The following is a 57,671-nucleotide window of genomic DNA, read 5'->3' on the forward strand; positions in this document are numbered from 1 at the left end:
GGCCCGCCACTTGTCAAAGGGACGGGCCAGGGTGCCCAACACCCAGAGCGCCACCAGCAACACCGTCATGGTGGCAGCCGTTTGTCCCTGCGCCACCATGTCCTCCGCCGAGGCATTGGCGTTGGGGAAGGCTCTGGAGAAGGCGTAGACCGCCAGAATGCAGGCGGCCACAATGGTGCCCGAGGGGATGGCGAACATGAGGGTTCGACGCAGGAAACCTGGTTGGTAGCGGCGGGCGTTGGGCAGCAGGGCCAGGAAGAACGCCGGAATGCCAATGGTCATGGAGCTGACGATCGAGAGCTGCCGCGGCAGGAACGGGTAACGCCACATGAGCACGCCAATGACCAGGGAAATGATGATGGCGTAGGTGGTCTTGGTCAGGAACAGGTTCGCCACCCGCTCCACGTTGGCAATGACGCGCCGGCCCTCCGCCACCACCGAGGGCAAATGGGAGAACTGTCCATCGAGCAGCACCAGGCGGGAGACGGCCTTGGTGGCTGCCGCGCCGCTGCCCATGGCAATGCCAATGTCGGCGTGTTTGAGCGCCAGGGCGTCATTGACGCCGTCGCCCGTCATGGCCACCACGTGGTTCCGTGACTGCAGTGCCAGGACAATGGATTTCTTTTGCTCCGGTGAGACCCGGCCCAGCACGCTTTCGCGCTCCAAAACGTCCGCCATGGCTGTCATGTCCCCGGGCAGATTGCGCGCGTCATAGCCCTCGCCGTCAAAGACAAAACCAACATCGCGGGCCACCGCAGCCACCGTGCGTGGATTGTCGCCGGAAATGATCTTCAACTCCACGCCCTGCTCGCGGAAGTACTGCAGCGTCTGGGCCGCATCGGGGCGGACCTTTTCCCGGAACACCAGCAGGGCCACGCCCTGCAGCCCGGCAGGGGCGGCCTCCACCTCCGGCGGCTGGCCGGGCACCACGGGGCGGAGCTCCCGGTGCGCCAACACCAGCGCCCGCAGGCCGCTGCGGGCGGCAGCCTCGGCAGCTGCCAGGACCCCGTCCTGGTGGGCTGGGATGATCACCTCCGGGGCGCCCAGCACCCAGTCCCCGGCGGCGGGGCCGCCGGGGACGTCCTGTGCAGTAGGGGCCGGACCAAAGGTGGCGGAGCTGAATTTGCGTGCACTGGTGAAGTCCACCTGCTGCAGCGGTTCCCGGGCAGGCGCAGTGGCATAGGTGGCGGCAAGCGCCGCAGCCGTGGCGTTGGCATTGGGATGGCCCGCCATCCAGGCCAGCACCTGCTCCCAGCCGTCCACGGCCCGCAGCACGGTGGTGCCGGCCAGTTCCATCCGGCCCTCGGTCAGTGTGCCGGTCTTGTCCAGGCACACCATGTCCACCCGGGCCAGGCCCTCCACGGCGGGCAGCTCCTGGACCAGAACCTTGCGCCGGGCCAGCGTGACCGCCGCCATGCCAAAGGAGATGCTGGTGAGCAGAACCAGCCCTTCCGGAATCATGGCCACAATGCTGGCCACCGCACTGACCACGGCAATGCGCCAGTTCCCGGAGGCAAGGGCGGCGCTCCAGCCGCCCTGGGCAATCATCTGGCCATTGACCACCAGCGCCATGATGGGGATCAGCGCCCAGGCAATGTAAAAAATGATGCGGTTGATGGAGTTGCGGATTTCAGAGTTGACCAGCGAGAAGCGCCGGGCCTCGGCCGTCAAGGCGGAGGCGTACGATTCAGCACCCACCCGGTGCACCCGGGCGGTGCCGTGGCCGGCCACCACGGCCGAACCGGACAGGGCCAGCTCACCACTGGCCTTGGGGACGGCGTCGGACTCCCCCGTCAGCAGCGACTCGTCAATTTCCAGGGACTCGGCAAAGACCACCACGGCGTCCGCGGGAACCTGTTCCCCGGTGCGCAGCAGCAGCAGGTCATCCTGCACCACCTCACCGACGGCAATGTCGTGCTCGTCCCCGCCCCGGCGCACGCGGGACCGGGGCGCATGCAGCACGGCCAGCTTGTCCAGGGTGCGTTTGGCACGGTACTCCTGCACCACGCCAATGGCCGCATTGGCCACCACAATGAAACCAAAAAGGGCATCCCGAGGGTCCCCCACAATCAACACAATGGCCAGGCACGCCCCCAGCACCGTGTTGAAGAGGGTAAAAACGTTGGCCCGCACAATGGCCCAAATGCTGCGGCTGCTCTCATGGGAGATGACATTGCTGAGCTCGGCGAGTTGCCGTTCGCGGACCTGGGCGGCGTCCAGGCCGTCGCGCTCAAGCGTGGACGCGTCCACGGGAGCCAGCCTGCCCCGCGCCTGCGCCATGGCGGCGCGGCGATGGGCGTCACGCCGCTCAGCCAGAACCGTCCCGCGGGGCTTGTTCCGGGTCAGGTCGCGCCGCGGTGGACGGGCCTTGGCAGGCGATGGCTCCAACGGCTTCTAGCCCTTGAGCCCGTTGGGCACCAGCAAGGCCACGGTCTCCACGTGGTGCGTGTGCGGGTACAGGTCAAATCCGCGCAGCCCGGCAATGTGCCAGCCCGCATTGCTGAAGTACTTCACGTCCCGGGCGAAGGCCGCCGGGTCGCAGGCGACGTAGGCAACCGCCTGGGGGTTGCCGGCAATGATGGCCCGGACCACGTCCTTCCCCGCACCTGCCCGGGGCGGGTCCAGCACCACTGCATCAAAGCTCGGCCGCGGGGCCGCTGCACTGCGGCGGGCCCGGGGACCATGCGACTTCACGCCGAGCACCGCTTCCACGCGGCCCTGCGCTATGGTCACCTGGCTGGCTGCATGCAGGTTCTTGCGGGCGTCACGGCTGGCATTGGGCGAACCCTCCACCGACAACACGCTGCCGTCGGGGCCCACGGCGTCGGCCAGTGCGGCGGTGAAGAGGCCGGCGCCGGCATACAAATCCGCCACCTCCGCGCCGTCGTCCACGTAGCCTCCGGCCAGCAAAAAGCCGAGGGCGGCATCGGTCAACACCTTGGGGGCGTTGCGGTGGATTTGCCAGAAACCGTCCCCGCTGACCCGGAATTCGTGGTCGTCGGTGCTTTCCCGGACCCAACCACGGCCGGTGATGACGTCCACGGCATGGTTTTCCGGGTTCCAACGGCCCACCGACGGCGGAGTGTCCAGGGCAGCCAAGGCGCGGGCCACCCGCTTGATGGCGGCGCCGGCAGCTTTTTCAGATGCCTGCCCCTGCGGCGCCAGGAGCACCAGGACACCGCTGCCGTTGGCCGGCGCAGCCACTTCCACCCGTTCAATGCCTGTGAAGTCCAGCTCCCACAGGGCCAGTTCGTTGATGGCGGGAACGGCCAGGGGCATGTCCTTGATGGGCACGATGGTGTTGGAGCGGTGGGCGTGCATGCCGAGCCTGCCCGCGGACGTCACGGCAAAGCCCACCCGGGTCCGCCAGCGAAGGCCTGCACGCTGTTCAGGTGTTCCGTGGGCGTCCACGTCCTCCACACCGCGGGCAAACAAGGCAGTGACCTCTTCATCGCCCAGTCCGCCCAGGCGCACCAGCTGCTCACGGACCACGGCAGTTTTAAGCTCCAGCTGGGCGTGGCGGGCAATATGGCCAAATTCGGCCCCGCCCACGGGGGCAACGTTGCGGGCGCCGGCGCGCAGGGCATCAGCTTCGGGCCAGAAGTGCTCCACACGGTCCGGGGAGGCAACGAGGACATTGGTGACGTCCGCCCGCCAGAACTTCGCGTCGCCGCCCTGCTCGGTGAGGACAATTTCCACAGTTTCCCCGGGCAGGGCGTGACGGACGAAGATCACACGGCCCTCATGCCGGGCAACACAATGGCCGCCGTGGGCCACCGGCCCGACGGTTACTGTGAGTCGGGGGCTGGGCTGGTGCATGGGGTCCATGATGTTTTCAATCCGTCTTCTAGTCTTGATATTTCTTTGCGTCAGTGGATGATTTTAGTTGCCACGGCACGCTGGCCACCACCACGCCGGGTTCAAAATGCAGCCGCGTCTTAATGCGCAGAGCCGTCTGGTTGTGCACCAGCTGCTCCCACCATTTACCCACCACGTATTCCGGGATGTAGACCACAATGAGGTCCCGCGGGGCATCGCGGCGCATGGTTTTAATGTGGTTGATCAGCGGTGTCAGCGTTTCCCGGTAGGGGCTGGCCAACACTGTCAACGGTACCGGGATGGACAGCCGTGCCCAATCGGCAATGGTTGCCTCCGTTTCGGCAGCGTCCAAATCCACAATGACGGCCTCCAGGGTGGAGGGCCTGGAGGCACGGGCGAAGGCCAGGGCCCGCATGACCGGCTTGCGGACGTGGGAGACCAGGATCACTGCATGGATGCGGGCCGGCAGGGCCGTGAGGGATGAATCCGTATCCACCGCCAGTTCCTGGGCCACGTTGTCATAGTGCGAGCGGATGCCCCACATGATGGCAAACAGGCCGGCCATGGCCAGCAGCGCAATCCAGGCGCCCTGTTCAAATTTGTGGCCAGCACTATGAGCAGCACCAGCAGCGTCATGCACAGGCCAATGAGGTTGATGACGCGCGAACGCCGCATCTTGAAACGCCGGGCCTTGTCCTTCACCTTCAGCAGTTCCCGGCTCCAGTGCCGCACCATGCCCCACTGGCTGGCGGTGAAGGAAATGAACACCCCCACGATGTACAGCTGGATCAGCCGGGTGACCTCGGCATCAAAGGCAATGATGAGCACCAGGGCCCCGGCGGCCAACAGGATCACGCCGTTGCTGAACGCCAGCCTGTCCCCGCGGGTCCGCAGCTGCCGCGGCAGGTATCCGTCCTTGGCCAGGATGGATGCCAACACGGGGAAGCCGTTGAAGGCGGTGTTGGCGGCAAAGACCAAGATGGCGCCGGTGGCGGCGACCAGGATGAAGAACGCCAGGGAGCCGGCCCCAAAGACCGTGGCCGCCAGCTGGCTCACTGCCGGGTTTTGGATGTAGCCCACGGGCGGGGCCACGCCGTCGACAAGAAATTCCGTGTGCGGATCGGCAACAATGTGCACCCCTGTGGCGTTGGCCAAAAACAGGATCGTGGCCATCATGCCGGCCGCAATGACGCCCAGCAGCAGCAAGGTGGTCGCAGCGTTCCTGCTTTGCGGCTTGCGGAAATTGGGCACGCCATTGCTGATGGCCTCCACCCCCGTCAAGGCCGCAGCACCGGAGGAAAATGCGCGCAGCAGCAGGAAAGCCCCTGCCAGCCCCACCAGTCCCTGATCAAAGGCGGCGGCGGGAACTATCTCAAAATCCGCCGACGGCGCCCGGCCCAGGGTGCCGGTGACCGCCTGGATCAGACCCACGGCACCCATGGCAAAGATGGCAAACATGAAGATGTAGCTGGGGATGGCAAAGAGGCTGCCGGCCTCACGCACCCCGCGCAAATTGACCAGCGTCAACAGCACCACGCCCACCACGGCGATGAGCCCCTGGTGGCCATGCCAGCCGGGTACTGCCGTGGCCACATAGTTGGCGGCGGAGGACATGGACACCGCCACCGTGAGCACATAGTCCACCAGGAGCGCGGACGCCACTGTGAGCCCGGCGCCCTTGCCCAGGTTGACGGTGGCAATTTCATAGTCCCCGCCTCCGGATGGGTAGGCGTGCACGTTCTGGCGGTAGGAGGCCACCACTGTCAGGAGCACCACCATGACGGCCAGCCCCACCCAGGGCGAAAGCGAGACGGCAGCGACGCCCGCCAGGGCCAGCGTCAGCAGGATTTCATCGGGCGCATAGGCCACTGAGGAGAGGGCGTCGGAGGCAAAGACCGGCAACGCCACGCGCTTGGGCAGCAGCGTGTGGGACAGCTTTTCGTTACGGAAGGGGCGCCCCACCAGGACCCGCTTGAACGCGTTGAAGAAATTCAGCACGCGGGTAACGCTAGCACCACCACTGCCGGCGGTCCTGCAGATGGCGCCGGTACATGGCACACTAAACACGGGCCCCGGAGGTGCGCAGCCGGTGGCCCGCAGCAGCAGGACCCCGACGCCGCTTGACCGGGGGCGCCGGTGCGACGTGAAATAAGAACCCCACCGCATGCCGGGTGCATGCATTTGAGCAAATGCTGCCAGCGGTGCAGCGACCGCAGGAGCTAGGAGTATCAGTGGCGCATTTCGTCATCATGGGTTGTGGCCGGGTAGGCGCCACCTTGGCCCACACCCTGGAGGACTCGGGCCATTCAGTCGCCATCATTGACCAGGACGAGCGCGCCTTCCGGCGCCTGCGCACCGGCTTTGGCGGGCGCCGGATCACCGGCGTGGGTTTTGACCAGGACACGCTGAGGCAGGCCGACATAGAGCAGGCCTATGCCTTTGCGGCGGTTTCCAGCGGTGACAACTCCAACATCCTGGCCACGCGGGTGGCCCGGGAAACCTTTCATGTGGAGCACGTGGTGGCCCGCATCTACGATCCGGGGCGGGCGGAGATCTATCAGCGCCTGGGCATCCCCACGGTGGCGGCGGTGCGGTGGAGCGCGGACCAGGTGCTGCGCCGCATTTTGCCTGAATCCGCCATCAAGGGCGACTTCAGGGAGCCTTCCGGCCGGTTGATCCTGACCGAGCTTTCCCTCCATCCGGGCTGGATCGGCAGGCACATTTTGGACATTGAGCATGCAGCCCGGGTCCGGGTGGCGTACCTGACCCGTTTTGGGGAGGGCATGCTGCCAGGTCCCAGCACCAGCTACCAGCAGGGCGATACCGTGCATGCCATGATTGTGGGATCCCAGTCCAGTGAAGTGGCCGGGATCCTATCCGTACCGCCCACCAAGGAGTTTTAAATGCTGGTTGTCATTGTGGGTGCCGGCAGCGTGGGCTGCTCCATTGCCAAGGAACTGCTCTCCAACGGGCATGAGACCCTGCTCATTGATCCCAAGCCGGAGGTCATTGGCAAAAGCGGTCTGCGCGGTGCGCGCTGGCTGGTCGGTGACGCCTGCGAAATCAGCACCCTGCGCGAAGCCAAGCTGGAGGAGGCCGATGTGGTGGTCTCGGCCACCGGCGATGACAAGGTGAACCTGGTGGTGTCCCTGCTGGCCAAGTCCGAGTTCGGGGTGGGCCGCACCGTGGGCCGGGTCAACAATCCGCGCAACGACTGGATGTTTGACGACTCCTGGGGCGTGGACGTTGCCGTCAACACCCCCCGGCTCATGACGGCACTGGTGGAGGAGGCGGTGGAGATTGGGGACCTGGTGCGTTTGTTGACCCTGCAGACAGGCGTTGCCTCGCTGGTGGAGTTCACAGTCCCGGCCGAGTCCCACATCATTGGCCGCACCGTGGGGGTCATTGACTGGCCCCAGGATGCGACGCTCGTGGCCATTTTGCGTGACGAAGCGCCCATCACCCCCAGCAACGACGACGTGGTGGAGGCAGGCGATGAGCTGTTCTTCGTGACCACCATTGCGGCCGAAGGCGAACTGCGGCTGCTGTTGTCCTCCCGCTGACCGCAGCGGGCCGGCCGGGGGCTCAGTCGGTGGTGTCCGGCTTTGCCCCGGCAGGCACCACCGGCGTCACCGGGCGGCTCACCAGCCAGGCAATCCACAGCCCGAAGGCATACAACGGCACCCCCATGAGCAAACGCATCGCTCCAAGCGCGTCCACCATGCCGGCAAAATACAGCGGCAGCTGCACGGCCAGGCGGGCGGCCATGACGGAAATCAAAATCCACGTCGCCACCCGGTAGGCCCGCAGCCGGGCAGGCTGTTCCCGCCAGCGCACCCCTTCATTGCGGGCGTAGCCAAACAACAGCCCCAGCACCGGCCAGCGCAGGGCAATGGAAAGCACCATGGCCGCAATGTACGCCGCATTGGTGTAAAAGCCGATGGCGTAGTAATTCTCGGCCTTGCCGGTGCGCATGGCAATGAACGCGGACAGGGCCACGCCGGCAATGCCTGCCAGCGCCTGCGTCAGCGGGGTGCGTTGGGCCAGCCGGACCACGAGAAAGACCACCGCCATGGCCACCGAGCCGATGAGTGCTGCGTTGAGGTCCCGGGTGATGGTGAAAACGACGAGGAAGATCAGCCCCGGCAGCACGCTTTCGGCGATGCCGCGCAGTCCTCCAGCGGCGGCCAAGAGATCAATTTCACCGTCATCCTTCCGCGCCAGGGTGTTCTTGGCGGCCATTTGCTGGGCCAGCCCGGTGAAACCATCACGGGGCTTGGGGGTGTTGTCTTCGGGGCTGTGCTGGCTCACGCTAGCTCTCCTGGGTTCCAATGATTTCGTAGCGGGGGTTGTACATGGTGGGCAGCCCATTACGCTGGGACACCATCCCCTCCACGCGCAGCCGGGTGCCGGCCACAATGCCGGGGACCCGGCGTCGTCCTATCCACACCAGCCGCAGCTGGGGTGCAGCGTCGGAGCGCGCGGAGGGCAGCTGGCCACCGTCGCTGAGGATGGCCGAGTAGGACGGCGCCACGGTGGCGGGCAGGATGGTGACGGCTTCCACCGCACCCTCGCAGGAGGCGCGGCCGCGGGTGGGGAGCTTGCCAATGTCCACCATTGACTGCCAGCCTCCGTGGGATGCGGCTGACACCCGCTAGCCGATCGCCGTGATTTCCGGACCCCGGCGCAGCTGCTCCCCGCCCTGGGGCGGCACACCCTGACCCGGCAGGGTCTGGGCGGCACCGGGCTGGGGGCCGGCGACGGCGTCCTTGGGCAGGCGCAGCAGCAGCAGATCGCGCGGGGGCAGGGGCGTTTCCCCGCGCACCACCACGACGCCACGGAAGAGGTCCTCCAGCTCGCCGGCGGCCTCGGGTTTCATGGCCGCCTCGCCACCGAGCACTCCCCGCAGGAACCAGCGCGGGCCGTCAATGCCGATGAAGCGGGCCACCCGGAAGCCCTTGCTGCCGTCATTGCCCTGGGCCGGTACTTTGGCCAGCACCTCCTTGCCGAAGGTGCCGTCAAGGATCTCAATTTCACCGCCCTGGGACCCCACGGACAGGCCAATTTGTTCGCGGATGTCGCGCCACAGTTTTTCCGACCGGGAAGCGGCGAACGCCTGCAGCTGCAGGCTTGAACCATTGAGATCCAGTGTCACGGCAATGACGCGGGAGGTGTTTTCCTCCACTTCAAGGCGCAGGGACAAGCCCTCCCGGGGGGTCACCAGCAGCGCACCCAAGTCAACGTAGCCCTCGGTGGAGGTGATTTCCGACTCATCCAGCGGTCCGTGCAGGGCGCGGTCATAGGCTTCGTCGGCCGGACCGGGGGGCAGCCTCAAAACGCCGGCGGCACCGGCGGCACCGGCATCCGTTGGGGCAGCCACGGCCTCCGGTGCCTGGTCCGCGTCCGTTGCCTTGTTCTTTTTCTTACCAAACCCAAAAGCCATGGAAATGTTGACTCCTTGTAGAGGACGAATCGTGGGATTGCTGCGGCAGTGCCTAAAGTGCTGTGTCTTTGGTGGCCGCTGACGGCGTTGCCGCTTCATCGACGGCTGCAAATCCACCCGTGGAACCAAAGCCGCCGGCACCGCGCACGGAGTCGGGCAGCTCAGCGACTGTGACGAACCCGGCCCGTTCCACCCGCTGAATGACCATTTGGGCAATTCTATCGCCCCGGGACAAACGAATGGAATGCCGGGAATCGGTGTTCAACAGTGTCACCGACAACTCCCCGCGGTACCCGGCGTCCACGGTTCCGGGACTGTTGACAATGGTCAGACCATGCTTGGTGGCCAGCCCGGAACGGGGGTGGATGAACGCGGCATAGCCGAAGGGCAGGGCCAGGGCAATGCCGGTGGGCACCAGCGCCCGCTCCCCCGGCGCCAACTCAACATCGATCCGGCTGCGCAGATCGGCCCCGGCATCCCCCGGATGGGCGTAGCTGGGGGCCTCAATGCCGTCGTCGAGCAGGCGCAGCTGCACCTGCAGGGTGGGGTGGTGGCCGGCTGGGGAAACACCGCTTGCTGTTGTATTGATCTCATCACTCACAACAGGACACTCTATCCGCTCGGGACGGCGGCGGGGCGGCGGCGGCCGTGAAGGTGAAATACACAGGCAAAGGTGGAAAGCTTGGATCATGCCTTCACCTTCGCCGCAGAGCGCCCTGTCCCCCAGCACGGTCATTTACAAGGAAAAACTGTGGCCCAACTTTTGGAGCTGGGTCATTGTGGTGGGCCTCTCCGCTGCCTCGATCTTCATTTTCCTGCCCATCAGCGAGTTTGCCGGCTATCTGGCATTTTTTGTGGTGCTGGCCATCATGGTCGTCGCGCTTGTGACCTCCACACCCACCATTGCCGTGACGGCCGATTCCCTGCAGGTGGGCAGGGCCCACATTGAACGCAGGTTTGTGGGCCAGGTGGCCACGTACACCGGCGAGGCTGCGACGGAGCAGCGCGGCGTCCGGCTTAACGGTCTGGCCTTTTTGTGCTTCCGTGGCTGGATCAATCCAGTGGTGAAAATTGAAATCACGGATCCGGACGACAAGACCCCCTATTGGCTCACCTCCTCGCGCAACCCCGAACACCTGGCCGCCGCCTTGCGCCAATCAGCGGATCCCGGCGCCACCGGGCAGGGCCGGTCCTAGCCTTCGCAGTCCAGGCAGTACTTCACGCCTTCTTTTTCCCTGGCCAGTTGGGAACGGTGCCGAACCAAAAAGCACGAACCGCAGGTGAACTCGTCCAGCTGCTCGGCCAGGATCTCCACAGTGTGCTCATCGGCAGGCATTTCGCCGCCGGGAAGCTCAAAGCTGTCCGCGAGCTCCGACTCCGCCGGATCGGCCAGCGCCTCGCGCGCCGGCAGGGATCTGGTGCCGGCACCACGGTGCCCGCGCCCCCTGCGGCTTTGATGGTGTCCGCGGTCCTGTCCCTGCGGGGACGGATGGGGCTGGTAGCCGGTGGTCATGTGCACTTCCTAACAATTTTTCACTGCGCGGCAGCTCGGAAACATTGCAAACACCATAGAGGTCAAAGCACGCACCGGCAAACCCCCCGGGGGCCGGCACCGGCCTTTGGGTCCGGGCGCGGCAGCTCCGGCCGGGTTTTAAGCAGGCTTATCACGCCACGCCTGCCAAGGTAGTAGGAAATTGCGCGTTTCGGTGGCAAAGTTTCGAACGGAAAGCATTAACATTTTTTTGGGAGGACGGCATGGCTGATCTGCGGCTGGTGGGTGTCCACGACGACGGCGAGCACCTGTTGCTCAGCGGCACCGGGGGCGAAATTTACCTGCTCCCTCTGGATGAGGCACTGCGTACGGCCGTGGGAAGGAACACCCACCGCTTTGCCCGGTCATCGCAGCCTTCGGGCACCAAGATGTCCCCCCGTGAAATCCAGTCGCTCATCCGCGCCGGCGCCACTGCCGCCGACGTGGCCGAGCAGGCAGGGCTGACGATCGACCAGGTTCGCCGCTATGAAGGCCCGGTATTGGCCGAGCGGGAGTACATTGCCAATCAGGCACGGAATGTGCAGGTTGCTGCGCCCAGCTCCAGCACCGACGGGTACCGGACGGCGTTTGGGGAATCCCCTGCCACGCTCGATGACATGGTCAGGCACCGCCTGCGGGCCTTTGGCATCGATCCACAGTCCCTGCGGTGGAACGCCTGGCGCGATCAGGCCGGCGACTGGACCGTCAGCGCCGACTTTGAGGTGGGCAACCAGCGCGCCGCCAGCAGCATTGGCGAACCGGCGCCGGCCCTGTGGCGTTTCCATGCGGCCCGCAAGTCCCTGCACAACGCCAACCGCTGGGCCCAGCAACTAAGCGAACTGGAGCCCTTGGACAGCCCGGTGCCGGAACGCCGCCTCAGCGCCGTGACCGACCAGCCCTTCGATGTTGAGGCCGAAGCCACGGCGCAGCAGACGGCACCGGCCGGCGGGGAGCAGCCCCAGGAGGGGCCCGTCGTTTCCGACCCCGGCGGGCAGGCCCACGCCGCGCCGGGTTCATCCCACGGGCTGCTGGAGATGTTGCGTTCGCGCCGCGGAGTCCGGCTGGGGGCCGATGAGGCAGGTGACGACCAGCTCGCAGCCATGCTGGGCACCCACGTTCCCGGCGCCCATCCGCGGGACGAGACGTTTTATGGCGCCGCACCGCCGGCACCGCCGGCACCGCCGGCGGCGGAGCCCACTCCCGAGGCTCCCAGCACCGCGCGGGAGAAGCTGCGCAGCATTCCGTTCCTGAAGCTCGCCCCCAGCCTGGACCATCAGAGCCCGGCACCGCTGGACACCTCCAGCAGCGTTTCCGAGGTCAGCACCCAAACCCACGAACTGGTGCTTTCCGGCGAACCCGCCACTCCCGCCCCCTCCCCCGCCGGCGCGCCCCAGGACACGGCAGCCGATGAAGCGGTGGACCCGGCCAATTCCGCGCCGAGCGACAGCGAAGTGGCGGCACGGCTCGAACGCAAGGCCGCAGCCAAGCCCAAGCGTTCCAGCGTTCCCAGCTGGGACGAGATTGTCTTTGGCACCAAGGGCGACTGACGCGCCCGCACTGCCCAGGTCCCGCCCCCGCCAATGGCAGGGGGCGGGACTTTTTCGCGGCGGGGGCGCTAGCGCCGTCGTGCCCTGCCCGCGCGGGGCGTGGTGGGAATGCGCAGCAGGGGCACTTCCCGCTCGGCCTTGGTGATGGAGCCGTGTTGGCCCGTGACCTCCATGGCCTGGGCACGGACGCGGCGCAGATCGTAAAAGGCAATGGCTTCCCGGGCCAGGATCAAGACATCCCCAATCCGGCCGACGACATCATCTTCCACCTGGCCGAAGTATCCGGCGTCAATGGCCTGCGCGCGGGTCACCACCCAGGCTTTCTTCCCGAACCGTTCCAGCCAGGCCTGCATGAGCGCTTCGCGGCTTTGCGGCCCGGAGCCGGGTTCCAGGTACAACTGGACCATGCGTGGTTCCCCCGCGGTGTGGCGGACCCCCGCCAGCAGTTCCGGGAACGTGGAGTAATCCACGCGGGCGCTGCGGGGGACGTCCACCATGCCGTGGTCGGCCGTCAATAAAATGAGGGTATCCGCCGGTGCCTGGGCCGCAAGGCGTTTCATGCCGGCGTCGAGCTCCTCCAGCTGCCGCTCCCACTGGGGGGAATCTGCGCCATGGGCGTGGCCGGCCTTGTCCAGTTCGCTCCAGTACAGGTAGACCAGGGCCCGCGGCGAGGCGGCCAGGGCCTGGGCCGCCTGCTCCACCCGGGCGTGGGTGGAGGTGGCTGCGCGGAATTCGCCTCCCCGCAGGGCTGCCCGCGTCATGGCGGAGGTGGCGAACTGGGGCAGGCTCACAGTGGTGCATGGCACCGTGTCCCCGAGGCGTTCAAAGACGGTGGCAACGGGCTGCCACCGCAGCGGGTCCACACCCGGATCCCAATTGCCCAGCAGGTTCACCACTTTGTCCTGCCCGGGGTCAAGGACGTCATAGCCAACCATGCCGTGGCGGCCCGGAGCGGTGCCGGTGCCCAAAGACGACAGCGAGGTGGCGGTGGTGCTGGGAAAGGCCGCGTGCAGGGTGCGGGGGTGTTTGCCCCCGGCGTCGGCGGCCAGGACCCCGCGCAGGAAGGGTGCATGGGCGCCGCGCTGCTTCAACAGCGACTTGCCCAGGCCGTCTGCGAGCACCACGCACACACGTTTGGCCGGCGGAAGATTCAGCACGTTTTCAAAGCTGCCGTCCCCCAGCACGGCCGCTGCGCTGCTGAGCACCTCTGCAATGCTGGCGCTGCCGTAGGCCGGTGCCGGCGGCAGGGGTGGTTGGGCTGCCAGCAGTTTCACTTCCGCGGGGGCTTGTGTGGGTGTGGTCATGGAAGCCCCCTGTGCTCAGCGGCGGTAATGGGAACGGCCCAGGCGGGCGCCAAAGGCGGGAAACTTGGCGGCGCCGGCCTCGGGATGGCCGGGGGAACCGGCGCCGGTGTTCACTGCCCGCAGTGCCCGCGCGAAGGCCTTGGCGTCGGCAACGGCCTGCAGCCCCTCGGCTTCGGCGCTGATCCGCAGCGCAATGTCCTCCTGCATGATGGTCCCGGAATAGCCGTGGTCGGCGTCGCAACTTGGATCCCCGCAGGAGGATGGCCCCATCTCCACCCGCTGGCCGCCGGACCAGGCAATGGCGAGCGTGAGTTCGCGGGCCGGGTCCGAGGGCTTGTAGTCCTGCGGCTGGGAGTAGATGTAGCTGAGCACCACTGACTGGATCTGGCTCACCGGCACCGATTCGGTGGAGACCTGGGCCACCATTTGTTCCCCGGATTCATCCAGCTGGTGGTCATCGACGTGGGTGATCACCAGCATCTCCGAGGTCAGCACCAGCACTGTGATGTGGCGGTGCACCTCATTGCGTTCAAAGTGGGTTTCCAGGTGGACCAGGTGTGCCAGGCTTTGCTGCCCGTCCAGGGCGTCATTGACCACGTCGGCCACCAGCCGGGGGTAAAAACCTGAGCGCTGGAGGGCGGATTCCAGATCACGGCCCTTGATGTTGGCCGGGGCACCGGCTCCGAAGCTGTTCATGGTCCCCATTTTCGCACTTTGGCGGCGGTGTTGCGAACCGGCTGTGGATGGGTGTGCCCACAGGACCGGATCCAGTCAGGACAACAGGGCACGCCGGGCGCTGTCGGTGCGCTGCCCGGGATTGCCGATCCGCACGTCGGCGGCCAAGACCGTCACCGCAGTTGGTCCCACTAAAATGGGTTTGAATTCCAAAAACGCCACTTCCGGATGCTCGTCCTTGAGCATGGCCACCCGTGCCACCAAATCCGCCAGCGCCGCAACGTTCCCGGCCGGCAAACCTTCGTGGCCGAACAGTTTCGCTGCCGCCCGCGGGGAACGGATCAGCTCGGCGGCGGCATCCGCTGACAGCGGCGGCACCCGGTGGGCCCAGTCATCAAGCAGGTTCACCGCATCCCCCGACAACCCAAAGGAGACCACGGGTCCCAGCAGTGGGTCCTCAATGGCGCGCAGGGTGCAGGACTGCCCCACCTGGGCCATGCTCTGCACCTCCAGGTTGACGGCCCCGTAGGGTTCGAGCAGTTTGCGCATCTGGGCAATGTTGCGGCGCAGGGACTGGGCGTTTTCAATGTTGATGCGCACCCCGCCCAGGTCCAGGCGGTGACGCAGGCTCGGATCCAGGGTTTTCAGCGCCACCGGCCAACCCAGCCGCTGCGCGTCGGCCACCGCCTGCTCTTCACTGCCAAAGGGTGCCGATTCCAAAACGTCAATGCCGTAATGCGCCAAAAGCCTGCGCGCCTGGGACGGCAGCAGGGTCACCAGCGAATCGCCCTGAACGTCCTTGAGCCAGGAATCGAGCAGCTCCTGGGCGGCATTGGACTCCACCCCCGGCGGGGGATCAAACACCGGCACCGCCTGCGCCAGCCACTGGGCATAGCGGGTCACTGCCGCCAACGCCCCAATGGCTGTGCCCGGGCTGGAATACGACGGCACGCCCGCCGCAAGCTGGACGTTGACGTTGACCGCGGGGTCAATGATGCCGCAGAAGACGGCAATGACCGGCTTGCCGGCCGCGGCCGAGCATTCGCCCAGCACCTTTGCCACGGCCTCAAGGTCCAACCCCGCCACCGGCAGCAGGGTCACCATGGCCGCATCGACGCCGGGCTCCGCCAATGCCCCGCGCACGGTGCGTTTGAGCAGTGGCAGCGCCCGGGATTGGCCAATGTCCAACTCCAGCCGGGTCTGCAGCGCCGCCACCGACAGGCCATGCTGTTCAGTGGAATCGGCCACCACGGTGCCCAGGGCCGCGGAATTTCCAATGATGGCCAGTCCCGGACCCTTCGGCAGCGGCTGGCTGGCCACCAGCTGGGCCACATCTGCCAGTTCCTCCAAAGTGTTCACCCGGATGACCCCGGATTGGCGGAGCATGGCGTCCAGCGCGCCCTGGGGGGCCTGGGTGGTGCGTACGGCATGGCCCGGCGGCAGCCGCAAACCCACCGAATCCGACTTCGCCACAATGACGGGCTTGGAACGGGCCAGGCGCCGGGAGATGCGGGAGAACTTGCGCGGGTTGCCAATGGATTCCAGGTACAGTCCGCACGCCGTGGTGTTGGGGTCATCCTCCCAGAACTGCATCATGTCATTTCCGGACACATCGGCCCTGTTGCCCGCGGACAGGACGGTGGACATGCCCACATTGCGCCGGCTCAGGGAGGCAAACAAGGAAATGCCCAGTGCCGCCGACTGGGTAAAAACGCCCAGCCCGCCCCGGCCGGGCAGGGACGGCGCCATGGACGCATTGAGGGACACCGCCGGATCGGTGTTGGCCACGCCCAGGGACGCCGGTCCCACCAGCCGCATGCCGTTGGCCCGCGCCAGGCGGACCAGGGAGCGCTGCCGCGCCAGGCCGGCGTCGCCGTTGTCGGCAAAACCGGCCGTGGCAATGACCAGCCCCTTGACGCCCGCTTTTCCGCACTGTTCCACCACCTTGGGAACCTCGGCATAGGGCACGGCAATCACTGCCAAATCCACGGGCCCGGGCACCTCGGCGATGCTGGCGTAGGGCATCATGCCGGAAACTTCCAGCGCTTCCTGGTTTACCGCGTGGACGGCCCCGTTGAAGCCGCCCTCCACAATGTGCACCAGCAGTTGCTGGCCAATGCTGCCCCAGGTGCGGCTGGCGCCAATGACGGCCACGGAGCGCGGCGCCATGAGACCGGCGACGCTGCGGGCTTCGGCGCGGTGTTCGCGGGATTCCATCACGGCCCGGGATTTTTCAGTGGGGTCAATGTCAAAGTAAAGGGAAATCACGCCGTCGTCAAAGTGCCGGTGCACCTCATAGCCGGCGTCGGAGAACACCTGGATCATTTTGCGGTTTTCGGGCAGCACCTCGGCGGAAAACCTGTCGATCCCGTTTTCACGGGCGGCAGCGGCCAGGTGCTCCAACAGGATTGAGCCCAGGCCCTGGCCCTGATGATGATCGGAGACATTGAAAGCCACCTCCGCTTCGGCGGGGTCATCGAGCCTGTCATAGCGGCCAATGCCCAGGATCCTACCCGCGCGCGTTATGACAAATGCCACACGGTCCCGGTAGTCAAGTTCCGTGAAGCGGCGGAGTTCCTTGGCCGTAAGCTTGGATTTGTAGGTGAAGAAGCGCAGATAAATGGAGTTTTGGGACTGTGCCATGTGGAATTCCTGCACCGCCTCGGCGTCGGCGGCGCTCATGGGGCGCAGGTGGCCCGTCGCACCGTCGCGAAGAACAACATCCGCTTCCCAATGCGCGGGATAATCCGGCGCGGGTTCTGGCTTCACCATAGAATCACTGTACCGACATGATCGTGCCCGTGGTGCGCATGTCCTTATCGCAACACCCCATGCAGAAAAGGAACCACTGCCACCATGGCAAAGCGCCAAGCTCCCGCAGCAGATGACTTCGTGGAAAATATTGTGGACATAGACGTCTCCAGTGAGATGGAAGGGTCCTTCCTCGAGTACGCCTACTCGGTGATTTACTCCCGTGCCCTGCCGGATGCCCGCGACGGCCTCAAACCCGTGCAGCGCCGCATTTTGTACATGATGGCCGAGATGGGCCTGCGCCCGGACAAGGGCCACGTTAAAAGCGCCCGCGTGGTGGGCGAGGTCATGGGCAAGCTGCACCCGCACGGCGATTCCGCCATTTACGACACCATGGTGCGCATGGCACAGGACTTTTCCCTGCGCCTGCCGCTCATTGACGGCCACGGCAACTTTGGTTCGCTCGACGACGGTCCGGCCGCCCCGCGCTACACGGAAGCGCGCCTGGCCGCGCCCGCCCTGGCGTTGACCGGCAACCTGGATGAGAACGTGGTGGACTTTGTCCCCAACTATGACAACCAGATGCTGCAGCCCTCGGTGCTGCCGGCCGCGTACCCCAACTTGTTGGTCAATGGCGCCAGCGGCATTGCCGTGGGCATGGCCACCAACATGGCCCCGCACAACCTGGGCGAGGTCATTGCCGCCGCGCAACACCTGATCGCCAACCCGGAGGCCACCTTGGAGGATGTGATGGCCTATGTGCCCGGGCCGGATCTGCCCTCCGGCGGGCGCATTGTGGGCCTGGCCGGCATCCGTGACGCCTACGCCACCGGCCGCGGCTCCTTCAAGACCCGGGCCAAGGTGGCCGTGGAACAAATCTCGCCACGCCGCACGGGCCTGGTGGTGACCGAGCTGCCGTATTTGGTGGGGCCGGAGAAGGTCAAGGAAAAGCTCAAGGACGCCGTCAACAATAAAAAGCTTGTGGGTGTCGCCGACTTCATTGACCTCTCCGACCGCAAGAACGGCATGCGGCTGGTCATTGAAATCAAGAACGGCTTCAATCCGGCCGCCGTCCTGGAGCAGCTGTACCGCTACACGCCGTTGGAGGAATCCTTTGGCATCAACAATGTCTGCCTGGTGGAGGGCCAGCCGCAGACCCTGGGCCTGCTGCCGCTGCTGCAGGTCTTTGTCTCCCACCGCATTGACGTGGTGCGCCGCCGCACCGCCCACCGGCTGGGTAAAAAGCAGGACCGGCTGCACCTGGTGGAGGGCCTGCTGATAGCCATAGTGGACATTGATGAGGTCATCCAAATCATCCGCAGCTCCGATGAGGTGGCCGCCGCGCGGGAGCGCCTGATGGCCATTTATGACCTTTCCGAAATCCAGGCCGACTACATTCTGGCCCTGCGGCTGCGCCAGCTGACCCGCTTCTCCATGGTGGAGCTCGAAGCCGAACGTGACGAGCTGCGCCGTGAAATTGCAGCCCTTGAAGCGATCCTGGCATCCAAGGAACTGCTGCACCAGCTGGTTTCCGACGAGCTCGGCGAGGTGGCCGCCAACTATGGCACCGCGCGGCGGACCGTGCTGCTGGAATCCGAGGCCATGGCGCCGTCGGTGGCCAAAGCCCTCGCCGTCACCGGCGGCAAAGCTGCGCCCCTGGCCCTGGAAATTGCCGACGACCCCTGCTGGGTCCTGCTCAGCGCCACGGGCATGATTGCCCGCACCTCCACGGCGGACGCGCTGGCGGAAAGTGGCGGCCGCACTAAGCATGATGTGTTCCGGTCCGTCATTAAAACCACGGCCCGGGCCGAAATTGCCGCGCTGACGTCGCTGGGACGCATGCTGCGGCTGCAGGTGGTGGACATGCCCGTGCTGCCGCCCACCGCGGCCCTGCCCAACCTTTCCGGCGGCGTTGCGGCAAAGGACTTCATCACCTTGAACAAGGGGGAAAAGCTGCTGGGCTTTGTAGCCTTGAACACCGTCTTTGCAGTGGGCACCGCAGCAGGAGTGGTCAAGCGTGTCACCCCCGACTACCCGCTGAACCGCGACGAGTGGGACTACATTTCCCTCAAACCCAAGGATCAGGTGGTGGCGGTGGCGCCGGCGTCGGACACGGACGATCTGGTGTTCATCACCCGCGGCGCCCAGTTGCTGCGCTTTAGCGCCGGCAACGTCCGCCCCCAGGGGCGCACCGCAGCCGGCATGGCCGGCATCAAGCTCGGCGCCGGTGACAGCGTGATCAGCTTTGCCGCGGTCTCCCCCGCCGATCCCGACGCCGTGGTGGTGACGGTGGCCGGCGGCCAGGAGGCCCTGCCGGGCACGCCGTCGGGTTCAGCGAAGGTGACGGCGTTTTCGGAGTATCCCGCCAAGGGCCGTGCCACGGCGGGTGTGCGGGCGCACCGCTTCCTGCGCGGCGAGGACCGGCTGTTGCTGGCATGGGCCGGGCACGGACCCGCCAAGGCCTCCACGGGTGCCGGGGTGGCCCGGTCCCTGCCCCTTGAGCACGGCCACCGCGACGGCTCCGGGGTGGCTTTAAGCGCCGGCATTGACCTGCTCGGTCCCAGCATCGACTCCGGCACGCGGGCAGCGGGGGCAGCCAATGGATCCCCCGCCGCGGCGCCGGCAGCGGCGCAGCCGGCGCCGAAGGCCGTGGCCGGCGCGGAGGCGGCCCAGGAGGCGTTTGAGCTGCCCCTGGACTGACTTTTCCGGAAGCAGCCACCAGGGGTGCAGCTTCGGGACCGGTTCACAAAGCGGCCGGCTCCTGCGGCTCCGCCGGTGGACGGATCAGACGGATGGGGCCGCGCGCGGCGTCGGCCGCCACCGGCACGCCTTTTTGGGTGGCAATGATCTCCCCGCGCCCGGCCAGCTGCGCGGCCACGCGGCGGACGGTGTCCATGTGGGTGCGCCACGCATCGCCGCCGACCACGCGGGCCACGTCGCTGGGACAAATGGACCTGTCCACTCGCTTGCGCAGCAGCGCCAGGATGGTTGCCGCGATTCTCCGCTCCAGCAGTTCCGGTTCCGGCTCCTCCCACCAGGGCTGGCCGCGTTCCCCCAAGGCTGTTTTGGCGTCATTGACCCTGGTCCGCGCGTCGGTTTCCTTTGCCTTGACGGCCCGGCGGGCGTTCATGAGTTCATCGACCAGTTCCTGACGCAGCTTGGGGGCAATGCCAGGGTCGCTGGCCCGCCATTTCCGCCCGCCAATGATCAGGTGGTGCCCATCAGGGGTGGTTTCGACGTTCTTGTTGTCCGGCACCCTTACAGCCTCCCACAGGCCGGCGGGCGTGTGGGCCTTGGAATAATTACGTTTGTTTCCGGCTTGCCACCAGCATGACACCGGTGAACACAGCAAACCCCCAGGAACAGCAAACAGCCCTCGTGGTGGGCGCCACGGGCATTGCGGGCTCGGCCCTTGTTGATGCCCTCACGGCCGGAGGGTGGCAGGTGCTGGCCATCTCACGCACCCCCGGCACGGACCGGGACGGCGTGCGCTGGCTGCCGGCAGATTTGACCTCGCAGGAGTCACTGGCGGCTGCGCTCGCGAACGAACATCCCACGCACGTTTTTTTCACCGCCTGGTCCCGCCAGGACACGGAGGAGGAAAACATTGTGGTCAATGCCGGCATGCTGCGCTCTCTCCTTGCCGTGCTGCGGGACAAGGCGGTGGCACATGTGGCCTTGATGACCGGGCTCAAACACTACCTGGGCCCTTTTGAGGCCTATGGCGAAGGTGAGATGGCCGACACCCCGTTCCACGAGGAGGAGCCGCGCCTGCCCGTGCGCAACTTCTACTACGCCCAGGAAGATGAATTGTTCGCTGCCGCGGCGGAGCAGGGCTTTAGCTGGTCGGTGCACCGCGCCCACACCGTCATTGGCCACGCCGTGGGCAATGCGATGAACATGGGCCTGACCCTGGCAGCGCAGGCAACGCTCTGCCGGGACAGCGGGGAGCCCTTTGTTTTCCCTGGCTCCCAAACGCAGTGGAACGGCCTGACGGACATGACCGACGCCGGTCTGCTCGCCGAGCACATGCTCTGGGCGGCCACCACACCGGCGGCCGCCAATGAGGCCTTCAATGTGGTCAATGGCGATGTTTTCCGCTGGCGTTGGATGTGGCCAAGGATCGCCGCGCACTTCGGTGTTGCCTGGGAAGGCTTTGAGGAAGCGCCCCGTCCCCTGGAGCAGGCCATGGCCGGGCGGGCCGGGCAGTGGCGGGAGCTGGCTGGGCGCCACGGGCTGGCGGAAGCCGAGCTGGGCCGGGTTGCCTCCTGGTGGCACACGGATGGGGACCTGGGGCGAACCATTGAAGTGACGGCGGACATGGGCAAGAGCCGCGTGGCCGGCTTCACCGGCTACCGGCGCACGCTCGATGCCTTCATTGACCTCTTTGAGCGCTACCGCACGGAGAAGCTCATCCCCTAAAGTCCCGGGCTTCCCCGCAATCTCAGGCGCGGACCACGTCCACCCCCTCCCCGTGGGGCAGATTCCCACTGGAGCCCAGGGCCAGGTGCCGGTCCGCGCGGGCCGCCAATGCGGCGTCGTGGGTGACCAGGACCACCGCGGAATCAGACAAGGCCACGCGCAGGGCGTCAATCAGGGCAGCTGATTCATCCACACCCAGGTGCGCCGTGGGCTCATCAAGGAGCACCACGTCGGCCCCTGACAACAGGGCCCGGGCCACGGCCACACGGGTCCGCTGGCCGCCGGAGAGGTGGTGGCCACCGGATCCCACCCGGGTCTGCAGCCCTTCCGGCAGCCCTGCCAGCCACGTGCCCAGGCCCACGGTCTCCAGCGCCGCCTGCAGTTCTGACTCCTGCGGCGGCGTTGCCGCCGGGCGTCCCAGGGCCAGGTTGGCACGCAGGGTGGAATTGAACAGGTACGCATCCTGGGGGCACCAGGCAATCCGGGACAGGCCGGCGGCCGTGGCGGGCCGCCCATTGAGCAGATAGCTGCCCGCCTGGGGTTTTAAAAAGCCCAGCAGAAGCGCCAGCAGTGTGGATTTGCCGGATCCCGATGGGCCGCTGACACTCCACCATTGCCCACGCTGTGTGCCGCCGGCAAGCTGCGTGAACACCGGGCGCTGCGCCTGGGGGTAGCTGACGGTGATGTCCTGAACCGCCAGCGAAGTGATCGTGGCTTCTCCGGCCGGTGCCTGCTCAATGCCGCTGTGGACGGTGGCCGGGGCGTCGAGTTCGGGAAGGATCCGGCGCATCAGGCCTGCGAGCGCCGGCAGTTCATTGACGGCGGCAAGGTACTGGCCCAGTGGTTCGGCGAGCGCCAGCATGAGCAGCGCGGCCACGGCGGCCGCGCGCGGGTCGAGCTGGGCGGAGATGGCTGTGAAGGCGGCGGCAATGGCTGCCAGGGAGGTCAGCAGCGTCACCAGGCCCTGGCCCAGGCCCTCAGTCCAGGCCAGCCGGCGCAGCGGCTTGGCCACGGCGCCGTCGCTGCGGCTGAAGCGGGCAGCCTCCGCCGCGCCGATCCCATTTGCGGCCATGTCGCCGGCAGCGGAAAAGAGCGTGGTGATCCGTTCGGTCAACCAAATGCGGTGGATGGCAGTTGCTGCCGAGGCGCGGCGTTGGGCCAGCAGCACCAGCACCGGCAACAGCAGCAGGCACGCAACGCCCAGTGCCAGGACAATGGGGGTGGCCTGGGGTGCCAGCAGGAACACCGTCAACAGCACGGCGCCGTAGCTGAGCGCCGCAGCAGGAATGGGCACCACCACCCGCGGCACCGCGTCCCGGAGCTCGTCGACGTCGGCCACCAGCGTTCCCAGGGCCCCGCCGGAGCGGCTGAGCTTGCCCCAGTGCGCCACGGAGGAGCTCAGGGAATCCCACAGCTGCAGGCGCAGCTCCATGGCCCAGCGGAACACGGCGTCGTGGGCCAGGAGCCGTTCCTGGTAGCGCAGCAGGGAACGGCCTATGCCGAAGGCGCGGACTCCCACAATGAGTGTCATCAGGTACAGGATGGGTGGTTGCGCCGCCGCCCACACTATGAGCCACGCCGAGATTCCGGACAGGGCCGCGGCACTGAGCATGGCCAGCGCCGAAACGACCACGGCTGCGGCGAAGCGCGGTGACAGCAGGGGCAGGCGGCGCACATGGCGCCAGGAAAGCCGCACGGCGCCGTTCCTGTCCGCCACGGGGCCTGGCGGGTCAATGGGGACGGCGGGCACGGGGGCATCCCCCGGCCCGGCTGGACCGGCCGCCAGTGCGCCGCCGGCGCCGGATCCAGCACCCGTTGCCTGCCCCGGTGCGAGCATCATTGCCAGGATGGGATCGTGGGTGGCCACAACCAGGGCCACTGTCCCCCGCAGCTGCACCATGGCTTCCCGCACTGCCTGCGCCGAGACCGCATCCAAGTGCGCCGTGGGTTCATCAAGGAGCGCCAGCTCCACTGCCGGATCCACGGCAATGCGTGCCAGGGCCCGGGCCACCGCCACACGGCGCAGCTCCCCGGGGCTGGCGGACATGACGGGCCGGTGCATCAGGTGCGCGGCGTTGACCCGTGCCAGGGCGGCATGCACGTCCTGGTCGGCAACCACGCATTGTTCCGGGCCGGCGGCGTAGAGGGCCACCTCGGCCGCGACGCTGTGTTCGGTGAACGCCGGATGCTGGGATACAAGCACCGTTCCGGCACGGTTGCGGATCCGCAGTTCCCCGCCGGTCACGGCGGCGCCCTCCCCGGCGGCCGGCAGGATGCCCGCCATGGCTGCCAGCAGCGTGGACTTTCCTGTTCCACTGGCAGTGTCCAGCACCAGGGTCCCGCCGGCGGCCAGGACATGGTTGAACCGGGCCACTGCCGGCGCGCCCCGGTCCGGATAACGGACGGTGAAGTCATGGGCCACCATGACGGCGTGGGCTGTGCCTTCCCTGGCCTCCCCACCTTGTGTAGCTGGTGCAGTGTCCAGCGGCCGGGCAGGGCCGTCCAGAATTTCATTGACACGGCGCAGCGCCTCCACGCCGTCTTCGCTGCCGTGGTGTGCGGCGCCCAGGTCGCGCAGCGGGCGGAAGCACTCCGGAGCCAGCATCAGCGCCAGCAGCCCGGCCTCCAGCGGCATGGTCCCGGCAACCAGCCTGACACCAATGAACACCGCCACCACCGCCACGGAAATGGTGCTGATCAGTTCCAGTGCCATGGCCGACAGGAAGGCAGTGCGCAGTGTGGCCATGGTGGATTTCCGGTAACCCTCGCACACCTCGGCCAGTGCCTTGCGCTGGGCGGAGGCGCGGCGCAGCCCCACCAGCACCGGCAGCCCCCGGGCCAGTTCCAGCAGGTGGTTGGACAGTCTGGCCAAACCATCGGCGGCAGCTGCCACCCGTTCCTGGGTATGCAGGCCTATGAGGATCATGAACACCGGCACCAGCGGCACCGTCAGGACCACTATCAAGGCACTGACCCAGTCGGAAATCAGTATGTGCAATCCCACCAGCAGGGGCAGCACGGCACAGCTGACCAAGGCGGGCAGGTAGGTGCTGAAGTAGTTGTCCAGCCCGTCGAGCCCGCGGCTGGCCAGCATGCCTTCGGCGCCGACAGAGCCGCCTTGGCCGCCACGCCGCGGATCCAGGCGGTGCGCCACCAATTTGCCGCGCAACTCCTCCTTGGCACCGAGCGCAGCACGCCGGGACATGATGGCCTGGCCCCAGACCGAGGTGCCCAGCAGCAGGGCCCCCAGGGCACCCGACAGGAGCAGCCGGGGGCCGTCCAGGGGCGCGTTTCCGGCCCACTGTGCCAGGGCGTGGGCCAGGGCGCCAAGGCCCAGCACCAGCCCCACGGACTTCAGGGCAGCCAGCCCGGCCAAAACCGCCAGGGCCACCCTGGTGGACCTGCCTGTCGGAAGCGCTGCACGCCGGCCCATGTCAGGACGCGCCAATGGCGGGGACGAAGTCCACCGGTTCCGGCAGCTGGGCCACCGTGACACGCTTGCGGAACACCCAGTAGGTCCATCCCTGGTAGGCCAGGACCAGGGGCAGGCCCACGGCGGCCACAATGGACATCAGGCCCAGGGTGTAGCGGGAGGAGGAGGCGTTTTCCACCGTCAGGTTCCACAGCGGGTCCAGCGTGGAGGGCAGCACCACGGGGTAGACGGCGCTGAAAATGGCTGCGCTGCCGGCCAACAGGAACACACCCATGGCCACAAAGCTCAAACCTTCGCGAATGGCCCTGTTGGCGAACCAGGACAGAACCGCGGCCAGCACCGCCACCGCCACCAGCGGCCAGCTGAAGGTCCTGCCATGCTGGAGCACCACGGCAAGCACCCAGATGGCCAGCGGTGCCAGTGCCACGGGCAGCATCCGTCCCACCAGGCGGCGCGCGCGGTGACGGATCTCGCCGTCGGTCTTGAGGGCCACGAACACGGCCGCGTGGATCAAGGCAAAGCCCACCACGGCCAGTCCCCCCAGCACGGCGTACCAGCTGAACCAGGCGAAGGGTCCGCCCACGCGGTCGCCGTTGGCATTCAGGGGCAGGCCCGTGGTGGTCAATGCCAGCATGGCACCTACGCCAAAGGCCGCCACGAAGGAGCCTGCGGCAATGGCCCAGTCCCAGGTGTTGCGCCAGCTGTCCGAGTGGATCTTGCCCCGGTATTCAAACGCCACGGCACGGAAGATCAGCGCCAGGAGCACCAGGACCAGGGGGATGTACAGGGCGGAAAACAGTGAGGCGTACCAAAAGGGGAACGCGGCAAAGGTTGCCCCGCCGGCGGTCAGCAGCCACACTTCATTGCCGTCCCAGACCGGACCGACGGTGTTCAACAGCACCCGGCGTTCCTTTTCCCCGCGGGCGAAGGTCTTCATCAGCATGCCGACGCCCAGATCAAAGCCTTCCAGGAAGAGGTAGCCGGTCCACAGCACGGCGATGAGTATGAACCACAGGGTGGGAAGAAAATCCATGACAAATCCTTAGGCAACGGTGTTGGGGCGTGGGTTAGTAGGCGAAGGCGAGGACATCGTCATCCGGTGACGCAGACGTCCCGGAACCGCCGTCCTTGGATGTGGTCCCCGCCAGTTCAGGCATGGCCGAGACCACCCCGCCACGCACGTATTTGCTCAACAGTTTGACCTCCACCACCAGGAGCACCGCGTACACGCAGGTCAGAGCCACCAGCGAGAAGATCACCTCGCCCGGGCCGACCCCCGGGGAGACCGCCGCCGCAGTGAACATGAACACCTGGTCAATGCCGCTCATGGCAGGGTTGGGGACCACCACAAAAGGCTGGCGGCCCATCTCGGTGAAAATCCAGCCGGCGGCGTTGGCGCCAAACGGGGCCAGGATTCCCAGCAGGGCCAGACGCATCAGGTTCCGCGACTGTGGCACCGTGCCCTTGCGGGTCAGCCAGAGGGCGGCTGCGGCAGCTGCCGCGGCAAGGCCGCCAAAGCCGATCATGATGCGAAATCCCCAGTACGTCACTGCCATCACGGGCAGGTAGTCGATTTCCTGGCCGGCACGGTCACCGTAGATGGGGTTGTCCGGCAGGTGCGTGCCATAGTTTTGCTGATACTCCGGCACCAGCGTGTTGACGCCGCGGACCTCGGTGGTGAAGTCGCCATTGGCCAAAAATGACAGCAGGCCCGGAACCTCCATGACAGCCACCACGTCATCGCAGTCCTGACTGCCCAGGTTCCCTATGGAGAGCACGGAGAATCCGGTGCCGTCGTGGCAGGCGCCCTCGGCGGCTGCCATCTTCATGGGTTGCTGGTCAAACATCAGCTTGGCTTGCACGTCACCGGAGATGGCGGTGCCGGCGAACGCCACCATGGCCACCACAGCCCCCAGGCGCAGGGATGTGATCCAGACTGCGTGGTCCTTTTTATCCCGGCCGGCAATGCGGTCCGACTCCCCCACCACCACGCGCCCCTGGGCGTCCACGGTGTCAATGCCGTCCCTGCGGCGCCGCCACAGGTGGTACCAGGAGATGCCGAGCAGGAATCCGCCGGCGACGGCCAGTGCGCCGGTGATGGTGTGGAAGAACGCTACAATGGCGGTGTTGTTGCTAAAGACGGCCCAGGCATCCACCATCACCGGACGTCCCTCGATTAGATCCACGCCGACGGGGTGCTGCATCCAGGAGTTGGCCACCAGGATGAAGTAGGCGGAGACAATGGAGCCTGCCACCGCTATCCACAGGCAGGCATGGTGGATTTTTGGCGGCAGTTTCTTCCAACCAAAAATCCACAGGCCCAAAAATGTTGATTCCACAAAAAAAGCCAGCAGGGCCTCCATGGCCAGCGGGGCACCGAAGACGTCGCCCACAAAGCGGCTGTACTCGCTCCAGGCCATGCCAAACTGAAATTCCTGCACAATGCCCGTGGCCACGCCCATGATGAAGTTGATGAGGAACAATTTGCCCCAGAACTTGGTCATCCGCAGGTATGCCTCGTCGCCTGTTTTGCGCCAGCGGCCCTGCAGCAGGGCCACGAGGATTCCCAGCCCAATGGTCAGTGGGACCATCAGGAAGTGGTACACGGTCACAATTCCGAACTGCCACCGGGCAATGTCCAGAGCTTCCACTTGCTTCCCCTCATTCACGCGTCAACGTCACGCCGCACCTAGATTCTACGTCTTGTAGAAGTTCTAGTTCTACTCTGTGTAGAACTTTGTTGTCAAAAGCTGTACATTTGTAACTGGGCGCACAAACGTGCTGCCGCATTTCGTGTGACGGTTGTAAATGAGGAAGTAAATGGCGACTCTTGGAGATCTCGAAAGGGCAGTCATGGACCTGCTGTGGGAACATCAGGAAGCCATAACTGCCAACGTGTTGCGGGACCTGCTCTCGCAGCGTCCCAGCAGCACGGGTGCGGACACTGAATCGCGTCCGCTGGCCGTCACCACTGTGCTGACGGTGCTTTCCCGCCTGGAAAAAAAGGGCATTGTGGAGCGGGAGCGTTCCACCCGCCCGCACCGCTACCGCGCCGTGACCAGCCGCGAGGACCACACCGCGGAGCTCATGCTGGAGGTGCTCGGCTCGGCCCCCGACCGGGAGGCCGTGCTGGCGCGCTTCATTGGCACCGTCAGTTCAGGTGAGGCCGAGACCCTGCGGAAGCTCCTGGGACGTTGATCCCGGCACGGCCCCGCGCACGGCCGGCACGGCAGCGGAGCCACCTTTGGTGTTCCAGCTGGCGTGCCGGCCGGCCTGCGGCGGCGGCCATGTCCAGGGCCCTTCCACGGTAGATTTGAACCCATGTTCTGGACCTCGTGGTTCCTTGCCTTTCTGGCCGTGGCCTTGGCCTGGCCTGTTCCGGTTTTCCTGTCCCGCGCGGCCTGGCCCGCCCGGGCACCTTTTGCCGCCATGGTGCTGTGGCAGTCCATAGCGCTCGCAGGCGGGCTGTCCATGATTGGCGCCATGCTCTGCTACGGTCTGCTCACCTTGGGCGACAACCTGCTCAGCGGACTGTCCGGGCTGCTGCGCATTCTCCAGGGCAGGCAGTCACTGGATACCCTGGGACTGGTGCATGCCTTTGCCTTGAGCGCAGCGGCGCTGCTTTCAGTGCATTTGGTCTTCACGCTCTGGCTCAGCTACTACCGGATCCACCGCCAGCGGACCCGGCACCGGGATTTGCTGCAATTGCTCAGCTCGCCGTCCACCGACAGTCCGCACACGCTTGTCATCAACTCCCAGGCTCCTGTGGCGTACTGCCTGCCCGGTGGGGCACGGTCGGTGACGGTGCTCTCCAATGGCCTGCTGGAGCTGCTTTCCCCTGAGGAACTGCGCGCGGTGCTCCTGCATGAACAAACCCATCTGACCCAACGCCACCATTTGCTGCTCTGGGCCTTCGCCGCGTGGCGCTCGGCCCTGCCCTGGCTGCCGACCTCCCGATTGGCCCAGCAGGCAGTGTCCTCCCTGATTGAAATCCTGGCCGACGACGTGGCCCTGCGCACCGTGGGCAAACCCACCCTGGTCACAGCCATTGCTCTGGTGGCCAGCGGCCCCGCGCAGCTTCCGGCCGACAAGCTGCTGGCGGGCACCGGCGATCAAATTGACACCCCGGCCACCACGTCCGCCCGTTTGGGACGTCTGCTCACCCCGGCGCCTCCCCTGCCGGCCCTGTGGCAGTCACTGGTGATCACGGCCGCCGGATTGCTGCTGGCCATCCCCACAGCCCTGCTGTTCGGGCCGCCACTGCTGCGCTAGCGTTCCAGGCAGCCTGCCGGCCGGCGGCGGGCCGCCCGGGCCGGGCAGCCCTGTGGCGGGCCGCCGGGGCCGGGGTCAGGCGTCAATGCGCTCCTGGTCAAGATCGTCACTGCCTGCCACAATGAACTCCTTGCGGGGGGCCACATCGGATCCCATGAGCAGCTCAAAGGTGTGCTCCGCACGGTCGGCGTCGGCGCTGGTGACCCGGCGCAGGGTGCGGTGGCGGGGATCCATGGTGGTTTCCGCCAGCTGGTCGGCGTCCATTTCCCCAAGCCCCTTGTACCGCTGGATGGGCTGCTTGTAGCTCTTGCCGGCTTTTTCCAACTTCGCCAGCAGCACATGCAGCTCACGTTCGGAGTAGGTGTACACCATCTCGTTGGCCTTGGAGCCGTGGTTGACAACCTCCACGCGGTGCAGCGGCGGCACGGCGGCATAGACGTTGCCGGCGTCGATCATGGGGCGCATGTAACGGAAGAACAAGGTCAACAGCAGGGTGCGGATGTGGGCGCCATCCACATCGGCGTCGGTCATGAGGATGACCTTGCCGTACCTGGCCGCCTCCAAATCGAAGCTGCGGCCGGACCCGGCACCCACCACTTGGATCAGCGCGGCACATTCAGCGTTGGCCAGCATGTCGCCAATGGAGGCCTTCTGCACGTTCAGGATTTTGCCCCGGATGGGCAGCAGGGCCTGAAAGTCCGAGGAGCGGGCCAGCTTGGCGGTTCCCAGCGCACTGTCACCTTCAACAATGAACAGCTCGCTTTTTTTCACGTCATTGCTGCGGCAATCGGCCAGCTTGGTGGGCAGGGACGAGGATTCCAGCGCATTCTTGCGGCGCTGCGTCTCCTTGTGCACCCGCGCCGAAATGCGTGACTTCATCTCGGAGACGACTTTTTCCAGCAGCTGGGCGCTTTGGCTCTTGTCTGCCCGCTGCGTGGATTCGAGTTTGGCCTTGAGTTCGCGCTCCACCACCTTGGCCACAATGTTCTTCACCGCCGGCGTGCCCAGGATCTCCTTGGTCTGGCCCTCAAACTGCGGCTCGGCCAGACGGACAGTCAGCACGGCCGTCATGCCGGCCATGACATCATCCTTTTCAATCTTGTCATTGCCCACCTTGAGCTTGCGCGCGTTGGTTTCAATGACTTTCCGGAAGGTCTTCAGCAGTGCCTGCTCAAATCCCTCCTGGTGGCGCCCGCCCTTGGGTGTGGCAATGATGTTCACGAAGCTGCGCATGGTGGTGTCATAACCGGTGCCCCAGCGCAGCGCAATGTCCACCTCACAGTCACGTTCCACGGCAGTGCTTTCAAGGTGCCCGCTGGCGTTGAGCACAGGCACCGTCTCGGTGAAGGTGCCATGGCCTTGAAGCCGCCAAATGTCGGTGACCGCGCCCCCCACCGCCAGGAAGTCCACGAACTCGGACAGGCCGCCGTCGTGGTGGAATATTTCCTCGTGGGTGGCAAACTCGCCGGGGGTGCCGGCAATCCTGCGCTCGTCCACGATCCTGATCTTCAGCCCCGGCACCAAAAAGGAGGTCTGCCGGGCGCGGGCCACCAGCTCGTCGTAGGAAAATTTGGCGTCCGCGGTGAAGATCTGCCTGTCGGCCCAGTACCTGATGCGGGTCCCCGTCACGCCTCGCTTGGTGGAGCCCACAATGTCAAGGCTGGATTTGTCAGTGAAGGGGGAAAATTCCACGTCGGGGCTGAGGGTGCGGCCCACATCCTTGAAGTGGCCCGGCTCACCGCGGCGGAAACTCATTTGGTGGGTCTTCCCGCCGCGGTCCACCTGGGCATCCATGCGGGCCGAGAGCGCGTTGACCACGCTGGCGCCCACGCCGTGGAGGCCGCCGGAGGCGGCATAGGAGGTGCCGCCGAACTTGCCGCCGGCGTGCAGCTTCGTCAACACCACCTCCAGGCCCGTCAGCCCGGTTTTGGGTTCCACGTCCACAGGGATGCCGCGGCCGTCATCATGGACCTCCACCGAATTGTCCCGGTGCAAAATCACTGAAATGTTCTGACCATACCCGGCCAGCGCCTCGTCGACGGAGTTGTCGATTATTTCCCACAGGCAGTGCATCAGGCCGCGTGAGTCCGTGGAGCCAATGTACATGCCCGGCCGCTTGCGGACAGCTTCCAGCCCTTCCAGCACGGAAAGGTGGCGGGCGCTGTAGTTGGAACTTTGGCGTGCCACGGTGGACATACTCCTTTGAGCTGGGGGTGGGCGGAACTTCATTACCTAGGTTAACGCCTGGGTGCGACATTCATTTGACGGTGCGTCCCCGCCGCCGGGGTGCCGTCCCCGGGCTACGCGGTTAGCGAAAGTTGGCCCTCCGGGGGAAGGAAGGGCGGTGGCAGGTGGTTGTATAAAGTACAGGACTTATGAAGGAGGCCAACATGACCACCAGTGTCATCAGCACACAGCTGACAACCATGGATCGCTGCGACCGTTGCGGCGCACAAGCCTACGTGCGGGTAGTGCTGGAGTCCTCCGGCGGTGAGCTGCTTTTCTGCGGCCACCACGCCCGTGCCGTGGAAGCCACCCTCAAACCGCTTGCCTCAGAGTGGCTTGACGAGACTGGCCGTTTGCATGAAAAGGCTCCCGTTTCCGTCGACTAGAGACAAGCGCGCGGACAGGCAGCTAGCAACAACACAAGAGGGCCCCAGTCAGCTGGGGCCCTCTTGTGTTGTCCCGAAGGGGGCCGCCCGGGCCCGGCAACGGCCGGGCCCAGGCGGCGCGCAGACTAGTCCAGGTAGTCGCGCAGCACCTGTGAACGTGAGGGGTGGCGCAGCTTTGACATGGTCTTGGATTCAATTTGGCGGATGCGTTCGCGGGTCACGCCGTAGACCTTGCCAATCTCATCCAAGGTCTTGGGCTGGCCGTCGGTCAAGCCAAAGCGCATGGCCACAACCCCTGCTTCACGTTCGGAGAGGGTGTCCAGGACCGAGTGCAGCTGTTCCTGGAGCAGGGTGAAGGACACCGCGTCGGCCGGGACCACTGCTTCGGAGTCTTCAATGAGGTCACCGAATTCAGAGTCGCCGTCCTCGCCCAGGGGGGTGTGGAGGGAGATCGGCTCGCGGCCGTACTTTTGAACCTCAACAACCTTTTCCGGCGTCATGTCCAATTCCTTGGCCAACTCCTCCGGCGTGGGTTCCCGGCCCAGGTCCTGGAGCATCTGCCGCTGCACGCGGGCCAGCTTGTTGATGACCTCCACCATGTGCACGGGGATGCGGATGGTGCGGGCCTGGTCCGCCATGGCACGGGTAATGGCCTGGCGGATCCACCAGGTGGCGTAGGTGGAGAACTTGAAGCCCTTGGTGTAGTCGAATTTCTCCACCGCACGGATCAAACCCAGGTTGCCTTCCTGGATCAGGTCCAAAAACAGCATGCCGCGGCCGGTGTAGCGCTTGGCGAGCGAGACCACGAGGCGGAGGTTGGCCTCGAGCAGGTGGTTTTTGGCAATCTTGCCGTCGTGGACAATGCGCTCCAGATCGCGCTTGAGCTGGTTGTCCATGTCCGTGCCGGCGCTTTGCAGCTTCTCATGGGCGAAAAGTCCCGCTTCAATCCGCAACGCCAGGTCCACTTCCTGCTCCGCGTTGAGCAGGGCCACCTTTCCAATCTGCTTCAGGTAGTCCTTCACGGGGTCGGCTGTGGCCCCGGCGGACATTACCTGCTGCACGGGGGCGTCGTCGTCATCGGAATCCGAATACACGAAGCCGGTGCCGGTGGGCACGGGGCGCTCGGTGGCGGCGTCGTCGGACTCCTCCTCTTCGACGACAGGCTCCACAGGGGCTTCCTCGTCGCCGGCGGAGGCGGCCTTGCCCCGCTTGGCCGCGGCCTTCTTGGGGGCGGTTTTGGCTTCAGGAGCTGATTCGCCCGCGGCGGCAGCTTTTTTGGCGGCGTTGGTGACAGCGCGCTTCTGTGCTGGCGTCAGCGGCGCTTCGGCCTCCACGGCGGGATCCTCAATCTCCTTCGTGGGGGAGACTTTGCTCTTGGCAGTAGCAGACACAGAAAACCTTTCTTACGGCGGTCTGTGGAGTTACCTTTGGGCAACACCACTATGACCCTGTCAAGTCCATGTTGCAGAGCGCACCACAGTTGCCTTTAGGGTCGTAGGGTGTACAACTCCCTGCGCGGCTGCGTTGTTCCCGCTGCCCTGGAATAAAAACCATTCCAGCCACTGTCATTCAAGCACTGTCCTGCATCAACACGAACCCAACCGGGTCTCAACCTCAAGTGTCTCACGATTTGCCGCTGGGCCTGAATTTGCACGAGCACGGGGCCTCAAGCCACATCGGAGCCGCCTTGCGCACCCCTGCCGCCGGCTCCGTAGCCGCGCCAGGCGGTCCGCCGGTCCTTGGCGCACTGGGCAATGTGTCCAACGGCCAGCAGCTGATCCAACAGGGCGGCCAGCTTGTATCCGGGCTGGCTTTTTTGGCTGGCCGCAAAGTAGTGGCCGGCCCAGGTGCCACGGCCCTTGCACCACTGGATCCACCCCAAGATGCACAGTACCGGCGCCCTGTCCGGGCCCTCCGTGGAGCGGGCCAGAAACTGCAGCAACGGCTCGGCCCGGTCCAGCCGCTCCCAGTCAGGCCCGCTGGCAAGGGCCGCTTTGGCTGTGCGTGCAGTGCCCTCCCCCGGGGTGCCGGGCAGCGGCCGGGGGCGCCCGTGGGTGCCGGAGGATTTGCGCAATGGCTGCGCCGTTTTGGCCGTGCCGCTGTGGATGAGGTCCCCCACCAGGGTTTTGGAAAAGTTGTTCATGGCCGCCAGAAGCCCATCCTGCTGCGCTTCTTCACAGGCAACGGGACAGCAGGGGCCCTCATGGCCCTCGAAGCGCCCGCCGGGAAGCAACAGCTGCTGGCCGTCATCGGCTGAAACCAGGCCGAGCCCCACCGCACCCATGAGCGACTGCTCCGCCGTCGTGGCCAGGGCCACCATGACCGCGTCACGGACACGGCAGTCCCCCAGGCTGGCCAAAAGGTAGGCAGCGGCGGTGGCATCAGGGGTCAGCGGCCACCGGGACAGGGCCTTCTCCCATGCCCCCAGCGTCACGGCCAGTTGCCCGGAACCTGCCCCGCAGGCTGCCAGGGCATCACGCAGCGGGGCAGCCGCTTGGGCCACAGCCAGCACAAACTTTGGATCCCGGGGCGTGGAGAGGTCCCGGATCTGCCGTTCCGGCGGTTCCCGGACCATGCTCCCGCGGTAAATGAACTCGGCATTGACAAAGCTTTCGCGAATGCTGCTGTTGTCCTTTCCCGGCCACGGGCAGCAGGCAGCCTCCGTGCAGAAAACGTTGCGCCAATGCCGTCCACCCACGAACCAGGCGTCCTTGACCGGCAGACCCTGCTGTGCGAACGCCGACAGCAGGTGCGCGTAGAGCCGGGCATGTGGCTGGCGCCCGGGATCGGTCCAGTCTTCGGCGGCGAAGATGGCCAGCAGGCAGCCATCGGAGACGCTGTCGCTGGCCATCTGCGCGGAGGCCATGTGGGCGAGCTGGGCCACCCCGGGGCTGTGCTCCTCCGGCAGGTCCAGGCGCATGGTGGCCCGCAGCTGCTTGCCGGCCATGCCGATGCACACCACACTGGCGTCCGGCCAGTACCCCACCATGTGGGGAATGAAGGCCAGGAGGTCTTCGCCGGCGCTGACTTTGATCTTCTCTTCGGGCTTATTCATGCTTTCAGGCTGCGGCCTGCGCGGCCTGAAAAAAAGAGCTCCTGGGCCAAGGCGGCCAATCTGTGGATAACGGCGGCCGGCTGCGGCATAAAAACCGCAGGCAGGTTTTTATGCACAGCCTTTAGCTGTGCGGTGGCCGCCGGTCCTTGCGCTCGGCCTGGAACTGGCGGCGCCGGCGGCCGCTGTCGGCGAGCACGGCGCGCAGCGGCGGAATGAGCTCCCCCCGTTCGGCCATGTCCCGGCGCAGCCCGCCACGGATGCGCAGAACCATGACGAAGCCAATGCCCAAAACCAGGAACTGGAAGGAAAAGGCGATGCGGAAGGCATCGAGGGAGTACAAACCGTCCTGCGAAAAGCCGGCACCATTGAGCAGGTCCAAAATGATGCCGACCAAATACATGGTGACCAGCGCAGCCACAAACCCACCCACGTTCACAATGCCGGTGGCTGTGCCCACCCGGTGCGAGGGGTTGAAGGTCCGGGCAAAATCAAAGCCAATCATGGACGCCGGCCCGCCAATGGCCAGCACCAGGATCAGCACCACCAACAACCACAAGGGCGACCGTCCCGGGTGCACCAAGACGGCAAACCAGGCGGCCATGATGCCCACCGTGACAGTCAACACCATGGTGGAGCGCCGCAGGGGGTGGCGGCCCACCCAACTTCCCAGGAAGGGTCCGCAGATCAGACCCACCACCACAAAGAGGCTCAGCAGCACGGTGGTGGTCGCGGAGTCAAGCCCCTGGCCGGAGACCAGGAAGGGGTAGCCCCAGGTCAGCACGAACACGGTGCCGGAAAATTGGGTGGCAAAGTGGCTCCACATCCCCAGCTGGGTGCCCGGCTGACGCCAGGCCGTGGTGAGGTTGCCGGCGGTCTCCTTCAAGCCGCTGCGCACGGTGGGCAGCGCGGTGCCCGGGGGCACATTGCGGATCAGGGCGACGGAGAGGACACAGGCCAGCACCCCCAAAGCGGCCAGTCCCACAAACGCCGGGCTCCAACCCGCGGTGTTCAGTACCAGGGCAAACGGGGCAATGCTGATGAGCTGCCCCAGTTGGCCAAACTGGCCCGTCAGCTGCGTCAGGATGGGGACCCGGTGCGCGGGGAACCACAGGGGAATCAGCCGCAGCACCGCAATGAACGTCATCGCGTCCCCGGCACCGACAAAGATCCGGCCCAGGACCCCCGCCGGGACGGACTCCGCCGCCGCCAGCTGCAGTTGGCCCACGCTCATCAGCGCAGCACCCGTGGCGATCATCACACGCGGCCCGAACCTGTCCACCAGCACGCCGACGGGGATCTGCAAGGCGGCATAGACCACCAGTTGAATCACCGTGAAGGCAGACAGGGCCGAGGCCGTGGCATCAAAGCGGTCGGTGGCAACCAGACCTGCCACACCAAAGGACGTTCTATGCGTCACCGCGGTTAAATACGCGAAAACCCCAATGCCCCACACCAGCCATGCCCGTTTTGTATCCACAGCTCCAGCCTATGCCAGGGCCCCGGGCGTGCGTCGCGGCCCGGCCAGCCCAAGGCCCCGGGCGTGTGTCCAGCTAGTCGCGGCGGCCCTTGCCGGGTTCGCCGGTGGATTCCTCCGGGGATTCCTTGGGGGCGGCACTGTCGCGGCTGGCCAGGTAGGCTTCGACGGCGGCGCCGAGTTCGTCGGCGTCGGGCAGTTCGTCATTGTCCCCGGCCAGCAGGGAACGGCGGGAAATGCCTTCACTGTGCTCGTCGTACTGCTTCTCCAGTTTGGTCACCACTGAAGCCACTTCCGCCGACCCTTCCACCTGTTCGGTGATTTGACGTTCAACGGCGCGGCCTGTCTCCCGCAGCCTTTCGCTGGGCAGCATCAGCGACGCCGCCGCGCCCAAAAATTCCAGGCCGGCGACGGCCGCTGGCGGGTACTCGGCGTCGGAGAGGTAATGGGGCACGTGGATGGCGTAGCCGACCACATTGCGCCCTGCGGCGTCGAGCTTGTGTTCCAGCACATGGCCAATGGCGGCGGGAATCTCCAAGGTGGCCTTCCAGGCGGAAATGCCCTCGATCAGCTCGGGGCGGTTCCCGTGCACGGTGGCACCAAGGGGACGGGTGTGCGGCACGGGCATGGGCACCGAATGCACCCACGCAACCAGGTTCACGTCGAAACGTTCCACCAGGCCCAGCACGGCTTTGCTGAAACGTTCCCACTGCAGGTCGGGCTCGCTGCCGGTCAGGAACAAAAAGGGCGTGCCGAGCGCATCAACCATGCGGTACAGCACCAGCGACGGCGCCCGATAGTCGCTGAGGCGGTCCTCGGAAAAGGTGATGCGGGGGCGCCGCGAACGGTAGTCGATGAGCTGGTCAACGTCAAAGACCGCCACCGGCTCCCCCGTCAGCTCTTCCTTCAACTCCGTCGAAATCTGGGTGACCACGTGCCCGGCATCGGAAAATCCCGTGAAGGACATCAACAGGTTGGACCCGGAAAGATCAACCTGTGCCAACAGCTCGGTGTTGAGCTTATAGAGGGACTCGGGGTCTTGGAACGGGGTGTACTCAGTGATTGACATCGTCTTCCTTGAACAGCTTGCATCTGTGAACAGCACAACGCCGCACATGCCCCGATCATTCCATGATCGGCACATGCACGGCGGCGCCGGCCGCGCACGGGCATCTACCCGAAGGCAGGGGCTACGATCGTAGGCAGTGATATCCGTTCACCGACACCAAAGAGTGAGGACAGTATTTCAGTGAGTGCAAAAGAGAACATCAGCGTCCGCGTGGTCAATACCGGGCTATCCAAGGTGTCCGCGGACGCCCTGGTCATTGCCGTGGGCAAGGGCGAGGACGGACCGGTCATTGTGGACGCGCCGCTTGGCAACGCGGCCGTTGCAACTCTCAAAGCTTCCCTGTCAGCGCTGGGCGTCAGCGGCGCGGCCGACCAAGTGGTGCGGCTTCCCGGCCTGCCCGAATCCGGCGCCAAGGTCCTGGTTTTGCTGGGCATCGGTGCCGTCAAGGGTGCGCAGCCCACCGAGGAGGCCCTGCGCCGGGGCGCCGGGGCCGCCATTCGTCAACTGTCGGGCCTGCACCACGTGGTCTTTTCCCTGCCGACGACGACGGTGGGCCAGGTCGCCGCCATTGCCGAAGGTGCCGCGCTGGGCGCGTACCAATACGCCAGCCTGCACACGGACCTGAAGGGCCGGCGGGAACCGGTGACCAAGGTCACCATCCATTCCACCCTGGCCAAGGATCCCGAGCTTGCCGCAGCCCTGGAGCGCGCCGCCGTGCTGGCGCAGGCCGTCAATGCCACCCGCACCCTGGTGAACGAACCCCCCAGCAAGCTCTACCCGGCCACCTTTGCCGAGGCGGCCAAGGATCTGGCCAAGGGCCGCCCGGTCAAGGTGACCGTCATGGATGAAAAACGCCTGCTGAAGGACGGCTACGGCGGCATCATGGGCGTTGGTCAGGGATCCTCCCGCCCGCCCCGCATGGTCAAGGTGGAATACAAGTCCGAACGCGCCGTGGCCAACCTGGCGTTCGTGGGCAAGGGCATCACCTTTGACTCCGGCGGAATTTCCATCAAGCCGGGCGCCGGCATGGTGACGATGAAGTGCGACATGGCCGGAGCCGCCGCCGTCCTCAACGCCGTGCTGGCCGTGGCCGCCCTCGCCCTGCCCGTCAATGTCACCGGATGGCTGTGCATTGCCGAAAACATGCCCTCCGGAACAGCCATCCGCCCCTCGGATGTCTTGACCATCTTCGGCGGCAAGACGGTGGAGGTGCTCAACACCGACGCCGAGGGCCGACTGGTCATGGCGGACGGGCTCGTTGCCGCGTCGCAGGAACACCCGGACGTCATCATTGACGTTGCCACCCTCACCGGCGCCCAGGTGGTGGCCCTGGGCCACCGCACCGCCGGAGTGATGGGCGACGAGGGCGTCAGTGCTGCCCTGAAGGCCGCTGCCGACAGGGCCGGGGAATTGGTCTGGCCGATGCCGCTGCCGGAGGAACTGCGCCCCTCACTGGACTCCCCCGTGGCCGACTTGGCCAATATTGGCGAACGCATGGGCGGCATGATGACGGCTGCGGTGTTCCTGCAGGAGTTCATTGGCAAGGGCAAGGACGGGCAGACCATTCCGTGGGCCCACCTGGACATCGCCGGCCCCGCCTTCAATGAGGGCGCACCTTACGGCTACACGCCCAAACAAGGAACCGGCATGGGCGTGCGCACCCTGCTCGCCTACGTGGAGGACGTGGTGGCGCGCAGCCTGTAGGCGCTCAACGGGGGCGGGCGCCCGCCCCCTGCCCGCGCGCCATGCGTGACTATGACCACATTCGACTTTACTGTGACACGGCCACTAATGCGGCAGCTGACATCTGGCGTAAGGTGAAGAGCGAAAGAATCAGTGCAGAACAGGTAAAAACGCGCCGTCCACACATGGACGGAGCCGATTTTCCCAATAAATGATGAGATGGCGCGCCTCCTGGCGCGCCACCCGAACGCGAGGGAGCGTCTAAGTGGCCGAACAGGCAGCTGGGCAAGAATTCGATATTTTGGTTCTCGGCGGAGGCAGCGGCGGATACGCCACTGCCCTGCGCGCAGTCCAATTGGGCATGACTGTCGGTTTGGTGGAGAAAGGCAAGCTCGGCGGCACCTGTCTGCACAACGGCTGCATCCCCACCAAGGCGCTGCTGCACGCAGCCGAGGTGGCTGATCACGCCCGCCACGGTGCATCCATTGGTGTCAACAGCGAACTTACCGGCATCGACCTGGTGGGTGTCAACAAGTACAAGGACGGCATCATTGCCGGCAAGTACAAGGGCCTGCAGGGACTCATCAAGGGCAAGGGCATCACCGTCATTGAAGGTGAAGGCCGCCTCACGGCCACCAACACCGTCACCGTCGATGGGGTGGAATACACGGGCAAGAACATTGTGCTGGCCACAGGTTCCTACTCCCGCAGCCTTCCCGGCCTCGAAATTGGCGGCAAGGTCATCACCTCCGACGAGGCACTGGGGATGGAAACCCTGCCCAAGAGCGCGATCGTGCTCGGCGGCGGAGTCATCGGCGTCGAATTTGCCTCCGTCTGGAAGTCCTTCGGCGTGGACGTGACCATCATTGAAGGCATGGCCTCCCTGGTGCCCAATGAAGACGCCTCCATCATCAAGGTGCTGGAGCGGTCCTTCCGCAAGCGCGGCATCAAGTTCAACACCGGAACCTTCTTCCAGGGTGTGGAGCAGTCCGAGCAGGGCGTCAAAGCCACCCTGGTGGACGGCAAGACCTTCGAAGCCGATTTGATGCTCGTGGCCGTGGGCCGCGGACCGTCAACGGCGGGTCTGGGCTTCGAGGAAGCCGGCGTCACGGTCGACCGCGGCTTCGTCATCACCAATGAGCGTCTGCACACCGGCGTGGGCAACATCTTCGCCGTGGGTGACATTGTCCCCGGCATCCAGCTGGCGCACCGCGGCTTCCAGCAGGGCATCTTCGTTGCTGAGGAAATCGCCGGTCTGGACCCCGTCATTGTTGAAGACATCAACATTCCCAAGGTCACCTACTGCGACCCCGAAATTGCTTCGGTGGGCTACAACGAGAAGCAGGCCAAGGAAAAGTTTGGCGCTGACAATGTGGAAGTCACTGAGTACAACCTGGCCGGAAACGGCAAGAGCGCCATCATTGGCACCGGCGGCATCATCAAGTACGTCCGGGAGAAGGATGGCCCGGTCGTGGGCGTGCACATGATTGGCAGCCACATTGGCGAGCAGATCGGTGAAGCACAGCTGATTGTGAACTGGGAAGCATACCCGGAAGACATTGCCAGCCTCATCCATGCCCACCCCACCCAGAACGAAGCCCTGGGCGAAGCGGCGATGGCCCTTGCCGGCCACCCGCTCCACGGCTAAGCGCAACACCCCTTGGTGCACCCGGCCCCAGTGCCGGGTGCACTAAGCTACCAACACCACCAAAATCGAGAATTTTCGGGCAGCGCACCACCGTGCCAGCCCAGACAAATGCAGCGCATTAGAAGGAGAACGGGGACGAAATGTCTGAATCCGTGAACTTGCCCGCCTTGGGCGAAAGCGTCACCGAAGGAACCGTTACGCGATGGTTGAAGCAGGTTGGGGAGCGCGTCGAAGTCGACGAGCCCCTGCTGGAAGTTTCCACCGACAAGGTTGACACTGAAATTCCCTCGCCCTTCGCCGGCATCCTCGAGGAAATCCTCGTGCCCGAAGACGAGACCGCCGAAGTGGGCGCCGCATTGGCCCGCATTGGCACCGGCGAATCCGCCCCCGCCCAGGAAAGCAAAGAAGCTCCCGCGGCCGAGGCCCCGTCAACTGAAGCGCCCATCGAGGAGGCTCCCGCAAGCGAAGCCCCCGCCCACCAGGCCCCGGCCGCCGAGGCTGCCGCCAGCGATGCCGGCGACTCCCACGAACTTGTGTTGCCCGCCTTGGGCGAGTCGGTCACCGAAGGCACCGTCACGCGTTGGCTGAAGGCCGTGGGCGACACCGTCGAGATTGACGAGCCCCTGCTGGAAGTGTCCACCGACAAGGTGGACACGGAGATCCCCTCCCCCGTAGCCGGCGTGCTGCTGGAAATCCGTGTACCTGAGGATGAGACGGCTGAAGTCGGCGGCGTGCTGGCGTTGATTGGCTCGGGCAAGGCCGCCCCCGCGGCTGAGCCGGCCAAGCCCGCCGCGGCTCCGGCCAAGCCTGCCGCAGCTCCGGCCAAGCCGGCAGCGGAACCCGCCAAGCCTGCCGCCGCACCGGCCGCCAAGGCTCCGGAGTCCGCACCGGCCGCCAAGGCTCCCGAGCCCGCAGCGGCACCGGCACCGGCCGCCCCCGCGGCCGGCTCGGAGTCCAATTACGTGACCCCGCTGGTGCGCAAGCTTGCCAACACCCACGGCGTGGACATTGCCAGCGTCACCGGCACCGGTGTTGGCGGCCGCATCCGCAAGCAGGACGTTCTCGCCGCGGCGGAAGCCGCGAAGGCAGCGGCAGCGCCGGCACCCACAGCAGCTCCGGCTGCGGCACCCAAGGCTGCAGCAGCCGTCGTGCCGTCTTCCCTGCGCGGAACCACCATCAAGGCCCCCCGCATCCGCCAGGTCATTGCCCGGCGCATGCGCGAGTCCCTGGACGCATCCACGCAGTTGACGCAGGTGCATGAAATTGACATGACCCGCATTGTCAAGCTGCGCAACCAGGCCAAGGGTGGATTCCAATCCACCAACGGCACCAAGCTGACGTTCCTGCCATTCATTGCCAAGGCCGTCACAGAGGCGCTCAAGCAGCACCCTGCGGTTAATGGGGAATACAACGAGGAAACCCAGCAAATCACCTACCACAATGCCGAGCACCTGGCGATTGCGGTTGACACTGACAAGGGCCTGCTGGTTCCTGTGATCTCCAATGCGGGGGATTTGAACCTTGCCGGACTGGCCGGCAAGATTGCCGACGTTGCCTCACGCACCCGCAGCGGCAAGATTGGCCCGGACGAGCTGTCCGGCGGAACCTTCTCCATCACCAACATTGGTTCGGTGGGGGCCTTGTTTGACACCCCCATCATCAACCAGCCCAATGTTGCGATCCTGGGAACCGGCGCCATTGTCAAGCGTCCCATGGTCATCACCAATGCCGAGGGCGACGACACCATCGCCATCCGTCACATGATGTACCTGTGCCTGACGTACGACCACCGGTTGGTGGACGGTGCGGACGCCGGCCGCTTCCTGCAGACCTTGAAGGCGCGCCTGGAAGAGGGCGCATTTGAGGCCGACCTGGGCCTCTAGGCTCCAAAGCGCCGAACGCCTGGCGTGACTGTGCGGCGGCTGGGGACTTGTCTTGAACAAGTCCCCAGCCGCCGCAGTGGTTTAATGCCCGCCAGGAGGTGAAGGACACTCTTTAATAGACACTGTGTCAGTAAAGGGCTATGCTGGCTGCATGGATTTTCTACGTTTAGTGCTCGTGTTCCTACACATTCTTGGCGCCGCCGCCCTGGTGGGCGGCTGGTTGGCCACCTTCAAAACTCCGACCGTGGGCAGGTGGCAGTGGATAGGCTCGCTCGTGCAGCTCCTGACGGGCCTGCTGCTTGTGGGGCTGGCCGAAATGGGCGACGGGGAGCTGAACAACATTAAAATCGGCGTCAAGGCGCTGCTTGCAGTGGTCATTGCCGTCGCAGCGTTCCTGGCCCGACGGCGCATCAAGCGCGGCCAGGATGTGTCCAAGGGCATGGCGCATGCTGTAGGCGGCCTGGCGCTGATCAACATTGCCGTGGCCGTTTTCTGGGTCTAGACCTCCCAACTTTCGCCAGCCGGCCCCAAACGCGCCGCTCGGCCTTTGCAGCTTGCGGCCTCAATGGGCTTAGGCTGGAGCAACAGGCCCAGCGCACCGTGCTGGGATTCGTATCGATCTCAAGGAGTGAACATGGCAACAACACGCAGCGCCCATACCAGCTGGGTCGGAGACCTTCCCACCGGAGCAGGTCAAGTCACCCTGGACACCTCAGGCTTGGGCACCTACGACGTGACCTGGAAGGCCCGCACCGAGGAGGCCGAAGGCAAGACCAGCCCCGAGGAATTGATTGCGGCCGCACACTCGTCCTGCTTTGCCATGGCTTTCTCCCATGAACTTGCCGGAGCGGGCCACGCCGCCGACTACGTCAACACCAGCGCGGCCGTGGACTTTGTTCCCGGCAAGGGCATCACCAAGAGCCATTTGACTTTGGCAGCCAAGATCCCCGGCATCAGCCAGGAGGAATTCGACACCATCGCGAACGCCGCCAAGGCCGGCTGCCCCGTGTCCATGGCACTGGGTGGTTTGGACATCACCCTGGAAGCAACGCTGGACGCCTAAGCGTCTCTCCCATCCCCTGCGGGGCCTGCGGGCCCCGCATCAACAGTGGCAGCCACCTGTGGTGGCTGCCACTGTTGTGCGTGAGGCGTCCTCATGGCGGGTCCCGCACCTCGGAGACCACCCACCGCCCCTCCACCTTGACCATCACAAGGACCAGGCGCTGGGCCGCCGCGGCCGCGTGCTTGTGCACCACCGTCCCCTGTGCATCCTGCTCGGCAAAGGCACTGGTGGTGACAAGTGCGGCCACGGTGGCGGTTCCGGCAGCAAAGTCCTGCCGGGAACCACCATCGGTCCGCGCTGTTTCCGTGACACTGCTCTCCAGGCCCGTCAAAGTATGGCCCCGGTCCTGCAGGGCGCGCAGAATGGCCCCGTCCGCTGCCGCCGCGGGGGAATCCACGGCATTGACCTTGCCCAGCAATCCGGCGTTGAGGGTGGAGAAGGCGTAGGACCGCGTCCACGCCAGGGCGGGCAGGGCCGCCAACGGATCCTTGGCCACCAGACCCGACTGCACCTGGGCCGGCAGGGCCGCGGCCCAGGGCGGCGCCTCCGGCTCCCGCCTGTCGGCTTCCTGCACCTGCACCTTCCCCTGCTGTTGACCGGCAGGCAGCACCAAAACACGCAGCTGGGGCACTGCGGCAACCGTGGCAGCCAGGACAAGCGCAAAGACCACGGCCCCAATGGCAAAACGGCTGCGCCCGGAAAACCGCCGTCGCCGGCCATTGCCGTCCCACATTTTCTCCAGTTGGCGCCGCCCATGGCTGCCCCCGGATCTGTAAAAGGCATGGCGCAGGGAAGCCCGGACCCGGCAAGCCCATCCCCTGCTTCCGCGGCGCTGCCAACCAGGGTGCCGGTGGCGTTGTGGCCAGCGCCCCCTGCCAGCCCTGGTGTCCCTGCGGGTGGGCAGTTCGGGCAGGACACTGGGATGCACGCTGGTTCCCAAGGCCAACGGCTCGGCCCTGGCGCTGCGAAAGACAGCCTGCGCCAGCGCTGCAGCCGTGGGGCGCCGAAGCGGATCCTCCTGCAGCCCGGCCTCCAAGGCGGCCAGCAGTTCAGCGGGGACATCTTTGACGCGGCTTCCCAGCGGCATCCTGTTGGCGGTGGCAGGGGCGGGGCTGCCCGTCAGGGCAAACCACCCCAAACTGGCCAGGGCATAGACGTCCGCCGCCGCATCCCGCCTCTCATCCAAGGGACAATAGAAGCCCGGCGTGCCGCTCAAGGCCCCGCCGCCCTGCCCCACCAATGCAGCGCACCCCAAATCTGCAAGCATGGGCTTGCCCGCAGCCGTAAACAACACGTTCCCGGGGGAAATGTCACCGTGCACCACTCCGCGGGCGTGAAGATGGGCCAGCACCTGGCCCAGCGGCGTCAGGACAGTGACCGTCTCGGCAATGGACAACGGCCCGCGGCCGGCGACCACCGCCGACAACGAGCCGCCCGCGGCAAATTCCATCAGCAACACCTGGCTGCCCTGCTCCGAACGCACCAGACGATGCATGGGAATCAAGTGCTCATGGCGGAATTGGGACAGCACACGCCATTCCTGTGTGATCTGCCCCTCATTGTGACGTGGCGCCCCGGCAGGAAACTGTTCCCCCGCCGCCTCGCCGGCCACTGCAAGAATTTTGGCCGCCACAGGCGCCGAACCGTCATGCGGGGACATCAGCCACACCTGACCCTGGCTGCCGCTGCCCAACATCCGCAGGGGATCATGGCCGGGGATCCGCGGCACCGGGGTGTTGTGTGTTGCTGGGGCAAAGGTCTCCATATACCAGTAGTAGTCCTGTTTTGGCTTTCCCGCTGGGAGTTATCCACAGCCCGGGCGTCCGCTTCCGTGGCCGGCACTGCAAGGGTGCCAGTGACATTGATTTAGGCAAAAAAGCCCAGTCCTCTAAAGTGACCGGTATGACTCTTGAGTTCTCCGAAGTGGGATTTGCCCCGACTTATGTTGACTACGGCAGCGCCTGGGAACAGCAGCGCACACTGCACGACGCCGTCGTCGCCGGCACCGCCCCCAACACCGCCATGCTGCTGGAACACGCCGCCGTGTACACGGCCGGCAAGCGCACCGAAGACCATGAAAGGCCCTTCGACGGCACCCCCGTGGTCAATGTGGACCGCGGCGGGAAGCTGACATGGCACGGCCCCGGCCAATTGGTGATGTACCCGATTGTGAAATTGCTTGATGCCCGCGGCATCCGCGCCTATGTCCATGCCCTTGAGGACATCATCCTGGAGGCACTGGCACACTACCGGATTGCCGGTGTCCGCGTGGACGGCCGTGCGGGCATTTGGCTGCTTGCCGACGACAAGGGCCCGGATCGTAAAATTGCCGCCATTGGCATTCGGGTCCATGAAGGCGTCACCATGCATGGCATCGCCATCAACGTCAATAATTCCCTGGCGCCCTACGCCCAAATCATTGCCTGCGGCATTCAAGACGCCGGCACCACCACGATCGCTTTGGAAACCGGCCTTGACGTCACCGCTGCAGAGCTGGCGCCGCTGGTCAAGGAGGCCACAGCCCGGATTTTGGCACCGCTGGTTGCTGCCGCCGAAGCTGATGCAAATACAAACGCCGAAGCGCAAGCTGACCGGCCGGAAGGGGTTTTGTTGTGACGTTGGCGCCTGAGGGTCGGAAGTTGTTGCGGATTGAGCAGCGTAATGCTGCTGTTCCGGTGGAGCGCAAGCCGGAGTGGATGAAGGCCAAGGTTGAGATGGGGCCGGAGTTCATTGCGATGAAGAATCTGGTCAAGGGCCAGGGCCTGCACACGGTGTGTGAGGAGGCGGGGTGTCCGAACATTTTCGAGTGTTGGGAGGACCGGGAAGCGACGTTTTTGATTGGTGGGTCCGAGTGCACGCGGCGCTGTGATTTTTGCCAGATTGATACGGGCAAGCCGTCGCCGGTGGACATGTTTGAGCCGACGAAGGTGGCGCGTTCGGTGGTGAAGATGAATTTGCGCTACGCCACCGTGACCGGGGTGGCCCGTGATGACTTGGCTGATGAGGGGGTGTGGCTGTACGCCGAAACGGTCCGCAAGATCCATGAGTTGAATCCGAACACCGGGGTGGAGCTGTTGATTCCGGACTTTTCGGGCAAGCCGGAGCACATTGCGGCGATCTGCGCCTCGGCCCCGGAGGTCTTCGCGCACAATGTGGAGACGGTGCCGCGGATCTTCAAACGCATCCGTCCCGCGTTCCGGTATGAAAGGTCCCTGGACGTGTTGACGCAGGGCCGGGATTTGGGCATGGTCACCAAGTCGAATTTGATTCTGGGCATGGGGGAGACGCGGGCGGAAATTTCCACCGCGTTGCAGGATCTGCATGACGCGGGCACTGATTTGATCACCATCACCCAGTACCTGCGTCCGTCCGAACGGCACCTGCCCGTGGACCGGTGGGTGAAACCGCAGGAATTCATGGAACTCTCCGCCGAGGCCGAACAAATTGGTTTCCTTGGGGTGATGTCCGGGCCGCTGGTGCGGTCCTCCTACCGGGCCGGGCGGCTCTGGGCTGCTGCCATGCGCAAAAAAGGCCGCGACATCCCCGAACACCTGGCCCACATCGCCGACGGCATCGAAGACTCCGGCCACACCCGCCAGGAAGCCGCCTCCCTCATCCCCCAACCCCACTGACCAACACCGGCACCACACCCGGACCCGGGCCGCTGCTTCACGGCCGGGCCGCGGGACCGGGCCGCGCGCTGCCCCAAGTCAACGGCTTCCTTGAGCACCCGCACGGTCCAAGACCGGATAGAATTGAATCACTATGGCCAAAACACCTGACTCTGCACAGAGCAACGCTGACGAATCCAAGCGGTCCCGCTTTTCCCGTGCCCCGAAGGCTGAAAAGCCCAAAAAGGTCAAAAAGCCCGGACGTATGAAGCAAATGGTGGACATCTTCAAGATGACCCGCCGCTACGACCCCATGGTCACCTGGATCATGTTGGGCGCCTTTTTGGGCCTGATCCTGGTGTCCATGCTGGTGGTGCTGCTCATTTCCCCCGGCAACTGGATCACGGGTCTGCTCGTGGGCATTCCGCTGGGTCTGCTGGGGGCACTTTTGCTCATGTCACGGCGCGCCGAGCGGGCAGCCTATGCACAAATCGAGGGCAAGGCCGGGGCCGCGGGCGCTGCGCTCAGTTCCCTGAAGAGGGGCTGGATTTTCGATGAACAGCCCGCCGCCGTCAACCCCCGCACCCAGGACGTGGTGTTCCGCGCCGTCGGCCGGCCCGGCATTGTGCTCGTCACCGAAGGACCCAGCAATCGGGTCAAGGGCCTGGTCGACGCCGAACGGCGCCGGCTCAACCGCATCCTGCCCAACGTCAAGGTGACGGTCATTGAGACCGGGCGCGGCGAGGGCCAGGTGTCCATCGCCAAGGTCACCAAGGCCATGGGAAAGCTGAAGAAGGTACTGACCAAGGTGGAGGTGGGCGCGGTGAACAAGCGCATCACCTCCATGGGCAATAAACTTCCCATCCCCAAGGGCATCGACCCCTACAAGGCCCGCCCGGACCGCAAGGCTGCCCGCGGTCGCTAAAGAACCGCAGGCAGTTTGAAAAAATGGCCCAGCATTCACTGCTGGGCCATTTTGCTGCCCTAAACGCCGTGAATGTCACATCCGCCGAGGCCTGGTTGCGCCACGCCCGGTCAGCGCCGGACCAGAATTGTTTTCATGGACTTGTCATGCAGGCCGCGGTGGTCGGCATCGGCAATGACTGCCGGGATCACCAGGCACAACAACACGGCACGCACCACGCCTGCCAAAAGTCCGGGCGTGCGGCCGTCCAGCGTGGTGACATGAATCCCCATGATCCTGTGCCCAATGCTGTATCCCAAGGTCCCCACCAGCACCATTTGCTCCACGGCGAAGACGGCCAAAATGGCATTGGGGTGCGCATTGAAGAACGTCGCGGCAATCAAGTAGGCCAGTGCCCAGTCAATGCACAGGGCCAGAATTCTGCGGCCCGCGCGCGCCATAGAACGGGGGCCGGATTCGGGCAGACCCAAACGCTCGCCGGGAAACTTCGATATATTGGAGGTGTCCGGGCCGCTGAGCCAGGAAGCCATGTCTTTACGATCTACCACCCCTCCAGCCTACCGCCGCCGTCAAAAGGCGGGTACCAATTCGGGCCCTGGAGGGCTTGTAACGTGCCGGAAACAATTCCGACACTGTTGAGTAACGGCGTCGTTCTAGGCTGGACTCAGTTGCACAGGCACCCAGGCCGCAGCCAGACGGCCACAATCCCCCAGCGCCAAGGAGCGTAGATGTTCAAGAACGCGGAAGAAGTCCTCCAGTTCATCAAGGACGAAGATGTAAAGTTCGTCGATATTCGATTCACCGACCTGCCCGGCGTGCAGCAGCACTTCAATGTCCCGGCAAAAACAGTTGACCTGGACTTCTTTGTCCACGGCCAACTGTTCGATGGTTCCTCCATCAGGGGCTTCCAGGGCATCGCCGAATCCGATATGCAGTTGATCCCGGACCCCAAGACCGCTTTTGTGGACACCTTCCGCAAGGAAAAGACCCTTGCGTTGAACTTCTCGATCGTCAACCCGCGCACGGGAGACCCGTACCACCGTGATCCCCGCGGCGTGGCCGAAAAGGCCGAGGCCTACCTGGCCTCAACCGGCATTGCCGACACCGCCTTCTTCGGCGCGGAAGCCGAGTTCTTTGTCTTTGACAACGTCCAGTACGAGTCCAGCCCGCAGGGGTCCTTTTACAAGATCGACTCCGAAGAGGCCTACTGGAACACCGGCCGCGAAGAAGTTGGCGGCAATCTGGGCTACAAAACCCCCGCCAAGGGCGGCTACTTCCCCGTGGCGCCGATTGACCACCAGGCTGACCTGCGCGACGCCATGTGCCTTGGCCTGGACGCTGCAGGTTTGGAAGTGGAGCGTTCACACCACGAGGTGGGAGCCGCCGGCCAGGCTGAAATCAACTACAAATTCAATACCCTGGTGCACTCCGCCGATGACCTGCAGAAGTTCAAGTACGTCATCAAAAACACTGCCTGGGCCGCCGGCAAGTCGGTCACGTTCATGCCCAAGCCCGTCTTTGGCGACAACGGCTCCGGCATGCACTGCCACCAGTCGCTGTGGAGCAACGGCGAACCGCTGTTCTACGACGAGAAGGGCTACGCCGGCCTGTCCGACATGGCCCGCTGGTACATTGGCGGCCTGCTCAAGCACGCCTCCGCCGTCCTGGCTTTCACCAACCCCACCGTGAACTCCTACCGTCGCCTGGTCAAGGGCTTTGAAGCGCCCGTGAACATGGTGTACTCGCAGGGCAACCGCTCCGCCGGCATCCGCATCCCCATCACCGGATCCAACCCCAAGGCCAAGCGCCTGGAGTTCCGCGCACCGGACCCCTCCTCCAACCCCTACCTGGCATTCTCGGCCCAGTTGATGGCCGGCCTGGACGGGATCAAGAACCGCATTGAACCCCCCGCACCCATTGACAAGGACCTCTACGAACTTCCCCCCGAAGAGGCCAAGGACATTCCCAAGGCTCCCGAATCCCTGGAGCATGCCTTGATTGCCCTGGAGCAGGACAACGAGTTCCTGCAGGCCGGCGGCGTTTTCACCCAGGACCTGATCGACACCTGGATCGAGTACAAGCGTGAATACGAGATCAAGCCGCTGGCGCTGCGTCCGAACCCCTATGAGTTTGAGCTCTACTACGGCTGCTAGGCAGCTGCGGTTGGGAGGCTGAACTTCTGACACACAAAAGAGGAGGGCTGGAAATTTTTCCGGCCCTCCTCTTTTGTGTGCGCGCCACGCCCGCGCATGCCATTGGCAAAAGGGCCCTTGACCTGTCCGGGCGGAAATGGAAACGTGGACTTCAACATGGAACCTCAAGCAACGGGGCCTGAACCTTCAGCCGTGAACTGATGAACTGCCAGTCGCCACCCAGGGGGCACCATGCATGCAATGGTCTACCGCGGCCCGTACAAGATCCGGGTTGAGGAAAAGGACATACCCAAGATTGAACATCCCAATGACGCCATTGTCCGGGTGAAAACCGCGGCAATCTGCGGCTCGGACCTGCACCTGTACCACGGCCTGATGCCCGACACGCGGGTGGGGACCACCTTTGGCCACGAGTTTGTGGGCACCGTCCACCAGGTCGGGCCTTCGGTGCAGAACCTGGCCCCCGGTGACAAAGTCATGGTCCCCTTCAACATCTACTGTGGTTCGTGCTATTTCTGCTCCCGCGGACTGTTTTCAAACTGCCACAACGTCAACCCCAATGCCACGGCCGTGGGCGCCATCTACGGCTACTCCCACACCTGCGGCGGGTACGACGGCGGCCAGGCCGAGTTTGTGCGCGTGCCCTTCGCCGATGTGGGCCCTGTCAAGATTCCCCCGTGGATGGACGAGGAGGACGCCGTCATGCTCACCGACGCGCTCCCCACCGGATACTTCGGCGCCCAGCTGGGGGACATTGCCCAGGGCGACACGGTGGTGGTGTTCGGTGCCGGCCCGGTGGGTCTGTTTGCCGCCAAGTCCGCCTGGCTCATGGGCGCCGGCAGGGTCATTGTCGTTGACCACCTGCAGTACCGCCTGGACAAGGCCCGGACCTTCGCGCACGCCGAGACCTGCAATTTTGCCCAGATCCCGGACATTGTGGTGCACCTGAAACGGATCACCGACCATCTGGGTGCCGATGTGGCCATTGACGCCGTGGGCGCCGAGGCGGACGGCAACTTTATCCAGCACGTCACCGCTGCCAAACTGAAGCTGCAGGGAGGGTCCCCCATAGCCCTGAACTGGGCCATTGACGCCGTGCGCAAAGGCGGCACGGTGTCGGTGGTGGGCGCCTACGGCCCGGTCTTTAGTGCCGTGAAATTTGGCGACGCCCTCAACAAGGGCCTTACGCTGCGCATGAACCAGTGCCCGGTGAAGCGGCAATGGCCACGGTTGTTTGAGCACATTCAGGCCGGCTACCTCAAGCCAAGCGACATTGTCACCCACCGCATTCCGCTGGAACACATTGCCGAGGGCTATCACTTGTTCTCCGCCAAATTGGATGGCTGTATCAAACCGCTCATAATTTTTCCCGCTACCTAAAGGAAGAACGCCATGTCCGACACGGAAACCGGTGCAGCACAACAGCACACAGCACCCTATGCGGCGCACAAGGCCGCACCCAAGGAAAGCGCCCAGGAGCTGCGGGAGCGCATCCCCGGCTGGGGCGCGGACCTGGACCCTGCAGACCGCCCCTCCCATCCGAAGGAGCAGCCCGGGATAGCGACCGGGGCCCACTGGGAATTTCCGGACCGGCAGCAACAGAACGTGCCCCGGGAGATGTCCATTGAGCACGGCATCCTGCCACCGGTGTTCGGCACCAGTGCGCCGCTGCACGGGATCTCCGGGGCCATCCGCAAGTACGCCTACAGCTACGGCGAAGGGCGCGCAGCCCACTGGCTCCTGCTGATGGCCGCCGACAGGGTGGATGCCGGCGTCCACCATGTACGCTCGCTGGCCACCCTGCGCCCGGACAACCCGGTGACCGAGACAGGAGTGCTCAGTGAAATTCGCCTCGGCCGGCACCGCCGGCAGGGACGGGTGGATGCACACCACAGCTGGTTGGACCCGCTGCTGGTGGCCGGTCCCTGGGTCCTGGCCGGGCTGGCGGCGCTTGCTGCGCTGCGGGCACTGCGCCGTGGCCTTTGACGGTCCCGGCGGGCTGCTCCGGAAGGACCGGGCGGGCGGGCCGTAAGGCGGCTACCGCTTGCCGAATTTTTTATGCACAGCCTGTTTGCTGACCCCCAGGCACAGGGCTATGGCCTCCCAGGACAGTCCCGCGGACCGTGCCCGGGCCACCAGCTCGGATTCCATCCGGGCCAGCTCCCTGCGTTGTTCCGCAAGTGCGTACAGGGCTTCGGCGGGACCGACCCCGCCCGCGCCATCCAAAAGTGTTTTCATCACGAACCTCCTTGCGTCAACAATAGTTGACGCCGCTGAAAAGTCAACTTATATTGACCACGGCCGGTGGGTGGTCAGCGGGGCCGGGCTAGAAGATGGACCAGCCGGTCAGGGCCGTGAAGTGGTCAAGCGCTGCTATGCCGGCCAAGGAGTTTCCGTTGGGTCCCAGGGCCGGACCCCAGACGGTGATGGCGCAGCGTCCGGGGACGATCGCCACTATGCCGCCACCCACTCCGCTTTTGCCGGGCAGGCCCACCCGGTAGGCGAACTCCCCTGCCGCATCATAGGTGCCGCAGGTGAGCATGACGGCGTTGACGCGCTTGCTTTGGTTGGGGCTCAGGAAGGGCGTGCCACCGGCGGAGACGCCGTGCCGGGCCAGAAAGAGCGCCGACTTGGCCAGGTCCTCGCAGCTCATTTCCAGGGCGCACTGGTTGAAGTAGTTGGCCAATACCTCCTCAACCGGGTTTTCCAGGTTCCCGTAGCTGGCCAGCAGGTGCGCCATGGAGGCGTTGCGGTGCCCGTGGTCGGCCTCCGAGGCGGCCACCACCGGATCAATGTCCAAGGAGGGATTGCCGGATTCCAGGCGCAGGAGGCCGCGCACCGAGGCCGCCGCGTCCCCCGTCAATGTCAACAGCCGGTCGGTGACCACCAGGGCGCCGGCATTGATGAAGGGGTTGCGGGGAATGCCCTGGTCGGCCTCCAGTTGGATCATGGAGTTGAAGGGCGTGCCGGACGGCTCGCGGAACACCCGGCGCCAAATGGAGTCGTAGTCATAGGACATGACCAGGGCCAGGGAGAAGACCTTGGAGATGCTTTGGATGGAGAAGGGCACGCGCCAGTCGCCGGCGCCGTACACGCCGCCGTCGGCCATGGCCACGCAGATGCCGAAACGATCCGGTGAAACCCCACCAAGGCTGGGAATGTAGGCGGCCACCGAGCCTTGACCGCGCAGCGGCTCAATCCTGTCGGCAATTTCCTGAAGTATGCCCTGCATGTCCGGCATGTCCTGCGCGTCGTGTGTGTCCTGCATGTGGCCTCCTAAACTGTGTTCCGGCGTCGAACATCCTCCGGCGCCAATGGTGCAGCGCCGGAGGATGCCCTCATTCATTGTGGGCCGTGTGCAAAATCCGCACCGGCTGCAGGTCAGAGGACCTTGGCCAGGAAATCCTGCAGACGCGGCTGCCGGGCGTTGTTGAAGATGGCTTCGGGCGTGCCTTCCTCGCAGATGTAGCCGGCGTCCATGAACAGCACGCGGTCGGCCACTTCACGGGCAAAGCCCATTTCGTGGGTGACCACCACCATGGTCATGCCCTCTGCGGCCAGATCGCGGATGACCTGCAGCACCTCCCCCACCATTTCCGGGTCAAGGGCGCTGGTGGCCTCGTCAAAGAGCATGATGCCGGGGTTCATGGCCAGCGCGCGGGCAATGGCGACGCGCTGCTTCTGCCCGCCCGAAAGCGAGGCGGGCCGGGCGTTGGCCTTGTCTTCCAGGCCCACCCGCTTCAGCAGCTCCATGCCCTTGGCGCGGGCACCGGCCTTGTCAAGCTTCTTCAACTCCACCGGCGCCAGCATGATGTTCTGCAGCACGGTCATGTGCGGGAACAGGTTGAAGTGCTGAAAGACCATGCCGATGTTTTGGCGCACGGCATTCAAATCCGCCTTGGCGTCGGTCAAATCCTGGCCATTGACGGTGACGGTGCCGCCGCTGATGTCCTCCAGCTTGTTCAGGCAGCGCAGGAACGTTGACTTGCCCGAGCCGGAGGGCCCGATGACGCAGACCACCTCGCCCTCGGCAATGTCCACATCAAGGCCCTTGAGGACCTCATTGGCGCCAAAGGACTTCTTCAGCCCCTGGACGCGGATCTTGGCGTTTTTCTCGCTGGGTGATGCGCTCATTTGTTGAACTTCCTGTCCAGGACGTTGGAAAGCTGGGTCAAGATGGTAATCACAATGAAGTACAGTGCAGCGACTATCAGCAGGGTTTCACCCGTGCGGAAGTTGGACGCGTAAATCTGCTGTCCCTGGTAGGTCAGTTCCGCAAAACCAATGACGGCCAGCAGGGAGGTGTCCTTCAAGGTGATGACGAACTGGTTGATGAACGACGGCGTCATGATCTTCACCGCCTGCGGCACCACCACCCGGCGCATGGAGGTGACGTAGCCCAGACCCAGGCTGCGGCTGGCCTCAAGCTGCCCCGGGTCCACCGACTGGATGCCGCCGCGGACAATCTCGGTCATATAGGCACCGGCGTTCAAGCTCAGAGTCAGCACCCCGGCGCTCAGCACGTCCAAGGGTTGGCCGGTCATTTGGGGCAGGCCGAAGTAGAAGAAGAACGCCTGCACCAGCAGCGGCGTGCCGCGGAAGATGGCCACATACACCGTGGCAATGCCGCGCAAAATCCTGCTCTCGGAGACCTTGAAGAAACCAAAGAGAACACCCAGCACCAGGGCCACAATGAGTGAAAGCATGGTGGCCACCAAGGTCAGCCACAGACCCTTCATCAAGGCCGGGAAGCTGTCCTTGACCAGCTCGAAGAAGCCACCCTGCTCCTGCGTTTCAGCCGTGGCAAGGTACTTGTCCAGGATCTTGTCGTACTCGCCGTTGGCCTTCAGCTCGGCCAGACCCGTGTTGAAGGCGGCCAGCAGTTCAGGGTTCTGGCCCTTGTTCACAGCAAAGCCGTAGGAGCTGCCCTGTTCCTTGTCCGTAACGATCTTCAGGCCATTGTTTTGGCTCACACCGTAGGCAAGGACCGGGTAGTCGTCAAACACCGCCACGGAGTTGCCGGCTTTGACGTTGTCGTACATGGTGGCCGAATCCGCCAAGGCCTTCACGGTGAAGCCGTACTGGTCCTTGATGGAGTTGGCGAAGGTCTCCCCCTCGCTGCCGCGCTTGGCAGTGACAGTTTTGCCGGCCAGATCCCCGTAGGACTTGATCTGTTCGTCATTCTTCGCCACGGCCATCTGCACGCCGGAGTCAAAGTAGGGATCGGAGAAGTCGAAGACCGCCTTGCGTTCTTCGGTGATGGACATCCCGGCAATGACGCCGGCGACCTGGTTGGCCTGCAGTGCCTGGAGTGCCGCGTCAAAACCCAAGGACTTGATGTTGACCTCGAAGCCCTGCTGGGCCGCTATGGCACGCAGCAGATCCATGTCGATGCCCACGAGCTCGCCACTGCCGTCACGGAATTCGAAGGGGGCAAAGGTGGTGTCCGTGGCAATGTCGAACTGCTGGCCACTGACGTCGGCAGGCAGGACGGCGGCGGACGCCGCAGCCGGTGCAACTGCCGCCGGAGCCGCCGGCATGCTCAGAGCCGCGGCGCCGCCGACCCCAAAGAACATGATGGCAACAGTAAAGAAGGCGGCCAGGGCGGCAAATGCGCCACCCCTGTGCCGCCTCACGGGTGGAAGCTTGTGCATGAATTTTCCCTTGATCAAGGTGGTTGGGCCCTTGTGGGCCAAATGAAGTACCCCTCGACGTTACAGCCTTGGGGAGTTTCCTGCGAAGTTGCCAAGATGCAAGGCCGGCAGTGCCATCACCGCCGCGCCGGCCGCCGCCGGGTTCCGGTGCCTGGCGCTGTGGCCCCATGCCCTGCCGCGCCTTTGGCGCAAGCCTCCCGCCGCCGCTTCCCTCCTGCCCGCACTGCATGCTGCAGCGGACCGCAATCCCGACGGCGGCGGCATACACAGGCGGGGCCTGCACAGGCGGTTTTCACAGGCGGGGCCTGTGCAGGCGGTTTTCACAGGCGGGGACTATCCGTAGAACAGGCGTTCAAAAACGGCCCGGGCGCGGCGGGTGAGGGATAAATATTCCTCTTCAAAGACTGCCGCGCTGCCGGGTTCGCGGCCGCACCAGCGTGCCACGGCCTCCAGGTCGCGCCGGGAAGACGGCAGCAAATCTGAATTTTTGCCCGTCCACATGACATTGGCATTGCGGATTTTGCCCGCAAGGCGCCAAGCGGATTCAAGCAACTGCGCATCCTCCTGTGGCAGCAGGCCCAGCTTCGCGGCAGCCTGTAGGGCCGGCAGGGTTTCGGTGGTGCGAAGTTCCCGGTGCCTGTGCGCGTGCTGGAGCTGCAGCAGTTGGACCAGCCACTCAACGTCGCTCAGACCGCCGCGGCCCAATTTGAGGTGCCGTGCGGGATCCGCACCGCGCGGCAGGCGCTCAGACTCCATGCGGGCCTTGATGCGCTTGATTTCGTGCACGTCGGTGTCGGGGATATGCGGTGGATAACGCACCGGGGCGGCCATGGTGAGAAAGTCCGCCGCCAACGCATCCGAACCCGCCATGGGCGAGGCGCGCAGCAGCGCCTGGGCCTCCCACGGCGAGGACCAGCGCGTGTAGTACTCCTGGTAGGCCGCCAAGGAACGCACCAGCGGGCCGTTGCGGCCCTCGGGCCGCAGATCGGCGTCAATGGACAGCACCCGCTCGGCCTGGATGGCTGGACGGACGGGGGCCGTGAGCAGCGCCGTCAGCCGCTGCACAATGGCCTTTGCCTCCTGCCCCGCAGCTTCCCGGTCCGCCGCGGCCAAACCATCGGCGGGCCGGTGCACAAACAACACATCGGCGTCCGAACCGTAACCTATTTCCCGTCCGCCTTGGCGTCCCATGGCGACAATGAGCACCTCGGCCAGGGGCTTGCCACCGCCGCGGACCTCATTTTCGGCTATGTGCAGGGCACCCAGCACGGCAGCCCTGTCCGCATCGCTGAGCGCCGTGGACACTTGGTCCTGTTCCAGCAGGCCGCAACTGTCGGCGATGGCAATGCGCAGGATTTCCCGTTGCCGCACCAGGCGCACCAGGCGGATGGCACCGGAGGGCTCCGCGTGGCGGGAGATTTTGGCCCGCAGCTCCGTCCACAGGGCGTCAAATCCCAGCGGCACCAACTCCTTGGAGTTTCCGAGCCAGGCCGTGGCTTCCGGAGAGACCTCCAGCAGATCACTGACCAGCCGGGAGCTGGACAACAAATGGCACAGCCGTTCGGCGGCCGCCTGGTGGTCGCGCAGCATGCCCAGGTACCAGTGCGAAGTTCCCAGGGCGTCGCTGACGCGGCGGAAGGCCAG

Annotated in this window: 46 protein-coding genes and 1 pseudogene (2 of these 47 cut by a window edge); 20 read left to right on the top strand and 27 right to left on the bottom strand. The window is 65.2% G+C overall.

Going from position 1 to position 57,671, the window contains the following annotated elements; all coding sequences use genetic code 11:
* The 3 genes and pseudogenes from ACFUCV_RS08670 to ACFUCV_RS08680 all read right to left on the bottom strand — a co-directional run.
* On the bottom strand, positions 1–2,388 hold the 5' portion of the coding sequence (locus ACFUCV_RS08670; protein ID WP_380814614.1) for an HAD-IC family P-type ATPase. Its footprint begins 195 nt before the window's first position; 2,388 of the gene's 2,583 nt are visible here — the first part of the coding sequence; its start codon is at positions 2,386–2,388; the stop codon falls past the left edge of the window.
* A 6-nt stretch (positions 2,389–2,394) separates the two neighbouring features.
* Positions 2,395–3,819, bottom strand: a complete 1,425-nt coding sequence (locus ACFUCV_RS08675; RefSeq protein ID WP_380814616.1) for a class I SAM-dependent RNA methyltransferase — start codon at positions 3,817–3,819, stop codon at positions 2,395–2,397.
* Positions 3,820–3,847: 28 nt separating this feature from the next.
* Positions 3,848–5,817, bottom strand: a pseudogene (locus tag ACFUCV_RS08680) (APC family permease).
* A 233-nt stretch (positions 5,818–6,050) separates the two neighbouring features.
* Here ACFUCV_RS08680 and ACFUCV_RS08685 point away from each other — a divergent pair.
* Together ACFUCV_RS08685 and ACFUCV_RS08690 are read left to right on the top strand one after the other, a co-directional pair.
* A complete protein-coding gene (locus ACFUCV_RS08685; RefSeq protein WP_380814618.1) occupies positions 6,051–6,722 on the top strand; it encodes a potassium channel family protein in 672 nt (223 codons plus the stop codon).
* Positions 6,723–7,382 carry a potassium channel family protein gene (locus tag ACFUCV_RS08690; RefSeq protein WP_380814620.1) on the top strand — a complete coding sequence of 220 codons (660 nt, stop codon included), beginning with the start codon at positions 6,723–6,725 and terminating at the stop codon, positions 7,380–7,382.
* Positions 7,383–7,404: 22 nt separating this feature from the next.
* Here ACFUCV_RS08690 and ACFUCV_RS08695 read toward each other — a convergent pair whose 3' ends face one another.
* The 4 genes from ACFUCV_RS08695 to dut are packed head-to-tail and all read right to left on the bottom strand — an operon-like array spanning position 7,405 to position 9,863.
* Positions 7,405–8,130 carry a DUF3159 domain-containing protein gene (locus tag ACFUCV_RS08695; RefSeq protein ID WP_380814622.1) on the bottom strand — a complete coding sequence of 242 codons (726 nt, stop codon included), beginning with the start codon at positions 8,128–8,130 and terminating at the stop codon, positions 7,405–7,407.
* A 1-nt stretch (position 8,131) separates the two neighbouring features.
* Positions 8,132–8,470, bottom strand: coding sequence for an OB-fold nucleic acid binding domain-containing protein (locus ACFUCV_RS08700; protein ID WP_380814624.1), 339 nt, complete (start codon positions 8,468–8,470; stop codon positions 8,132–8,134).
* A 3-nt stretch (positions 8,471–8,473) separates the two neighbouring features.
* Positions 8,474–9,262, bottom strand: a complete 789-nt coding sequence (locus ACFUCV_RS08705) for a DUF3710 domain-containing protein (RefSeq protein ID WP_380814626.1) — start codon at positions 9,260–9,262, stop codon at positions 8,474–8,476.
* Between the two features lie 52 nt (positions 9,263–9,314).
* A complete protein-coding gene (gene dut, locus ACFUCV_RS08710) occupies positions 9,315–9,863 on the bottom strand; it encodes a dUTP diphosphatase (protein ID WP_380814627.1) in 549 nt (182 codons plus the stop codon).
* Positions 9,864–9,951: 88 nt separating this feature from the next.
* Between dut and ACFUCV_RS08715 the strand changes: the two genes are divergently transcribed.
* Positions 9,952–10,458: a DUF3093 domain-containing protein gene (locus ACFUCV_RS08715; protein WP_380814628.1), complete on the top strand. Its 507-nt coding sequence runs from the start codon at positions 9,952–9,954 to the stop codon at positions 10,456–10,458.
* Here the strand turns inward: ACFUCV_RS08715 and ACFUCV_RS08720 are convergent.
* On the bottom strand, positions 10,455–10,775 hold the full coding sequence (locus ACFUCV_RS08720; RefSeq protein ID WP_380814630.1) for a DUF4193 family protein: 321 nt from the start codon (positions 10,773–10,775) through the stop codon (positions 10,455–10,457). The genes ACFUCV_RS08715 and ACFUCV_RS08720 overlap by 4 nt on opposite strands.
* A 242-nt stretch (positions 10,776–11,017) precedes the next feature.
* On the opposite strand from ACFUCV_RS08720, the gene sepH reads away from it, so the two are divergent.
* On the top strand, positions 11,018–12,340 hold the full coding sequence (gene sepH, locus ACFUCV_RS08725) for a septation protein SepH (RefSeq protein WP_380814633.1): 1,323 nt from the start codon (positions 11,018–11,020) through the stop codon (positions 12,338–12,340).
* A gap of 68 nt (positions 12,341–12,408) precedes the next feature.
* On the opposite strand, the gene ACFUCV_RS08730 is transcribed toward sepH, so the two are convergent.
* From ACFUCV_RS08730 to ACFUCV_RS08740, 3 genes are all read right to left on the bottom strand, one after another.
* Entirely contained in the window at positions 12,409–13,644 is a 1,236-nt protein-coding gene (locus ACFUCV_RS08730) for an alkaline phosphatase family protein (RefSeq protein ID WP_380814635.1), read from the bottom strand.
* 15 nt (positions 13,645–13,659) lie between these two features.
* The gene (locus ACFUCV_RS08735; RefSeq protein ID WP_380814638.1) at positions 13,660–14,349 is read right to left on the bottom strand and encodes a DUF5998 family protein; all 690 of its coding nucleotides are present in this window, start codon (positions 14,347–14,349) and stop codon (positions 13,660–13,662) included.
* 66 nt (positions 14,350–14,415) lie between these two features.
* A complete protein-coding gene (locus tag ACFUCV_RS08740) occupies positions 14,416–17,091 on the bottom strand; it encodes a GNAT family N-acetyltransferase (RefSeq protein ID WP_380814641.1) in 2,676 nt (891 codons plus the stop codon).
* Positions 17,092–17,175: 84 nt separating this feature from the next.
* On the opposite strand from ACFUCV_RS08740, the gene ACFUCV_RS08745 reads away from it, so the two are divergent.
* Positions 17,176–19,770 (top strand): DNA topoisomerase (ATP-hydrolyzing) subunit A, encoded by a 2,595-nt coding sequence (locus ACFUCV_RS08745; RefSeq protein WP_380814643.1) that lies wholly within the window; start codon positions 17,176–17,178, stop codon positions 19,768–19,770.
* A gap of 43 nt (positions 19,771–19,813) precedes the next feature.
* Here ACFUCV_RS08745 and ACFUCV_RS08750 read toward each other — a convergent pair whose 3' ends face one another.
* On the bottom strand, positions 19,814–20,326 hold the full coding sequence (locus ACFUCV_RS08750; RefSeq protein WP_380814646.1) for a DUF3253 domain-containing protein: 513 nt from the start codon (positions 20,324–20,326) through the stop codon (positions 19,814–19,816).
* A gap of 74 nt (positions 20,327–20,400) precedes the next feature.
* On the opposite strand from ACFUCV_RS08750, the gene ACFUCV_RS08755 reads away from it, so the two are divergent.
* Entirely contained in the window at positions 20,401–21,492 is a 1,092-nt protein-coding gene (locus ACFUCV_RS08755) for an SDR family oxidoreductase (protein WP_380814648.1), read from the top strand.
* 22 nt (positions 21,493–21,514) lie between these two features.
* Here ACFUCV_RS08755 and cydC read toward each other — a convergent pair whose 3' ends face one another.
* Genes cydC through ACFUCV_RS08770 form a run of 3 tightly spaced genes read right to left on the bottom strand, consistent with a single transcriptional unit; the run spans position 21,515 to position 27,576 of the window.
* Entirely contained in the window at positions 21,515–24,925 is a 3,411-nt protein-coding gene (cydC, locus tag ACFUCV_RS08760) for a thiol reductant ABC exporter subunit CydC (RefSeq protein WP_380814650.1), read from the bottom strand.
* A 1-nt stretch (position 24,926) separates the two neighbouring features.
* On the bottom strand, positions 24,927–25,958 hold the full coding sequence (cydB, locus tag ACFUCV_RS08765) for a cytochrome d ubiquinol oxidase subunit II (RefSeq protein WP_380814653.1): 1,032 nt from the start codon (positions 25,956–25,958) through the stop codon (positions 24,927–24,929).
* Positions 25,959–25,992: 34 nt separating this feature from the next.
* Complete coding sequence (locus ACFUCV_RS08770; protein WP_380814655.1) at positions 25,993–27,576, bottom strand: cytochrome ubiquinol oxidase subunit I; 1,584 nt, start codon at positions 27,574–27,576, stop codon at positions 25,993–25,995.
* A 169-nt stretch (positions 27,577–27,745) separates the two neighbouring features.
* On the opposite strand from ACFUCV_RS08770, the gene ACFUCV_RS08775 reads away from it, so the two are divergent.
* On the top strand, positions 27,746–28,123 hold the full coding sequence (locus tag ACFUCV_RS08775) for a BlaI/MecI/CopY family transcriptional regulator (protein ID WP_380814658.1): 378 nt from the start codon (positions 27,746–27,748) through the stop codon (positions 28,121–28,123).
* A gap of 123 nt (positions 28,124–28,246) precedes the next feature.
* Entirely contained in the window at positions 28,247–29,197 is a 951-nt protein-coding gene (locus tag ACFUCV_RS08780; RefSeq protein ID WP_380814660.1) for a M56 family metallopeptidase, read from the top strand.
* Positions 29,198–29,272: 75 nt separating this feature from the next.
* On the opposite strand, the gene ACFUCV_RS08785 is transcribed toward ACFUCV_RS08780, so the two are convergent.
* Positions 29,273–31,384: a type IIA DNA topoisomerase subunit B gene (locus ACFUCV_RS08785; RefSeq protein WP_380814663.1), complete on the bottom strand. Its 2,112-nt coding sequence runs from the start codon at positions 31,382–31,384 to the stop codon at positions 29,273–29,275.
* A gap of 203 nt (positions 31,385–31,587) precedes the next feature.
* On the opposite strand from ACFUCV_RS08785, the gene ACFUCV_RS08790 reads away from it, so the two are divergent.
* The gene (locus ACFUCV_RS08790) at positions 31,588–31,809 is read left to right on the top strand and encodes a hypothetical protein (protein ID WP_380814665.1); all 222 of its coding nucleotides are present in this window, start codon (positions 31,588–31,590) and stop codon (positions 31,807–31,809) included.
* A 125-nt stretch (positions 31,810–31,934) separates the two neighbouring features.
* On the opposite strand, the gene ACFUCV_RS08795 is transcribed toward ACFUCV_RS08790, so the two are convergent.
* The 4 genes from ACFUCV_RS08795 to ACFUCV_RS08810 all read right to left on the bottom strand — a co-directional run bounded on the left by ACFUCV_RS08795 (position 31,935) and on the right by ACFUCV_RS08810 (position 37,407).
* The gene (locus tag ACFUCV_RS08795; RefSeq protein ID WP_380814666.1) at positions 31,935–33,200 is read right to left on the bottom strand and encodes an RNA polymerase sigma factor; all 1,266 of its coding nucleotides are present in this window, start codon (positions 33,198–33,200) and stop codon (positions 31,935–31,937) included.
* A gap of 275 nt (positions 33,201–33,475) precedes the next feature.
* A complete protein-coding gene (locus ACFUCV_RS08800; protein ID WP_380814667.1) occupies positions 33,476–34,864 on the bottom strand; it encodes a DUF4192 domain-containing protein in 1,389 nt (462 codons plus the stop codon).
* A 121-nt stretch (positions 34,865–34,985) separates the two neighbouring features.
* On the bottom strand, positions 34,986–36,341 hold the full coding sequence (locus tag ACFUCV_RS08805; protein ID WP_380814669.1) for a nitrate/nitrite transporter: 1,356 nt from the start codon (positions 36,339–36,341) through the stop codon (positions 34,986–34,988).
* 73 nt (positions 36,342–36,414) lie between these two features.
* A complete protein-coding gene (locus ACFUCV_RS08810; RefSeq protein WP_380814671.1) occupies positions 36,415–37,407 on the bottom strand; it encodes a proteasome assembly chaperone family protein in 993 nt (330 codons plus the stop codon).
* A 180-nt stretch (positions 37,408–37,587) separates the two neighbouring features.
* Here ACFUCV_RS08810 and ACFUCV_RS08815 point away from each other — a divergent pair, with 180 nt between their 5' ends.
* The 5 genes from ACFUCV_RS08815 to ACFUCV_RS08835 all read left to right on the top strand — a co-directional run bounded on the left by ACFUCV_RS08815 (position 37,588) and on the right by ACFUCV_RS08835 (position 43,684).
* Positions 37,588–39,111 carry a leucyl aminopeptidase gene (locus tag ACFUCV_RS08815; RefSeq protein ID WP_380814674.1) on the top strand — a complete coding sequence of 508 codons (1,524 nt, stop codon included), beginning with the start codon at positions 37,588–37,590 and terminating at the stop codon, positions 39,109–39,111.
* A gap of 244 nt (positions 39,112–39,355) precedes the next feature.
* A complete protein-coding gene (lpdA, locus tag ACFUCV_RS08820; RefSeq protein WP_380814676.1) occupies positions 39,356–40,738 on the top strand; it encodes a dihydrolipoyl dehydrogenase in 1,383 nt (460 codons plus the stop codon).
* A 140-nt stretch (positions 40,739–40,878) separates the two neighbouring features.
* Complete coding sequence (sucB, locus tag ACFUCV_RS08825; protein WP_380814678.1) at positions 40,879–42,621, top strand: 2-oxoglutarate dehydrogenase, E2 component, dihydrolipoamide succinyltransferase; 1,743 nt, start codon at positions 40,879–40,881, stop codon at positions 42,619–42,621.
* 151 nt (positions 42,622–42,772) lie between these two features.
* Complete coding sequence (locus ACFUCV_RS08830; RefSeq protein WP_380814680.1) at positions 42,773–43,123, top strand: hypothetical protein; 351 nt, start codon at positions 42,773–42,775, stop codon at positions 43,121–43,123.
* Between the two features lie 132 nt (positions 43,124–43,255).
* Entirely contained in the window at positions 43,256–43,684 is a 429-nt protein-coding gene (locus ACFUCV_RS08835) for an OsmC family peroxiredoxin (RefSeq protein ID WP_380814681.1), read from the top strand.
* 91 nt (positions 43,685–43,775) lie between these two features.
* Here the strand turns inward: ACFUCV_RS08835 and ACFUCV_RS08840 are convergent, their stop codons facing one another.
* On the bottom strand, positions 43,776–45,449 hold the full coding sequence (locus ACFUCV_RS08840) for a serine/threonine-protein kinase (RefSeq protein WP_380814683.1): 1,674 nt from the start codon (positions 45,447–45,449) through the stop codon (positions 43,776–43,778).
* A 95-nt stretch (positions 45,450–45,544) separates the two neighbouring features.
* Here ACFUCV_RS08840 and lipB point away from each other — a divergent pair, with 95 nt between their 5' ends.
* The 3 genes from lipB (at position 45,545) to ACFUCV_RS08855 (ending at position 48,220) form a co-directional block, all read left to right on the top strand.
* The gene (gene lipB, locus ACFUCV_RS08845) at positions 45,545–46,300 is read left to right on the top strand and encodes a lipoyl(octanoyl) transferase LipB (RefSeq protein WP_380814736.1); all 756 of its coding nucleotides are present in this window, start codon (positions 45,545–45,547) and stop codon (positions 46,298–46,300) included.
* Complete coding sequence (gene lipA, locus ACFUCV_RS08850; RefSeq protein ID WP_380814190.1) at positions 46,297–47,316, top strand: lipoyl synthase; 1,020 nt, start codon at positions 46,297–46,299, stop codon at positions 47,314–47,316. The genes lipB and lipA overlap by 4 nt, the downstream gene beginning before the upstream one ends.
* A 133-nt stretch (positions 47,317–47,449) precedes the next feature.
* Positions 47,450–48,220: a DUF4191 domain-containing protein gene (locus ACFUCV_RS08855; RefSeq protein ID WP_380814685.1), complete on the top strand. Its 771-nt coding sequence runs from the start codon at positions 47,450–47,452 to the stop codon at positions 48,218–48,220.
* Positions 48,221–48,330: 110 nt separating this feature from the next.
* On the opposite strand, the gene ACFUCV_RS08860 is transcribed toward ACFUCV_RS08855, so the two are convergent.
* A complete protein-coding gene (locus tag ACFUCV_RS08860; protein WP_380814688.1) occupies positions 48,331–48,768 on the bottom strand; it encodes an RDD family protein in 438 nt (145 codons plus the stop codon).
* A 180-nt stretch (positions 48,769–48,948) separates the two neighbouring features.
* On the opposite strand from ACFUCV_RS08860, the gene glnA reads away from it, so the two are divergent.
* The 3 genes from glnA to ACFUCV_RS08875 all read left to right on the top strand — a co-directional run bounded on the left by glnA (position 48,949) and on the right by ACFUCV_RS08875 (position 52,359).
* Positions 48,949–50,373: a type I glutamate--ammonia ligase gene (glnA, locus tag ACFUCV_RS08865; protein ID WP_380814691.1), complete on the top strand. Its 1,425-nt coding sequence runs from the start codon at positions 48,949–48,951 to the stop codon at positions 50,371–50,373.
* A 231-nt stretch (positions 50,374–50,604) separates the two neighbouring features.
* Positions 50,605–51,753: a zinc-dependent alcohol dehydrogenase gene (locus ACFUCV_RS08870; protein WP_380814693.1), complete on the top strand. Its 1,149-nt coding sequence runs from the start codon at positions 50,605–50,607 to the stop codon at positions 51,751–51,753.
* Between the two features lie 12 nt (positions 51,754–51,765).
* Entirely contained in the window at positions 51,766–52,359 is a 594-nt protein-coding gene (locus ACFUCV_RS08875) for a hypothetical protein (protein ID WP_380814696.1), read from the top strand.
* Positions 52,360–52,410: 51 nt separating this feature from the next.
* Here ACFUCV_RS08875 and ACFUCV_RS08880 read toward each other — a convergent pair whose 3' ends face one another.
* The 5 genes from ACFUCV_RS08880 to ACFUCV_RS08900 all read right to left on the bottom strand — a co-directional run.
* Entirely contained in the window at positions 52,411–52,611 is a 201-nt protein-coding gene (locus ACFUCV_RS08880; RefSeq protein WP_380814698.1) for an AsnC family protein, read from the bottom strand.
* 88 nt (positions 52,612–52,699) lie between these two features.
* The gene (locus tag ACFUCV_RS08885; RefSeq protein ID WP_380814700.1) at positions 52,700–53,641 is read right to left on the bottom strand and encodes a glutaminase; all 942 of its coding nucleotides are present in this window, start codon (positions 53,639–53,641) and stop codon (positions 52,700–52,702) included.
* 113 nt (positions 53,642–53,754) lie between these two features.
* Complete coding sequence (locus tag ACFUCV_RS08890; protein WP_380814703.1) at positions 53,755–54,507, bottom strand: amino acid ABC transporter ATP-binding protein; 753 nt, start codon at positions 54,505–54,507, stop codon at positions 53,755–53,757.
* Complete coding sequence (locus ACFUCV_RS08895) at positions 54,504–55,949, bottom strand: amino acid ABC transporter substrate-binding protein/permease (protein WP_380814738.1); 1,446 nt, start codon at positions 55,947–55,949, stop codon at positions 54,504–54,506. Before ACFUCV_RS08895 ends, ACFUCV_RS08890 begins: the two co-directional genes overlap by 4 nt.
* A 411-nt stretch (positions 55,950–56,360) precedes the next feature.
* A protein-coding gene (locus tag ACFUCV_RS08900) for a bifunctional [glutamine synthetase] adenylyltransferase/[glutamine synthetase]-adenylyl-L-tyrosine phosphorylase (protein WP_380814705.1) crosses the window boundary here: on the bottom strand, positions 56,361–57,671 show its 3' portion. Its footprint extends 1,764 nt past the window's final position; only the last 1,311 of its 3,075 coding nucleotides appear in the window; the start codon falls outside the window, past its right edge — the gene reads right to left on this strand; it ends in the stop codon at positions 56,361–56,363.

Source organism: Specibacter sp. NPDC057265, assembly GCF_042668835.1.
Taxonomy (GTDB): Bacteria; Actinomycetota; Actinomycetes; order Actinomycetales; family Micrococcaceae; genus Specibacter.

Excerpts from the sequence above, each read along its gene's own strand:
- ACFUCV_RS08675 (WP_380814616.1), bottom strand. The coding sequence starts at position 3,819 with ATGCACCAGCCCAGCCCCCGACTCACAGTAACCGTCGGGCCGGTGGCC.
- ACFUCV_RS08690 (WP_380814620.1), top strand. The coding sequence starts at position 6,723 with ATGCTGGTTGTCATTGTGGGTGCCGGCAGCGTGGGCTGCTCCATTGCC.
- ACFUCV_RS08705 (WP_380814626.1), bottom strand. The coding sequence starts at position 9,262 with ATGGCTTTTGGGTTTGGTAAGAAAAAGAACAAGGCAACGGACGCGGAC.
- ACFUCV_RS08715 (WP_380814628.1), top strand. The coding sequence starts at position 9,952 with ATGCCTTCACCTTCGCCGCAGAGCGCCCTGTCCCCCAGCACGGTCATT.
- ACFUCV_RS08720 (WP_380814630.1), bottom strand. The coding sequence starts at position 10,775 with ATGACCACCGGCTACCAGCCCCATCCGTCCCCGCAGGGACAGGACCGC.
- sepH (WP_380814633.1), top strand. The coding sequence starts at position 11,018 with ATGGCTGATCTGCGGCTGGTGGGTGTCCACGACGACGGCGAGCACCTG.
- ACFUCV_RS08730 (WP_380814635.1), bottom strand. The coding sequence starts at position 13,644 with ATGACCACACCCACACAAGCCCCCGCGGAAGTGAAACTGCTGGCAGCC.
- ACFUCV_RS08735 (WP_380814638.1), bottom strand. The coding sequence starts at position 14,349 with ATGGGGACCATGAACAGCTTCGGAGCCGGTGCCCCGGCCAACATCAAG.
- ACFUCV_RS08740 (WP_380814641.1), bottom strand. The coding sequence starts at position 17,091 with ATGGTGAAGCCAGAACCCGCGCCGGATTATCCCGCGCATTGGGAAGCG.
- ACFUCV_RS08745 (WP_380814643.1), top strand. The coding sequence starts at position 17,176 with ATGGCAAAGCGCCAAGCTCCCGCAGCAGATGACTTCGTGGAAAATATT.
- ACFUCV_RS08755 (WP_380814648.1), top strand. The coding sequence starts at position 20,401 with ATGACACCGGTGAACACAGCAAACCCCCAGGAACAGCAAACAGCCCTC.
- cydC (WP_380814650.1), bottom strand. The coding sequence starts at position 24,925 with ATGGGCCGGCGTGCAGCGCTTCCGACAGGCAGGTCCACCAGGGTGGCC.
- cydB (WP_380814653.1), bottom strand. The coding sequence starts at position 25,958 with ATGGATTTTCTTCCCACCCTGTGGTTCATACTCATCGCCGTGCTGTGG.
- ACFUCV_RS08775 (WP_380814658.1), top strand. The coding sequence starts at position 27,746 with ATGGCGACTCTTGGAGATCTCGAAAGGGCAGTCATGGACCTGCTGTGG.
- ACFUCV_RS08780 (WP_380814660.1), top strand. The coding sequence starts at position 28,247 with ATGTTCTGGACCTCGTGGTTCCTTGCCTTTCTGGCCGTGGCCTTGGCC.
- ACFUCV_RS08790 (WP_380814665.1), top strand. The coding sequence starts at position 31,588 with ATGACCACCAGTGTCATCAGCACACAGCTGACAACCATGGATCGCTGC.
- ACFUCV_RS08800 (WP_380814667.1), bottom strand. The coding sequence starts at position 34,864 with ATGAATAAGCCCGAAGAGAAGATCAAAGTCAGCGCCGGCGAAGACCTC.
- ACFUCV_RS08810 (WP_380814671.1), bottom strand. The coding sequence starts at position 37,407 with ATGTCAATCACTGAGTACACCCCGTTCCAAGACCCCGAGTCCCTCTAT.
- sucB (WP_380814678.1), top strand. The coding sequence starts at position 40,879 with ATGTCTGAATCCGTGAACTTGCCCGCCTTGGGCGAAAGCGTCACCGAA.
- ACFUCV_RS08830 (WP_380814680.1), top strand. The coding sequence starts at position 42,773 with ATGGATTTTCTACGTTTAGTGCTCGTGTTCCTACACATTCTTGGCGCC.
- ACFUCV_RS08835 (WP_380814681.1), top strand. The coding sequence starts at position 43,256 with ATGGCAACAACACGCAGCGCCCATACCAGCTGGGTCGGAGACCTTCCC.
- ACFUCV_RS08840 (WP_380814683.1), bottom strand. The coding sequence starts at position 45,449 with ATGGAGACCTTTGCCCCAGCAACACACAACACCCCGGTGCCGCGGATC.
- ACFUCV_RS08855 (WP_380814685.1), top strand. The coding sequence starts at position 47,450 with ATGGCCAAAACACCTGACTCTGCACAGAGCAACGCTGACGAATCCAAG.
- glnA (WP_380814691.1), top strand. The coding sequence starts at position 48,949 with ATGTTCAAGAACGCGGAAGAAGTCCTCCAGTTCATCAAGGACGAAGAT.
- ACFUCV_RS08870 (WP_380814693.1), top strand. The coding sequence starts at position 50,605 with ATGCATGCAATGGTCTACCGCGGCCCGTACAAGATCCGGGTTGAGGAA.
- ACFUCV_RS08875 (WP_380814696.1), top strand. The coding sequence starts at position 51,766 with ATGTCCGACACGGAAACCGGTGCAGCACAACAGCACACAGCACCCTAT.
- ACFUCV_RS08880 (WP_380814698.1), bottom strand. The coding sequence starts at position 52,611 with ATGAAAACACTTTTGGATGGCGCGGGCGGGGTCGGTCCCGCCGAAGCC.
- ACFUCV_RS08885 (WP_380814700.1), bottom strand. The coding sequence starts at position 53,641 with ATGCAGGACACACACGACGCGCAGGACATGCCGGACATGCAGGGCATA.
- ACFUCV_RS08890 (WP_380814703.1), bottom strand. The coding sequence starts at position 54,507 with ATGAGCGCATCACCCAGCGAGAAAAACGCCAAGATCCGCGTCCAGGGG.
- ACFUCV_RS08895 (WP_380814738.1), bottom strand. The coding sequence starts at position 55,949 with ATGTTCTTTGGGGTCGGCGGCGCCGCGGCTCTGAGCATGCCGGCGGCT.